General features: G+C 71.5%; 53 protein-coding genes (1 of these 53 only partly in view). 29 read left to right on the top strand and 24 right to left on the bottom strand.

Features of this window, described 5'->3' with window-relative positions; genetic code table 11:
• Both ACFWBD_RS18895 and ACFWBD_RS18890 read left to right on the top strand, forming a co-directional pair.
• Window positions 1–1,700 carry the 3' portion of an MMPL family transporter gene (locus ACFWBD_RS18895; RefSeq protein WP_385667798.1) on the top strand. The gene continues 592 nt to the left of window position 1, outside the view, so the window shows 1,700 of its 2,292 coding nt (coding positions 593–2,292); its start codon lies off the left edge, out of view; the stop codon is at window positions 1,698–1,700.
• 88 nt (window positions 1,701–1,788) lie between these two features.
• Window positions 1,789–2,832: a zinc-dependent alcohol dehydrogenase family protein gene (locus tag ACFWBD_RS18890; RefSeq protein WP_385667796.1), complete on the top strand. Its 1,044-nt coding sequence runs from the start codon at window positions 1,789–1,791 to the stop codon at window positions 2,830–2,832.
• A gap of 135 nt (window positions 2,833–2,967) precedes the next feature.
• Here the strand turns inward: ACFWBD_RS18890 and ACFWBD_RS18885 are convergent, their stop codons facing one another.
• The 3 genes from ACFWBD_RS18885 to ACFWBD_RS18875 all read right to left on the bottom strand — a co-directional run bounded on the left by ACFWBD_RS18885 (window position 2,968) and on the right by ACFWBD_RS18875 (window position 5,637).
• Window positions 2,968–3,168 (bottom strand): AlpA family transcriptional regulator, encoded by a 201-nt coding sequence (locus tag ACFWBD_RS18885; protein ID WP_020131726.1) that lies wholly within the window; start codon window positions 3,166–3,168, stop codon window positions 2,968–2,970.
• Between the two features lie 419 nt (window positions 3,169–3,587).
• Window positions 3,588–4,421 carry a helix-turn-helix domain-containing protein gene (locus tag ACFWBD_RS18880; RefSeq protein ID WP_385667937.1) on the bottom strand — a complete coding sequence of 278 codons (834 nt, stop codon included), beginning with the start codon at window positions 4,419–4,421 and terminating at the stop codon, window positions 3,588–3,590.
• A 289-nt stretch (window positions 4,422–4,710) separates the two neighbouring features.
• The gene (locus tag ACFWBD_RS18875) at window positions 4,711–5,637 is read right to left on the bottom strand and encodes a sugar phosphate isomerase/epimerase family protein (protein ID WP_385667794.1); all 927 of its coding nucleotides are present in this window, start codon (window positions 5,635–5,637) and stop codon (window positions 4,711–4,713) included.
• A 178-nt stretch (window positions 5,638–5,815) separates the two neighbouring features.
• On the opposite strand from ACFWBD_RS18875, the gene iolC reads away from it, so the two are divergent.
• The 8 genes from iolC to ACFWBD_RS18835 all read left to right on the top strand — a co-directional run bounded on the left by iolC (window position 5,816) and on the right by ACFWBD_RS18835 (window position 17,193).
• Entirely contained in the window at window positions 5,816–6,784 is a 969-nt protein-coding gene (iolC, locus tag ACFWBD_RS18870) for a 5-dehydro-2-deoxygluconokinase (protein ID WP_385667792.1), read from the top strand.
• A complete protein-coding gene (locus ACFWBD_RS18865) occupies window positions 6,781–7,665 on the top strand; it encodes a deoxyribose-phosphate aldolase (protein WP_385667790.1) in 885 nt (294 codons plus the stop codon). Before iolC ends, ACFWBD_RS18865 begins: the two co-directional genes overlap by 4 nt.
• A gap of 7 nt (window positions 7,666–7,672) precedes the next feature.
• Window positions 7,673–8,509, top strand: a complete 837-nt coding sequence (iolB, locus tag ACFWBD_RS18860) for a 5-deoxy-glucuronate isomerase (RefSeq protein ID WP_385667788.1) — start codon at window positions 7,673–7,675, stop codon at window positions 8,507–8,509.
• Window positions 8,506–10,401, top strand: a complete 1,896-nt coding sequence (iolD, locus tag ACFWBD_RS18855) for a 3D-(3,5/4)-trihydroxycyclohexane-1,2-dione acylhydrolase (decyclizing) (RefSeq protein ID WP_385667786.1) — start codon at window positions 8,506–8,508, stop codon at window positions 10,399–10,401. Before iolB ends, iolD begins: the two co-directional genes overlap by 4 nt.
• A 14-nt stretch (window positions 10,402–10,415) precedes the next feature.
• Window positions 10,416–11,918, top strand: a complete 1,503-nt coding sequence (mmsA, locus tag ACFWBD_RS18850; RefSeq protein WP_385667784.1) for a CoA-acylating methylmalonate-semialdehyde dehydrogenase — start codon at window positions 10,416–10,418, stop codon at window positions 11,916–11,918.
• A 254-nt stretch (window positions 11,919–12,172) separates the two neighbouring features.
• Window positions 12,173–13,576 (top strand): APC family permease, encoded by a 1,404-nt coding sequence (locus tag ACFWBD_RS18845; protein WP_385667782.1) that lies wholly within the window; start codon window positions 12,173–12,175, stop codon window positions 13,574–13,576.
• 111 nt (window positions 13,577–13,687) lie between these two features.
• Window positions 13,688–16,342, top strand: coding sequence for an alpha/beta fold hydrolase (locus ACFWBD_RS18840; protein ID WP_385667780.1), 2,655 nt, complete (start codon window positions 13,688–13,690; stop codon window positions 16,340–16,342).
• Complete coding sequence (locus ACFWBD_RS18835) at window positions 16,339–17,193, top strand: ABC transporter permease (RefSeq protein WP_351754344.1); 855 nt, start codon at window positions 16,339–16,341, stop codon at window positions 17,191–17,193. The genes ACFWBD_RS18840 and ACFWBD_RS18835 overlap by 4 nt, the downstream gene beginning before the upstream one ends.
• A 64-nt stretch (window positions 17,194–17,257) precedes the next feature.
• Here the strand turns inward: ACFWBD_RS18835 and ACFWBD_RS18830 are convergent, their stop codons facing one another.
• From ACFWBD_RS18830 to ACFWBD_RS18820, 3 genes are all read right to left on the bottom strand, one after another.
• Window positions 17,258–17,665, bottom strand: a complete 408-nt coding sequence (locus ACFWBD_RS18830) for a rodlin (protein WP_385667777.1) — start codon at window positions 17,663–17,665, stop codon at window positions 17,258–17,260.
• A 128-nt stretch (window positions 17,666–17,793) separates the two neighbouring features.
• On the bottom strand, window positions 17,794–18,855 hold the full coding sequence (locus ACFWBD_RS18825; protein WP_385667935.1) for an LCP family protein: 1,062 nt from the start codon (window positions 18,853–18,855) through the stop codon (window positions 17,794–17,796).
• A gap of 111 nt (window positions 18,856–18,966) precedes the next feature.
• Window positions 18,967–19,377: a rodlin gene (locus ACFWBD_RS18820; protein ID WP_385667775.1), complete on the bottom strand. Its 411-nt coding sequence runs from the start codon at window positions 19,375–19,377 to the stop codon at window positions 18,967–18,969.
• 229 nt (window positions 19,378–19,606) lie between these two features.
• On the opposite strand from ACFWBD_RS18820, the gene ACFWBD_RS18815 reads away from it, so the two are divergent.
• The 3 genes from ACFWBD_RS18815 (at window position 19,607) to ACFWBD_RS18805 (ending at window position 21,730) form a co-directional block, all read left to right on the top strand.
• A complete protein-coding gene (locus ACFWBD_RS18815; protein WP_385667773.1) occupies window positions 19,607–20,017 on the top strand; it encodes a rodlin in 411 nt (136 codons plus the stop codon).
• Window positions 20,018–20,319: 302 nt separating this feature from the next.
• Window positions 20,320–20,547, top strand: coding sequence for a chaplin (locus ACFWBD_RS18810; protein ID WP_385667772.1), 228 nt, complete (start codon window positions 20,320–20,322; stop codon window positions 20,545–20,547).
• A gap of 106 nt (window positions 20,548–20,653) precedes the next feature.
• A complete protein-coding gene (locus tag ACFWBD_RS18805; RefSeq protein ID WP_385667770.1) occupies window positions 20,654–21,730 on the top strand; it encodes a chaplin in 1,077 nt (358 codons plus the stop codon).
• A gap of 51 nt (window positions 21,731–21,781) precedes the next feature.
• Here the strand turns inward: ACFWBD_RS18805 and ACFWBD_RS18800 are convergent, their stop codons facing one another.
• Both ACFWBD_RS18800 and ACFWBD_RS18795 read right to left on the bottom strand, forming a co-directional pair.
• The gene (locus ACFWBD_RS18800; protein ID WP_385667768.1) at window positions 21,782–23,026 is read right to left on the bottom strand and encodes an NAD(P)-binding domain-containing protein; all 1,245 of its coding nucleotides are present in this window, start codon (window positions 23,024–23,026) and stop codon (window positions 21,782–21,784) included.
• Window positions 23,026–24,396 carry an ATP-grasp domain-containing protein gene (locus ACFWBD_RS18795; protein WP_385667767.1) on the bottom strand — a complete coding sequence of 457 codons (1,371 nt, stop codon included), beginning with the start codon at window positions 24,394–24,396 and terminating at the stop codon, window positions 23,026–23,028. Before ACFWBD_RS18795 ends, ACFWBD_RS18800 begins: the two co-directional genes overlap by 1 nt.
• A gap of 162 nt (window positions 24,397–24,558) precedes the next feature.
• Between ACFWBD_RS18795 and ACFWBD_RS18790 the strand changes: the two genes are divergently transcribed.
• Entirely contained in the window at window positions 24,559–25,974 is a 1,416-nt protein-coding gene (locus ACFWBD_RS18790) for a glycoside hydrolase family 26 protein (protein WP_385667765.1), read from the top strand.
• Window positions 25,975–26,002: 28 nt separating this feature from the next.
• Here the strand turns inward: ACFWBD_RS18790 and ACFWBD_RS18785 are convergent, their stop codons facing one another.
• From ACFWBD_RS18785 to ACFWBD_RS18745, 9 genes are read right to left on the bottom strand one after another with little or no spacing between them, the layout of a single operon-like run.
• A complete protein-coding gene (locus tag ACFWBD_RS18785) occupies window positions 26,003–27,118 on the bottom strand; it encodes a GNAT family N-acetyltransferase (RefSeq protein WP_385667763.1) in 1,116 nt (371 codons plus the stop codon).
• On the bottom strand, window positions 27,115–27,762 hold the full coding sequence (locus ACFWBD_RS18780; RefSeq protein WP_385667761.1) for a lipopolysaccharide biosynthesis protein: 648 nt from the start codon (window positions 27,760–27,762) through the stop codon (window positions 27,115–27,117). The genes ACFWBD_RS18785 and ACFWBD_RS18780 overlap by 4 nt, the downstream gene beginning before the upstream one ends.
• Entirely contained in the window at window positions 27,759–28,922 is a 1,164-nt protein-coding gene (locus tag ACFWBD_RS18775; protein WP_385667759.1) for a glycosyltransferase, read from the bottom strand. Before ACFWBD_RS18775 ends, ACFWBD_RS18780 begins: the two co-directional genes overlap by 4 nt.
• On the bottom strand, window positions 28,919–29,659 hold the full coding sequence (locus ACFWBD_RS18770; protein ID WP_385667758.1) for a polysaccharide deacetylase family protein: 741 nt from the start codon (window positions 29,657–29,659) through the stop codon (window positions 28,919–28,921). Before ACFWBD_RS18770 ends, ACFWBD_RS18775 begins: the two co-directional genes overlap by 4 nt.
• Complete coding sequence (murJ, locus tag ACFWBD_RS18765) at window positions 29,646–31,403, bottom strand: murein biosynthesis integral membrane protein MurJ (protein ID WP_385667756.1); 1,758 nt, start codon at window positions 31,401–31,403, stop codon at window positions 29,646–29,648. The genes ACFWBD_RS18770 and murJ overlap by 14 nt, the downstream gene beginning before the upstream one ends.
• Window positions 31,400–32,716: an O-antigen ligase family protein gene (locus ACFWBD_RS18760; RefSeq protein ID WP_385667754.1), complete on the bottom strand. Its 1,317-nt coding sequence runs from the start codon at window positions 32,714–32,716 to the stop codon at window positions 31,400–31,402. Before ACFWBD_RS18760 ends, murJ begins: the two co-directional genes overlap by 4 nt.
• Before the next feature lie 7 nt (window positions 32,717–32,723).
• Window positions 32,724–34,139, bottom strand: a complete 1,416-nt coding sequence (locus ACFWBD_RS18755) for an exopolysaccharide biosynthesis polyprenyl glycosylphosphotransferase (protein WP_385667753.1) — start codon at window positions 34,137–34,139, stop codon at window positions 32,724–32,726.
• Entirely contained in the window at window positions 34,136–35,311 is a 1,176-nt protein-coding gene (locus ACFWBD_RS18750; RefSeq protein WP_385667751.1) for a glycosyltransferase, read from the bottom strand. Before ACFWBD_RS18750 ends, ACFWBD_RS18755 begins: the two co-directional genes overlap by 4 nt.
• 49 nt (window positions 35,312–35,360) lie before the next feature.
• The gene (locus ACFWBD_RS18745; protein ID WP_385667749.1) at window positions 35,361–36,473 is read right to left on the bottom strand and encodes a DUF3344 domain-containing protein; all 1,113 of its coding nucleotides are present in this window, start codon (window positions 36,471–36,473) and stop codon (window positions 35,361–35,363) included.
• Window positions 36,474–36,711: 238 nt separating this feature from the next.
• On the opposite strand from ACFWBD_RS18745, the gene ACFWBD_RS18740 reads away from it, so the two are divergent.
• The 8 genes from ACFWBD_RS18740 (at window position 36,712) to ACFWBD_RS18705 (ending at window position 42,099) form a co-directional block, all read left to right on the top strand.
• Window positions 36,712–36,951, top strand: a complete 240-nt coding sequence (locus ACFWBD_RS18740) for a chaplin (protein WP_385667747.1) — start codon at window positions 36,712–36,714, stop codon at window positions 36,949–36,951.
• Between the two features lie 279 nt (window positions 36,952–37,230).
• The gene (locus ACFWBD_RS18735; RefSeq protein ID WP_385667745.1) at window positions 37,231–38,055 is read left to right on the top strand and encodes a hypothetical protein; all 825 of its coding nucleotides are present in this window, start codon (window positions 37,231–37,233) and stop codon (window positions 38,053–38,055) included.
• Window positions 38,056–38,238: 183 nt separating this feature from the next.
• Window positions 38,239–38,526, top strand: coding sequence for a hypothetical protein (locus tag ACFWBD_RS18730; RefSeq protein WP_385667743.1), 288 nt, complete (start codon window positions 38,239–38,241; stop codon window positions 38,524–38,526).
• Window positions 38,527–38,694: 168 nt separating this feature from the next.
• A complete protein-coding gene (locus tag ACFWBD_RS18725; protein ID WP_385667741.1) occupies window positions 38,695–39,195 on the top strand; it encodes a DUF5949 family protein in 501 nt (166 codons plus the stop codon).
• The gene (locus ACFWBD_RS18720; protein ID WP_385667739.1) at window positions 39,195–39,791 is read left to right on the top strand and encodes a vitamin K epoxide reductase family protein; all 597 of its coding nucleotides are present in this window, start codon (window positions 39,195–39,197) and stop codon (window positions 39,789–39,791) included. The genes ACFWBD_RS18725 and ACFWBD_RS18720 overlap by 1 nt, the downstream gene beginning before the upstream one ends.
• 178 nt (window positions 39,792–39,969) lie before the next feature.
• A complete protein-coding gene (locus ACFWBD_RS18715; protein WP_385667737.1) occupies window positions 39,970–40,479 on the top strand; it encodes a hypothetical protein in 510 nt (169 codons plus the stop codon).
• A 287-nt stretch (window positions 40,480–40,766) separates the two neighbouring features.
• Window positions 40,767–41,249 carry a tyrosinase family oxidase copper chaperone gene (locus ACFWBD_RS18710; protein WP_385667735.1) on the top strand — a complete coding sequence of 161 codons (483 nt, stop codon included), beginning with the start codon at window positions 40,767–40,769 and terminating at the stop codon, window positions 41,247–41,249.
• Complete coding sequence (locus ACFWBD_RS18705; protein WP_385667734.1) at window positions 41,233–42,099, top strand: tyrosinase family protein; 867 nt, start codon at window positions 41,233–41,235, stop codon at window positions 42,097–42,099. Before ACFWBD_RS18710 ends, ACFWBD_RS18705 begins: the two co-directional genes overlap by 17 nt.
• Before the next feature lie 151 nt (window positions 42,100–42,250).
• Here ACFWBD_RS18705 and ACFWBD_RS18700 read toward each other — a convergent pair whose 3' ends face one another.
• From ACFWBD_RS18700 to ACFWBD_RS18685, 4 genes are all read right to left on the bottom strand, one after another.
• The gene (locus ACFWBD_RS18700; RefSeq protein WP_385667732.1) at window positions 42,251–42,574 is read right to left on the bottom strand and encodes a chaplin; all 324 of its coding nucleotides are present in this window, start codon (window positions 42,572–42,574) and stop codon (window positions 42,251–42,253) included.
• 140 nt (window positions 42,575–42,714) lie between these two features.
• Entirely contained in the window at window positions 42,715–42,993 is a 279-nt protein-coding gene (locus tag ACFWBD_RS18695; RefSeq protein ID WP_351754275.1) for a phosphopantetheine-binding protein, read from the bottom strand.
• Entirely contained in the window at window positions 42,990–44,120 is a 1,131-nt protein-coding gene (locus ACFWBD_RS18690) for an HAD-IIIC family phosphatase (protein ID WP_385667731.1), read from the bottom strand. The genes ACFWBD_RS18695 and ACFWBD_RS18690 overlap by 4 nt, the downstream gene beginning before the upstream one ends.
• Complete coding sequence (locus tag ACFWBD_RS18685) at window positions 44,117–45,970, bottom strand: GNAT family N-acetyltransferase (protein ID WP_385667729.1); 1,854 nt, start codon at window positions 45,968–45,970, stop codon at window positions 44,117–44,119. Before ACFWBD_RS18685 ends, ACFWBD_RS18690 begins: the two co-directional genes overlap by 4 nt.
• A 578-nt stretch (window positions 45,971–46,548) precedes the next feature.
• Between ACFWBD_RS18685 and ACFWBD_RS18680 the strand changes: the two genes are divergently transcribed.
• Entirely contained in the window at window positions 46,549–46,929 is a 381-nt protein-coding gene (locus ACFWBD_RS18680) for an S-adenosylmethionine decarboxylase family protein (RefSeq protein ID WP_079662176.1), read from the top strand.
• Between the two features lie 10 nt (window positions 46,930–46,939).
• Here the strand turns inward: ACFWBD_RS18680 and ACFWBD_RS18675 are convergent, their stop codons facing one another.
• On the bottom strand, window positions 46,940–47,656 hold the full coding sequence (locus ACFWBD_RS18675; protein ID WP_385667727.1) for an alpha/beta fold hydrolase: 717 nt from the start codon (window positions 47,654–47,656) through the stop codon (window positions 46,940–46,942).
• A 76-nt stretch (window positions 47,657–47,732) separates the two neighbouring features.
• Between ACFWBD_RS18675 and ACFWBD_RS18670 the strand changes: the two genes are divergently transcribed.
• Window positions 47,733–48,662 (top strand): 4'-phosphopantetheinyl transferase family protein, encoded by a 930-nt coding sequence (locus ACFWBD_RS18670; RefSeq protein WP_385667725.1) that lies wholly within the window; start codon window positions 47,733–47,735, stop codon window positions 48,660–48,662.
• 522 nt (window positions 48,663–49,184) lie between these two features.
• The gene (locus ACFWBD_RS18665) at window positions 49,185–49,634 is read left to right on the top strand and encodes a hypothetical protein (RefSeq protein WP_385667723.1); all 450 of its coding nucleotides are present in this window, start codon (window positions 49,185–49,187) and stop codon (window positions 49,632–49,634) included.
• A gap of 49 nt (window positions 49,635–49,683) precedes the next feature.
• On the opposite strand, the gene ACFWBD_RS18660 is transcribed toward ACFWBD_RS18665, so the two are convergent.
• Complete coding sequence (locus ACFWBD_RS18660; protein WP_385667933.1) at window positions 49,684–50,436, bottom strand: GntR family transcriptional regulator; 753 nt, start codon at window positions 50,434–50,436, stop codon at window positions 49,684–49,686.
• Between ACFWBD_RS18660 and ACFWBD_RS18655 the strand changes: the two genes are divergently transcribed.
• From ACFWBD_RS18655 to ACFWBD_RS18640, 4 genes are all read left to right on the top strand, one after another.
• On the top strand, window positions 50,403–50,630 hold the full coding sequence (locus tag ACFWBD_RS18655) for a hypothetical protein (protein WP_385667721.1): 228 nt from the start codon (window positions 50,403–50,405) through the stop codon (window positions 50,628–50,630). The genes ACFWBD_RS18660 and ACFWBD_RS18655 overlap by 34 nt on opposite strands.
• Before the next feature lie 8 nt (window positions 50,631–50,638).
• On the top strand, window positions 50,639–51,370 hold the full coding sequence (locus ACFWBD_RS18650) for a GntR family transcriptional regulator (RefSeq protein WP_385667931.1): 732 nt from the start codon (window positions 50,639–50,641) through the stop codon (window positions 51,368–51,370).
• Complete coding sequence (locus tag ACFWBD_RS18645; protein WP_385667719.1) at window positions 51,367–51,669, top strand: hypothetical protein; 303 nt, start codon at window positions 51,367–51,369, stop codon at window positions 51,667–51,669. Before ACFWBD_RS18650 ends, ACFWBD_RS18645 begins: the two co-directional genes overlap by 4 nt.
• A 522-nt stretch (window positions 51,670–52,191) precedes the next feature.
• Complete coding sequence (locus tag ACFWBD_RS18640) at window positions 52,192–54,015, top strand: serine/threonine protein kinase (RefSeq protein WP_385667717.1); 1,824 nt, start codon at window positions 52,192–52,194, stop codon at window positions 54,013–54,015.
• Window positions 54,016–54,482: 467 nt separating this feature from the next.
• On the opposite strand, the gene ACFWBD_RS18635 is transcribed toward ACFWBD_RS18640, so the two are convergent.
• Window positions 54,483–54,815, bottom strand: coding sequence for a hypothetical protein (locus ACFWBD_RS18635; RefSeq protein WP_385667715.1), 333 nt, complete (start codon window positions 54,813–54,815; stop codon window positions 54,483–54,485).
• Window positions 54,816–55,308 lie beyond the last annotated feature (493 nt).

The raw sequence follows: 55,308 nt of genomic DNA, 5'->3' as shown, positions 1-55,308 counted from the left end.
TCACGCTGGTGCTGCTGGTGATGGTCTTCGGCAGCGCGGTCGCGGCCCTGCTGCCGCTCGGCATCGGCATCGTCGCGATCCTCGGCACCAACGCCGTCCTCAGCGGCCTCACGCGGTTCACCGACGTCTCCATCTTCGCGATGAACCTCACCACGGCCCTGGGCCTCGGCCTCGCCATCGACTACGCCCTGTTCATCGTCCGTCGCTTCCGCGAGGAACTCGCCGCCGGGGCGGATCCGTCGACGGCCATCGGCACCACCCTGCGCACGGCCGGCCGCACGGTCCTCTTCTCGGCGCTTACGGTCGCGGTGTCCCTGGCGGCGATGCTCCTCTTCCCGCAGTACTTCCTGCGCTCCTTCGCCTACGCCGGCATGGCCGTGGTCCTGCTGGCCGCCGCGGCCGCCCTGATCCTGCTCCCGGCGGCGCTGATCCTGCTCGGCGACCGGGTCAACTCCCTCGACCTGCGCCGCCTGTTCCGCCGGGGCCGCCCCGCGACGGCGTCCGGCGAGGAGGGCGGCCGGGCCTGGGGCCGCACGGCGAAGCTGGTCATGCGCCGCGCCCCCTTCTTCGCCCTGGCCACCACGGCCGCCCTCGTCCTCCTCGGACTGCCCTTCCTCGGCGTGAGGTTCGGCACGGCGGACGACCGCCAGCTGCCCTCCTCGGCCGAGTCCCATGTCGTGCAGCAGCACATCAGGGACGGCTTCCCGGGCAGTCCCGGCGGTGGCCTCGAGGTCCTCGCCGAGGGCAGGGCGACCCAGGCCCAGTACGCCGCCTACAAGGAACGCGTGGCGGCGCTGCCGGAAGTGGCCCGGGTGGACGGGCCCTCGGTGAACGGCGACTCGGCGTACTTCACGGTGCTGCCCAAGGGCGAGGCCGTCGACGACGCGGCCCAGAACCTGGTGGGCGATCTGCGGGCCACAGCCGCCCCCTTCGAGACCAGTGTGACCGGCACGGCGGCCGTCCTGGTCGACTCCAAGCACGCGATCGGCGCCCAACTGCCCTGGGCGGTGGCCTTCATCGTCATCGTCACCCTGCTCCTGGTCTTCCTGCTGACCGGCAGCGTGCTGATACCGCTCCAGGCGGTGCTGCTCAACGCGCTCAGCCTGACGGCGATGTTCGGCGCGGTGGTCTGGGTCTTCCAGGACGGCCACCTCTCCGGCCTCCTCGGCTTCACCAGCCCCGGATCGATAGAGACCACCCTCCCGGTCCTGATGTTCTGCGTGGCCTTCGGCCTCTCGATGGACTACGGCGTGTTCCTGCTCTCCCGCATCAAGGAGGAGTACGACCGCACCGGCGACCACGAGGGAGCGGTCGCTCTGGGCCTGCGGCGCACCGGCGGCCTGATCACGGCGGCGGCGGTCATCCTGGCGGTGGTGATGGTGGCGATCGGCACCTCGCGCGTCACCAACACCAAGATGCTCGGCCTGGGCATCGCCCTGGCGGTCCTGATGGACGCGATGGTGGTGCGAAGTCTCCTGGTCCCGGCCATCATGCGCCTCACCGGCAGAGCCACCTGGTGGGCGCCGGCACCGCTGCGCAGGTTCCACCAGCGGTTCGGCCTGAGCGAGGGGGAGCCGGCCCGGCAGGCACCGGCCGCCGCGTCCGCGTCAGCGCCGGACGAACCCACACCGGACGAACCCACGCCGGACGAACCCGGGCGGGACGAACCCGGGCGGGACAAGGTCGACGCGCACGGTTAGCGTTCGCGGAGATCCACGGCGGCCAGAGGTCCGTGGGTCTGCGTGGGTCACCGTGGGTCCGCGCGGGCGAAGGCGAGGGTGAAGGCACATGCGGGCTGTGGTGTTCGAGCGGTACGGGGAGCCGGCCGAGGTACGTGAGCTGGCCGACCCCCGACCGGCTTCCCACGGAGTGACCGTGCGCGTCGAGGCCACCGGCCTGTGCCGCAGCGACTGGCACGGCTGGATGGGCCACGACCCGGACATCACCCTGCCGCACGTGCCCGGGCACGAACTCGCCGGTGTCGTACAGGAGGTCGGAGCGCGGGTCACCAGGTGGCGGGCGGGCGACCGGGTCACCGTCCCCTTCGTGTGCGGCTGCGGCAGCTGTCCCTCCTGCGCGGCCGGCGACCACCAGGTGTGCGAGCGGCAGACCCAGCCCGGCTTCACGCACTGGGGCTCCTTCGCCCAGTACGTGGCCCTGGACCACGCCGACGTGAACCTGGTCGAGATCCCCGACGACCTGTCGTACGCCACCGCCGCCTCGCTCGGCTGCCGGTTCGCCACGGCGTTCCGGGCCGTGGTGCAGCAGGGCCGGGTCGCGGCGGGGGAGTGGGTCGCGGTGCACGGCTGCGGCGGCGTCGGCCTCTCGGCGGTGATGATCGCGGCGGCGAGCGGGGCACGGGTGCTGGCGGTGGACGTCTCCCCGACGGCCCTGGACCTGGCGCGGAAGTTCGGCGCGGCGCAGTGCGTGGACGCGCGGGAGGTACCGGACACGGCGGAGGCGGTCCGAGAGCTGACCGGGGGAGGGGCTCATCTCTCCCTCGACGCGCTCGGTTCCCCCGCCACCTGCGCCGCCTCGGTGAACGGGCTGCGCCGCCGCGGCCGTCACCTCCAGGTCGGCCTGCTTCCCTCGGCGGACGGCACGACCCCCGTCCCGCTGGCCCGCGCCATCGCCCTGGAGCTGGAGATCCTGGGCAGCCACGGCATGGCCGCGCACACCTACCCGCAGATGCTGGAGCTGGTCCGGACGGGGGTGGTGCGTCCCGATCTGCTGGTGACGTCGACGATCACACTGGACGAGACCCCGGCCGCCCTGTCCGCGCTGGGCACCGCACCGGGCGCGGGGGTGACGGTCATCGATCCGTGGGCCTGAGCGCGGCCCACTCCCGGTCCAGGACCGCCTGAGCGCCTCGTGCACCCGCGCCTCGTGCACCCGCACCTCGTTCTCACCCGCGGCGCTGTGCCCCACGCGTCCGTGGGGCACAGCCGGTTCTCTTCCGGCGCCGGGTCAGTCCAGAGCGCGCCCACGGTTGCCCGGCCGGGAGGCGACCCAGGCGCGCACGGTGTCGGCGTACCAGAAGGGCTTGCCGCCCTCGACGTGGTCGGGCTGTGGCAGCAGTCCGTGCTTGCGGTAGGACCGTACGGTGTCCGGCTGCACCTTGATGTGCGCCGCGATCTCTTTGTACGACCAGAGCCTTCGGTCGGTCATGAGCTGCACCTCCCTGCGCGCGCGGGGGTCGGCGGCCGGGAGGCCGCCCGGGGGGAGCCCGGCGCTGCGCTGGCGATCACCAAGCCTGTGCCCCGTGAACGACAGTCGGTGACTGTGCGGAAGTGGCTGTCGACCGCGTGTGACACAAGACCCGCGGACACGTGACACACGTGACGGAAAAGGGATATTTGTGACACAGGTGAAGCAAAGAAGTGTGCGGGGCCCATGGGAGGGGCGCGTTGACAAACGCCCCGAAGTCGCCGACAGGAGCCGGGCCGGGCCCGCTGCGACAGGCCCGACCCGTTCCCGCTCCCCGCCATCCCCCCGGAACGATCACAACGACCGAAGCGCCCGGACCACGCGAAGCACCCGGAACGGCCGGAAATCGCCGGATCAACTGGCAGACCCCCAGCCTGTATTCAGCCAATGCGGCGGGTCTTGGAAAAATACGCACCCGGTCCGGACCAGCCGTCCGGACGGGCCGGCAGAACCAGGCTCGTCGCCTCCCCGCTCAGCCGGTCCGCCGTCGGCGACACCTGCGCCGGAAGACGCCTGGCCTGCGCGAACTCCCTCGGAGTGCATCCCGTCATCGCCTTGAACTCGCCGCTGAGATGAGCCTGGTCGTAGAAGCCGCAGAGGGCGGCGGTCTCTGCCGCGCTCCGCCCCTGCGCCAGCAGCCGACGGGCCCGTTGCAGCCGCAGCACCCGGGCCGCCGCCTTGGGGCCGAGCCCGATCTGCTCGCGGAACCGGTTCTCCAGGTGCCGTACGCTCCAGCCGACCTCCTCGGCCAGCCGGGGCACCGGTATCGCGCCGCCCGTCCGCACCAGCAGCGACCAGGCCCGCGCCACCCGCTCGGAATTCGGCGTACCGGCCTCTCGCCACCGGGTGAGGACCTCGTCGAGCAGCCCGAAGCGGTCCGCCCAGCCGGGTAACGCGGCCAGCGTGGCGGCGAGTTCACCGAGGGGCGAGCCCAGGGGGTGCGGCAGCTCGTCGGGGTCGACGGTGCGGTTGACGAGCTCGTGCTGGGGCGTGCCGAAGAGGGTGAACGCGGCCCAGGGCGCCATGAGCACCTCGATGCCCGAAAACCGCCCGCCGTGCTCCCCGACGGCCGGCGTGGTCGTAGGCCCGCAGTACACGGACACCAGCGTGTCCGGAGCGCGCCCCGCCCGCGAGATCCGCACGGGCTGCTCGAACCCCAGCAGCAGGGTCGAGGCCCCGATCGGCGTCTCGAGCCGTCGCCGCGGCCGGTTCATGGCGAGCCGGATCCCGCGGTAGCTCATCACTCCGGGCCGCAACCGAGGATGGGGCCCGGCGAGAGCGAACTCCCATGATCCGCCGGGCCCTTGTCCGGACCGGGTGCGCACCACGCTCGCAGTCATGGGCGCCTATGGTGCTACGGCAGGGGCAACGCCGTTAAGGGGGCGCGGGGCTGTATTCATATGCGGCTCCGCCGCGTGGGCGCGACACGCCACACACAGCCCGTACTCGCGGACACTGAACCCGGCAGCTGGTTGGGCGGCCCGCTGCACCCCCGGAGGGCTACTACGCCCCGCACGATCGAAGAAACGCCCGCGTCCGCTGGGCGATCGGCAGCGGAGCGTCCGGCTCGCACGGGTACATGTCCTGCTCGACGATCGCGAACAGGTCGACATCCAGCCTCTGCGCAGCCTCCAGCACAGGCCCCAACGCGGGCACCCCGGTCGGCGGCTCGCACATCACGCCCCGCGCGACGGCCGGCCCGAACGGCACCTGGTTGGCCCGCACATCCGCCAGGATCTCCGGGTCGACCTGCTTGAGGTGCAGGTATCCGATCCGCTCGCCGTAGGTCTCGATCAGCTTGACGCTGTCGCCGCCGCAGTACGCGTAGTGCCCGGTGTCCAGGCACAGCGACACGAGGTCGGAGTCGGTGCCGTCCAGGAACCGGACCACGTTCTCCTCGCTGTCGATGTGGGTGTCGGCGTGCGGGTGGACGACGATCTGGAGGCCGTACCGCTCCCGCACCTCCTTGCCGAGCCGCTCGGTCAGCGAGGTGAGGTTGCGCCACTGTTCGGGGGTGAGGGTGTCCGGCTCCAGTACCTGGCCGGTCTTGTCGTCCCGCCAGAAGGACGGGATGACGACCAGATGCTTCGCGCCCATCGCCTGGGCGAGCACCGCGTTGTCCGCGACGTGCGCCCAGGTCTTCTCCCAGACGGCCTCGCCGTGGTGCAGACCGGTGAAGACCGTGCCCGCCGACACCTTCAGGCCGCGCTTGGCCGTCTCCTCGGTGAGGAGTGCGGGATCGGTCGGCAGGTACCCGTAGGGGCCGAGCTCGATCCATTCGTAGCCGGACTGCGCGACCTCGTCGAGGAAGCGCTGCCAGGGGACCTGGGCGGGATCGTCCGGGAACCAGACGCCCCAGCTGTCGGGGGCGGAGCCGACACGGATGCGGGAAACACCGGAAACTGGTGACTGAGGTGACAACGACGTCATGGGCGTCAGCGTGCTGTCTCACCGAAGGGGGTGTCAAGGGCTGGTCCGAATGTCTGGACAAAACATTGACAGGGCCTGCCGCGCGGGGCTACAAAGCCGTGAGAGCCGATACGGGGACGTGTGCCGGGGACGTGCCACGAGCGGTCTCACGGGGACGAGCCGATATGAAGGGAACTCGATGGCGTACGACCTGATCACCATGGGGCGGATAGGGGTGGACCTCTATCCGCTGCAGACGGGCGTCCCACTGCCGCAGGTCACGTCCTTCGGGAAGTTCCTGGGGGGATCGGCGACCAACGTCGCGGTCGCCGCCGCCCGCCTCGGCCGGGAGACGGCGGTGATCTCCCGCACCGGCGACGACCCCTTCGGCACCTATCTGCACGAGGCCCTGCGCGGCTTCGGCGTCGACGACCGCTGGGTCACCCCGGTGCCCGGCCTGCCGACGCCCGTCACCTTCTGCGAGGTCTTCCCGCCGGACGACTTCCCGCTGTACTTCTACCGGCAGCCCAAGGCGCCGGACCTGGAGATCGACGCCCACGAACTCGACCTCGACGCCGTTCGGGAGACCCGCATCTTCTGGGTCACCGGCACCGGCCTGAGCGAGGAGCCCAGCCGTACGGCGACCCTCGCCGCCCTGGCCCACCGGGCCAGGGCCGGCACCACGGTCTTCGACCTCGACTGGCGCCCGATGTTCTGGAAGGACCCGGCCGGGGGCGACCCGGCCGACACCGCCCGCCCGTTCTACGTCGAGGCCCTCAAGCACACCACCGTCGCCGTGGGCAACCTCGACGAGGTGGAGGTCGCCACCGGAGTGCGCGAGCCCCGGGCGGCGGCGCAGGCGCTGCTGGACGCCGGCGTCGAACTCGCGGTGGTCAAGCAGGGCCCCAAGGGCGTCCTCGCCGTCAACAGCAAGGGCGAGTCCGCCGAGGTCCCGCCGCTGCCGGTGAACGTCCTGAACGGCCTCGGGGCCGGTGACGCCTTCGGCGGCTCCCTCTGCCACGGTCTGCTCGCGGGCTGGGACCTGGAGAAGATCATGCGTCATGCCAACGCCGCGGGCGCCATCGTCGCCTCCCGGCTGGAGTGCTCCTCCGCGATGCCGACGCCGGACGAAGTGGAAGCCGCGCTCAAGGCGGGGGCCGTCCTGTGACGACCGTCGACATCTCCGAACTCGTCCGCCTGCGCACGCGGCACCCCGAGGCGATCGCCGAGGCGGCCGCCCGCCGCCCGCGCAGGCCGCTGCTGGGCGACTCCGGCCGCCTGATGATCGTCGCCGCCGACCACCCGGCCCGTGGCGCGCTCGGCGTCGGCGGCGACAAGCTGGCCATGGCCAACCGGGCAGGCCTGCTCGAGCGTCTGTGCCTGGCCCTCTCCCGGCCCGGCGTGGACGGCGTCCTCGCGACCGCCGACATCCTGGACGACCTGCTCCTCCTCGGCGCCCTCGACGGCAAGGTCGTCATGGGCTCGCTGAACCGCGGCGGCCTCCAGGGCTCCGTCTTCGAGCTCGACGACCGCTTCACCGGTCACCGCCCCGAGGACATCGAGCGGCTGAACTTCGACGCGGGCAAGCTGCTCGTGCGCATCGACTACGACGACCCGGGCTCGCTCACCACCCTGGAGTCCACGGCCCGCGCCATCGACGACATGGCCGCGCGCAAGCTCCCCCTCTTCGTCGAGCCGTTCATCAGCCGCCGCACCCCCGACGGCAAGGTGCGCAACGACCTCTCCGCCGAGGCCGTCACCAAGTCGATCGCCATCGCCTCGGGACTGGGCGGCACCTCGGCCTACACCTGGCTGAAGCTCCCGGTCACCGACAACCCCGACGACATGGCCGAGGTCATGCAGACGTCCACGCTGCCCGCCGTCCTGCTGGGCGGCGAGGTCGGCGAGGACCAGGACGGGGCGTACGAGAAGTGGCGCGGTGCGCTCCAACTCCCCACCGTCCGGGGCCTGGTGGTCGGCCGTTCGCTGCTCTATCCGCCGGACGGGGATGTCGCCGCCGCCGTGGACACCGCCGTAGGACTGCTGTGAGGGCCGCATGACGAACACCGAGCCGCACCACGACCTGTACATCCCGCACGGCACCACCACCGGCGCCGGCTACACCCTCGACATCGATCCCGAGCGAGCCGGCTGGGGATACTGCGGTCTGCGGATCGTCGAGCTGGAGCCGGGCGGCACGCACCACTTCACCACCGGTGACAGTGAGTGGATCGTCCTTCCGCTGGCAGGCGGATGTACCGTGCGAACAGCCGGTGAAGAGTTCCAACTCCTGGGCAGGGAGAGCGTTTTCGCGTCGGTAACCGACTTCGCGTACGTTCCCCGTGACGCCCGGGTCCAGATCGCCTCCGGCGCGGGAGGCCGCTTCGCCCTGGCAGGAGCGAAGTGCGAGCGACAACTCCCCGCCCGCTACGGCCCCGCGCCGGAGGTCCCCGTCGAAGAGCGTGGCAGCGGCGACTGCGCCCGTCTGGTGCGCAACTTCGCCTCCGCCGACGCCTTCGACTGCGACAGGCTGATCGCCGTCGAGGTGATCACCCCTGGCGGCAACTGGTCCTCGTACCCGCCGCACAAGCACGACGAGCACCGGCCGGGCGAGGAGGCCGAACTCGAGGAGATCTACTACTTCGAGATCGACGGCCCGAACGGCTTCGGCTATCAGCGCGTATCCCCTTCACGCGAGGGCGGATCCGACGTCCTCGCGGAGGTCCGCTCCGGCGACGCCGTGCTCGTCCCCGACGGCTGGCACGGCCCGGCCATCGCCCAGCCCGGCCACGCCATGTACTACCTGAACGTCATGGCGGGACCGGGCGAGACCCGGGAGTGGCGGATCTGCTTCCACCCGGACCACGTAGAGAGCACAGGGGGTTACCGATGACGGCGCAGACCTCGACGACGAGGCTGACGGTCGCCCAGGCACTCGTCCGCTTCCTCGCCGCCCAGTACACGGAGCGCGACGGCGTACGGCAGCGGCTGATCGGCGCGACCTGGGGCATCTTCGGCCACGGCAACGTCGCCGGCCTCGGCCAGGCGCTGATCGAGTACGGCGACGACATGCCGTTCCACCAGGGCCGCAACGAGCAGTCGATGGTCCACGCGGCCGTCGGCTACGCCCGCCAGTCGAACCGCCTGTCCACCCACGCGGTGACGACGTCGATCGGCCCCGGCGCGACCAACCTGGTCACCGGCGCCGCCCTGGCGACCGTCAACCACCTCCCGGTCCTCCTGCTGCCCGGCGACATCTTCGCGACCCGCGTCGCCGACCCGGTGCTCCAGCAGCTCGAGGTCCCCTACGCGGGCGACGTGTCGGTCAACGACACCCTGCGCCCGGTGTCGAGGTACTTCGACCGCGTCACCCGCCCCGAGGCCCTGATCCCGGCGGCCCTCCAGGCGATGCGCGTCCTCACCGACCCGGTGGAGACGGGCGCGGTCACCCTCGCGCTGCCCCAGGACGTCCAGGCCGAGGCCTACGACTGGCCCGACGAGTTCTTCGCCGAGCGCACCTGGGCCGTACGCCGTCCCGGCGCCGACCCGGCCGAGCTCGCGGAGGCGGTCCGCGCGATCCGCGCCGCCCGCCGCCCGCTGATCGTCGCCGGCGGCGGGGTCCACCACAGCCGCGCCGAGGAGGCGCTCGCCGAGTTCGCCGAGGCCACCGGCATCCCGGTCGCCTCCACCCAGGCCGGCAAGGGCTCGCTGCGCTACGACCACCCTCAGGACGTGGGCGGCGTGGGCCACACCGGTACGGCGACGGCGGACGAACTCGCCCGCACGGCGGACCTGGTGATAGGCGTGGGCACCAGGTACACGGACTTCACCACCGCCTCGAACACCCTGTTCGCGGCCGACGGCGTCCGTTTCCTCAACCTCAACATCGCGCCCTACGACGGCCACAAGCTCGCCGGTCAGCCGCTCGTGGCGGACGCCCGCAGCGGCCTGGGCGAGCTGACCGCGGCCCTCCGGACGCACGGCCACCGGGTCACGGACGCCTACGTCACCGAGTACTCCGAGGACAAGGAGCGCTGGGAGCAGCGCGTCGACGCCTGCTACGAAGCCGAGGAGCCGGACGTACGGCCGACGCAGCAGCAGGTGCTCGGCGCCCTCGACGCCCTCGCCGACGAGTCGGACGTGATCATCAACGCGGCCGGTTCGCTCCCCGGTGACCTGCACAAACTGTGGCGGGCCCGCTCCCGGGACCAGTACCACCTGGAGTACGGCTACTCCTGCATGGGGTACGAGATCCCGGCCGCGATCGGCGTGAAACTGGCCGCTCCCGAGCGCAACGTCTGGGCGCTGGTCGGCGACGGCACGTACCTGATGATGCCGACGGAGATCGTGACGGCCGTGCAGGAGGGGATCGCGATCAAGCTCCTGCTCGTGCAGAACCACGGCTACGCCTCGATCGGCGGTCTGTCGGAGTCGGTGGGCGGCGAGCGGTTCGGCACGGCGTACCGCCACCGTTCCCCTGCCGACGGTTCCTACACGGGGGCCCCGCTGCCCGTCGACCTGGCCGCCAACGTGGCCAGCCTCGGCATGCGCGTGCTGCGCGCGAAGACCGTCCGTGAACTGCGCGAGGCCCTCGCCGAGGCGCGCCGCGCCGACACTCCCACATGTGTCTACGTCGAGACGGAAACGGCCGACACTGTGTCGGGCCCGCCGCCCGCGCAGGCCTGGTGGGATGTACCTGTGGCCGAGACCGCGACGCGACCGTCCGCGGTGAAGGCACGTGAGCTGTACGAACGGCACGTCTCTACCCGACGCCGCCATCTGTGAAGGAGCACTCGGTCATGACGAAGATCGTCAACCACTGGATCGGCGGCAAGACCGTCGAAGGCGCGTCGGGTACGTACGGGCCGGTCACCGACCCGGCGACCGGCGCCGTCACCACGAAGGTCGCCTTCGCGACCGTCGACGAGGTCGACGCCGCGGTGGCCGCCGCGAAGGACGCCTACGCCACCTGGGGTACGTCCTCGCTGGCGAAGCGGACCACGATCCTGTTCAAGTTCCGGGCGTTGCTGGACGCGAACCGGGACGCGATCGCGGAGCTGATCACCGCCGAGCACGGCAAGGTGCACAGTGACGCGCTCGGCGAGGTCGCGCGTGGCCTGGAGATCGTCGACCTGGCGTGCGGGATCACCGTGCAGCTGAAGGGCGAGCTTTCGACCGAGGTGGCCAGCCGCGTGGACGTGTCGTCGATCCGGCAGCCGCTGGGCGTCGTCGCGGGCATCACGCCGTTCAACTTCCCGGCGATGGTCCCGATGTGGATGTTCCCGATCGCCATCGCGACGGGCAACACCTTCGTGCTGAAGCCGTCGGAGAAGGACCCGTCGGCGTCTCTGAAGATCGCCGAGCTGCTGGCGGAGGCCGGGCTGCCGGACGGCGTGTTCAACGTCGTCAACGGCGACAAGGTGGCGGTCGACCGTCTCCTGGAGCACCCGGACGTCAAGGCCGTGTCGTTCGTCGGCTCGACCCCGATCGCCCGCTACATCCACACCACCGCCGCCGCGAACCACAAGCGTGTCCAGGCCCTGGGCGGCGCGAAGAACCACATGCTGGTCCTCCCGGACGCGGACCTGGACGCGGCGGCGGACGCGGCCGTCTCGGCGGCCTACGGCTCGGCGGGCGAGCGCTGCATGGCGATCTCCGCCGTGGTGGCCGTCGGCGCGATCGGCGACGAGCTGGTGGAGAAGATCCGCGAGCGCGCCGAGAAGATCAAGATCGGCCCCGGCAACGACCCCACCTCCGAGATGGGCCCGCTCATCACGAAGGTGCACCGCGACAAGGTGGCGTCGTACGTGACGGGCGCGGCGGCCGAGGGCGCGGAGGTCGTCCTGGACGGCACCGGCTTCACCGTCGACGGCTTCGAGGACGGTCACTGGATCGGCATCTCGCTGCTGGACAAGGTGCCCACGACCGCGAAGGCCTATCAGGACGAGATCTTCGGCCCGGTGCTGACCGTGCTGCGCGTGGACACCTACGAGGAGGGCCTGGCCCTCATCAACGCGTCCCCGTTCGGCAACGGCACGGCGATCTTCACCCGGGACGGCGGTGCGGCCCGTCGCTTCCAGCTGGAGGTCGAGGCCGGCATGGTCGGCGTGAACGTCCCGATCCCGGTCCCCGTGGGCTATCACAGCTTCGGCGGCTGGAAGGACTCGCTCTTCGGCGACCACCACATCTACGGCAACGACGGCACGCACTTCTACACCCGCGGCAAGGTCGTCACGACCCGCTGGCCGGACCCGGCCGACGGCCCCGGCGGCGTGGACCTGGGCTTCCCCCGCAACCACTGACCGTCGAAGTTCCCCCTGTGAAGCCGTCCGGACTCCGGACGGCTTCACGTTTTTTCGACGCCCCGCCTGCGGTTCCCGCACGTGCCCAGCTACCGGAGTTACTTGCGGCAAACGACCGTAAGCGCAGCCCAACCCGCCCCTCACCTACGGATTCCGTAGGTGAACACCTATTGACGCGCCGGTTTTCGTCGGGGTTCCATGCAGCACCACCACAGCCGCCGGAGCCATCCGCACGAGTCGATCGGACCCGCCGCATGACCGACACGCTCCGCCCCGTCGCCACCACCGCCCCCCAGGCGCCGGTGTCCGACAGTCCCCAGAAGCTCAAGCGCTCCATCGGAGTCGTCGGCGGCACTCTCCTCACCCTCTCCTGCGTCACCCCCGCCTCCACCCTCTTCGTCGTCGTCCCGGACCTCTTCGGCTCGCTCGGCACCGCGACCGCCCTCACGATCGCGATCGGCTCGCTGCTCTGTATCGCCGTGGCGTTCTGCTACTCGGAGCTGGGCACCCTCATCCCCAGCGCGGGCGGTGAGTACGCCATGGTGTCGACGCTGGCCGGGCGGCTCGCCGGCTGGCTGGTCTTCGTCCTCTCCCTGCTCGTCGTCATGATCGTCCCGCCGGTGATCGCGATGGGCACGGCCGACTACCTGGCCCCGGTCGTCCACCTCGACCCCTCGTTCGCGGGCGCCGCCGTCATGCTGCTCGCCACCCTCGCCGGCCTGCTCGACCTGCGTGCCAACGCCTGGATCACCGGCGTCTTCCTGGTCCTGGAGGTCATCGCGGCGGCCGTCGTGGCCGTCCTGGGCTTCGCCCACGGCCACCGCGGCGCGGGCAGCCTCGTCTCGATGCAGGTCGCCGGCGCCGACGGCCACACCGACACCGTCACCGCCATGCTGGTCGTCTCCGGCCTCGCCATCGCCCTCTTCGTCACCCAGGGCTTCTCGACCGCCGTCTATCTCTCCGAGGAACTGGAGAACCCGCGCCGCAACGTCGCCCGCACGGTCCTCGCCACCCTCGCCATCTCCTCCGTGATCATCCTGGTCCCGGTCGTCGCCATCACCTTCGGCGCCTCCGACCTCACCGAACTCACCGGCGGCGACATCGGCGGCATGGTCACCGCCTGGTCCAACTCGGCCGTCGGCACCTTCGTCAGCCTCTGCGTGGCGCTCGCGATCATCAACGCCGGCATCGTGATGGTCATCCAGAACTCCCGCGTCCTGTTCGCCTCCGCCCGCGACAAGGCCTGGCCGCAGCCCGTCAACGACGTCTTCGCCAAGCTCGGCCGGTTCGGCTCCCCCTGGGTCGCCACCCTCGCCGTCGGCATCCCCGGCGCACTGCTCTGCTTCGTGAACCTGGACACCCTGTACGGGGTCACCGGCGTCTCCGTGACCGGCATGTACCTGCTCGTCGCGGTCGCCGCCCTGCTCTCCCGCCGCGGTCACCACAAGGACACCCACGCCTGGCGCATGCCCGCGTGGCCGGTGCTGCCGGTCCTGCTGATCGTCGTCCTCGGCTACGTCCTCACCCGGCAGGAGACGCCCTACCTCCTGTGGACCGGCGGCATCACCGCCGCCGCCACCCTCTACTGGGCCCTCTACCTCCGCCCCCGCCGCGACACCCGCTGGCTGGTGTCGATCCCGGACGACGCGCAGGCCTGACGCGTACCGCGACTGGTGTACGCCGGCCCGGCCCCGTACGCCCCCGGGATGGTGACGAGTTCGGTCTGCGGTCGACAACTCCACGACAGGTTGACGCCGTACGGTTGAAGCATGGATCTTCGACTGCCCGGTCTGCGAGGACCACGGCGGCCGCGACGGATCGTCTCCGCCGTGGCCGCCGTGGTCGTACTCGCCGGTGCCGGTACCTGGACGGCCGTCGCCTCCGACGACGACACGCCCGCGGTGCACCACACCGACCGGGTCATGGCGGTGGACGGCGTACGCCTGGACACCTCCTACTTCACCTCCGGCACCGCCGGCCGCCGCCCCGCCGTCCTCCTCGGGCACGGCTTCGGCGGAAGCAAGGACGACGTACGTCAGCAGGCCGAGAAGCTGGCCCGCGACGGATACGCGGTGCTCACGTGGTCGGCTCGCGGCTTCGGCAAGTCCACCGGCAAGATCGGGCTGAACGACCCCAAGGGCGAGGTCGCCGACGTCTCCCGGCTGATCGACTGGCTCGCGAAGCAGCCCCAGGTACAGCTCGACAAGACCGGCGACCCCCGGGTCGGCGTGGCCGGCGCCTCCTACGGCGGCGCGATCTCCCTGCTGGCCGCGGGCTACGACGACCGCGTCGACGCCATCGCCCCCGCGATCACCTACTGGAACCTCGCGGACGCCCTGTTCCCCGACGGCGTGTTCAAGAAGCTGTGGGCCGGCATCTTCTTCAACACGGGGGGCGGCTCCGCCCGCTTCGAACCCGCGCTGGCCGCGATGTACGACCGCGTCGCCGAGTCCGGCACCCCCGACACCGCCGCCCGCGAGCTCCTCGAGCAGCGCTCGCCGTCCGCCGTCGCCGACCGCATCAAGGTCCCCACCCTCCTTGTCCAGGGCCAGACCGACTCCCTCTTCACCCTCGCCCAGTCCGACGCGGCCGAGAAGGCGATTCGCGCGGGCGGCGCCCCCGTCGACGTCGACTGGATCTCGGGCGGCCATGACGGCGGCGACATGGAGGGCGATCGCGTCCAGGCACGCGTGCGTGACTGGTTCGACCGCTACCTCAAGGACGACAAGGCCACCGACACCGGCCCCGCCTTCCGCGTCACCCGCACCGGCGGCGTCGACTCCACCGACGGCGCCGCCCGGCTCAGGGGCGCGAGCGCGGACAGCTACCCCGGCCTGGAGAACGGCGCGCGCTCGTTCGCGCTGACCGGCCGCCGCGAGGAGCAGTCCTTCGCCAACCCGCCCGGCGCCAGCCCGCCCGCCGTCTCGGCCCTGCCCGGCCTCGGCGGCGGAGGCCTCTCCCAGCTCTCCTCCCTCGGCGTCGGCGTCTCCCTCGACTTCCCCGGCCAGTACGCGGCCTTCGACTCCGCCCCGGTCACCGGCGACCTGCGCGTCACCGGCTCCCCGACGGTCACCGTCCATGTGAGGTCGACGTCCGACACCGCCGTCCTCTTCGCCAAGGTCTACGACGTCAGCGGCACCGGCAGCCAGGGCGGCCAGGTGCTGCCGTCCCAGCTCGTCACCCCGGTCCGCGTCGAGGGCGCCAAGGCCGGCAAGGACGTCACGATCACGCTCCCGGCGATCGACCACAAGGTCGAGGAGGGCCACCGGCTGCGCCTGGTCCTCGCCTCCACCGACCTCGGCTACGCCTCCCCGATGGCCCCGGCGACGTACACCGTCTCGATGAAGGGCGATCTGAAGGTCCCGACCGCCCCCGCCGTGACGACCGCGGCCGCCCCGCTCCCGTCCTGGGTGTGGTGGCTGCCCCTCGCGGGTGCGGTGATCGCGCTCGCCCTGCTGCTGACGGCCCGCCGGCGCACCGCCGGCCCCGCCCCCGACCCCGCTCTCGCCGAGGTCCCGCTCCAGATCACCGACCTGAGCAAGAAGTACGCGAACGGCGACCGCTACAGCGTCCGCGACCTGTCCTTCCGCGTCGAGAAGGGCCAGGTCCTCGGTCTCCTCGGTCCGAACGGCGCGGGCAAGACGACGACCCTGCGCATGCTGATGGGCCTGATCAGCCCCGACGCCGGCGAGATCCGGGTCTTCGGCCACGCCATCCGCCCGGGTGCGCCCGTCCTCTCCCGCGTCGGCTCCTTCGTCGAGGGCGCCGGCTTCCTCCCGCACCTGTCCGGCCGGGAGAACCTGGAGCTGTACTGGCAGGCCACCGGCCGCCCCGCCGGGGACGCCCACCTCGAGGAGGCCCTGGAGATCGCCGGCCTCGGCGACGCCCTCGCCCGCGCGGTACGCACGTACTCGCAGGGCATGCGCCAGCGCCTCGCCATCGCCCAGGCCATGCTCGGCCTCCCGGACCTGCTCATCCTCGACGAGCCGACCAACGGCCTCGACCCGCCGCAGATCCGCGAGATGCGCGAGGTGATGATCCGGTACGCGGCGGCCGGCCGCACGGTCATCGTCTCCAGCCACCTCCTGTCCGAGGTCGAGCAGTCCTGCACGCACCTCGTGGTCATGGACCGGGGCCGGCTGGTCCAGGCGGGCCCGGTCGCCGAGATCGTCGGCTCCGGCGACACCCTCCTCGTGGGCACCGTCACCCCCGTGGAGGAACCGGTCGTCGAGAAGGTCGCCGCACTGCCGGGGGTGGCCTCCGCGGTCCCCACCGCCGAGGGCCTGCTGGTCCGCCTGGACGCCGACGGCAGCGCCCAGCGCCTGGTCGCCGAACTCGTCCGGCTCGACGTGCCCGTACAGGCGGTCGGCCCGCACCGCCGCCTGGAGGACGCCTTCCTCACCCTGATCGGAGGTTCCGCATGAGCACGCTCACCGAGGTCGCCTCCGGCTACCAGGCGGGCCGCACGCTGCCGCTGCGCGTCGAGCTGGTCCGCCAGCTCAAGCGGCGCCGCACGCTGGTCATGGGCGGCATCCTCGCCGCCCTGCCGTTCGTCCTGCTCATCGCCTTCGCGATCGGCGGCGAGCCCGGCGGCCGCAACAACCAGGTCACCCTGATGGACACGGCGACGGCGTCCGGCGCCAACTTCGCCGCCGTCAACCTGTTCGTGTCCGCGGGCTTCCTCCTGGTCATCCCGGTCGCCCTGTTCTGCGGGGACACGGTCGCCTCGGAGGCCGGCTGGTCCTCGCTGCGCTACCTCCTCGCCGCACCCGTGCCCCGGGCCCGCCTGCTGTGGTCCAAGCTCGTCGTCGGCCTGGGCCTCAGCCTGGCCGCGATGGTCCTGCTGCCGGTCGTCGCCCTCGCCGTCGGCTCCGCCGCCTACGGCTGGGGCTCCCTGGAGCTGCCCACGGGCGGCGCACTCGACCCGGGGACCGCGGCCCAGCGGCTCGTGATCGTGGTCGGGTACGTCTTCGTCTCCCAACTGGTCACCGCGGGGCTCGCGTTCTGGCTCTCGACGAAGACCGACGCCCCGCTCGGCGCGGTCGGCGGCGCGGTCGGCCTGACCATCGTCGGCAACGTCCTGGACGCCGTCACCGCCCTCGGCGACTGGCGCGACTTCCTGCCCGCGCACTGGCAGTTCGCCTGGGCCGACGCCGTCCAGCCCACCCCCGAGTGGTCCGGCATGATCCAGGGCACCGCCGTCTCCGTGACGTACGCCCTGGTCCTGTTCGCCCTGGCCTTCCGGGGTTTCGCCCGCAAGGACGTGGTCTCCTAGGACGCACGAACGGCGGGTCACCGGAGAACCGGTGACCCGCCGTAGTGGTACGTCAGGCTGTCGCTCAGCCGTTGCCCGCGCCGTTGCCCGCCAGGACCGAGATGTCGTCCAGGATGTGCGAGAGCGGCTCGTCGCCCTTGGCCTGGGTGCTGTTCTCGACACACTGCTGGTTCTGCGGGGCGGACAGGATCGGGACGTCCTGAAGGCCGATGTTGGCCGCGCCGACGAGCGACTGGAGGTTGAGCTTCGCCGGCAGACCGATGCACGGCTTGTTCAGCGAACCCTGGACCAGCGAGAGCTGCGGGCTCTGGTGGCCGAAGGTGGCCGAGTTGCCGAACTCCGAGGAGGCCCCGTTGCCGCTGGCGGACGTGGTGCCGCTGTCGTCACCGATGGCGAGGGCCTGCGGGGCGCTCAGCCCCGCGAGACCGGCGACGGAGGCGGCGAGGGCCGCGGTCGCCCACAGCTTCTTCATGTTCGTTCCCTTCGAAAACGCGGACTCCGGGGGAGGAGCTGCGTGATCAACAACGCCCCGTACCCGCCCGGGGTTGCGCGCTGTGCCCCGATCGGCGTAGCGCATCGCGCACGACCACCGTGCGCCCCTCAGTGGCACGCGTACGCGCTCCCCCGCACCGGCTCCGTCCTGCCGAGGATGTCCGGCGGGTCCTTCGGCTTCGGCTCCGCACCCCGCTCGATCAGCGGCCGGTCGTCGCGCACCGTTGTGAAGAGCGCGTCCGTCTCCTTCCGGTCCCAGGCCAGCGCCGCGCCGATGCCCAGGCGGGCCGGGGCGAACCCGGCGATCGGCACGGTCGTGAACTCCGTCGCCGAGTCCGGCAGCCGGTGCAGCGCGGCCGCCAGTCCGACGAGCTCGCCGGCCGGGAAGCCCTGCCGCTTGGACCCGAGCAACATCTCCACCAGATGCGTCATACGCCTCGGGTGGGTGAGCAGCTTCCGTTCCTTCATCTCCCGCCACGCCTGGACGAGGAAGCGCTGCTGACGCTGGATCCTGCCGAGGTCGGCGCTGCCGTCGACATGGCGTGAACGGACGTACTGCAACGCCTTTCCGCCACCGAGCCGGTGCTTGCCGGGCTTGAGGTCGAGCCTGGTCGCGGTGTCCTTCAGCCGCCGCGGTGTGCACACCTCGACGCCGCCGACCTCGTCCACGCTGTTCATGAAGCGCCGGAAGTCCACCTGGAGGAACCGGTCGATGTTCACCTTGGCCATGGACTCCACGGTCCGGATCATGAGCTCCGGACCGCCCTCCTGGTAGGCCGCGTTGAGCTTCGCCGGATGCGGCGGGTGTTCCCTGGCGCCGGGCTTCTCCCGGTACGGCGGGATCTCCGCGTAGGAGTCACGGGGCATGCCGATCACGCTGACGCGGTCCCGGTGGGCCGAGACGTGGATCAGCATCAGGACGTCCGAGCAGCCGCAGGGTTTTCCACCGGCGTGGAACTTCTGCTTCTGGGCGGCGGTGAGGGTGTCGCGTTCGTCGGTGCCCATCAGCAGGATGTTCAGCCCACGCTGGGCGTGTTCCCGGCCGTGGAGTCCGGGCAGTCCGGGGAGTCCGGGCAGTGAGGGGAGGGCTGAGCTGCCGAGCAGCGCGCCCGTGGCGGCCAGGACGATTCCGGGAATCGCCAGGCGGCGTGGCCAAAGGTTTCTCTTCATCGTCACGCGCCGCACGCTAGAACAGCGGGCCGCCGATGATCCGGCGGCCCGCTGCGGGAGTGGAGAAACCACTCGGGGGCTCAGGAAAAGAACCCGTTCAGCACGTCGGACTCAGTGGTTGGCCGCGCCGTTGCCCGCCAGGACCGAGATGTCGTCCAGGATGTGCGAGAGCGGCTCGTCGCCCTTGGCCTGGGTGCTGTTCTCGACACACTGCTGGTTCTGCGGGGCGGACAGGATCGGGACGTCCTGAAGGCCGATGTTGGCCGCGCCGACGAGCGACTGGAGGTTGAGCTTCGCCGGCAGGCCGATGCAGGGCTTGTTGAAGGAGCCCTGGATGAGCGCCATCTGGGGGCTCATGTTGCCGAAGGTGGCCGAGTTGCCGAACGACTGACTGGCGCCGTTGCCGCTGGCGGACGTGGTACCGCTGTCGTTGCCGATGGCGAGTGCCGGAGCTGCCGCAGCGGCGGAGACGCCAGCGACGGAGGCGGCGACCGCGGCGGTGGCCAGTACCTTCTTGATCACTTGTAAGTCCCTTCGTGAGAAACCCCGTCCACCGGAGTGTTCTGATTAACGTTCCTTGTCCCGTTTGGTTGCCCCGCTTCACTCCGATGGCCTATTGGCGGGAAATCCGGTCGTCGGGTCGGAAAAACCGATCGGGTGAAGGGCCGCAACCAAACCCGGCGCATCGGGTTGGTTCGGGGGCAGGCACATGGTCCTGGCCCGGAGTCAGGGCAGGGAAAGGAACAGCGAAATGCTCAAGAAGGCAATGGCCGCGGCGGCGGTCGCCGCTTCCGTCGTCGGTATGTCCGCGGCGGTCGCCCCTCAGGCGCTTGCCATCGGGGACGACGCCGGCACCACCTCCGCCAGTGGCAACGGCGCGCACGAGGCGTTCGGGAACTCGGTGACCAAGGGCGACTTGAGCCCCCAGGCCACCCTGGTCCAGAGCTCCGTCAACAAGCTCTGCATCGGCCTGCCGGTCAAGGGTGACATCCAGTCGCTCGTCAGCGCGGTCAACATCGGCGTTCAGGACGTCCCGATCCTGTCCGCCCCGCAGAACCAGCAGTGTGCCGAGAACAGCACCCAGGCCAAGGGCGACGAGCCGCTCTCGCACATCCTGGACGACATCTCCGCGCTCTCGGGCAACGGCGTGGCCAACCACTGACGGCCCCGGCGCTGCCCGCCGGGCGGCCCGTTCTGTTCCCGGCGGGCCGTCCGGCCACCGCGTTTCTCAGGCTGATGTCCTGTCATTTCTCTCGCAATTCAGGCGAATCGTTTCCTCTTCGGTGGGCTGTTCGTGTCAATTACCTGAAGGCGTTCGAGTGAATTCCTGTACGAAGCGCGTTTCTTGGTTTCTTCGGCTGTCTATCTCTCGTTTGCAGCTTGCGGGTCATGGTGCGAGCCGTTCCAGTTGCGCTCGCTCGGTTTCGACCGTCATCTGGGCATGACCGCAGAGAAGGGAAACTCATGAAGAAGAGCGCTGCTGTTGTCGCGGGTCTGATCCTGGCCCTCGGCGGGGCTGCCCCCGCCTTCGCCGACGCCGATGCGAACGGGGCTGCCATCGGCTCCCCGGGTGTCCTGTCGGGCAACGTCGTCCAGGTTCCGATCCACATTCCGATCAACGTGTGCGGCAACACCATCAACATCATCGCCGCGTTGAACCCGGCCGCCGGCAACGTCTGCATCAACGACTGACGACGCGACTCACCAGCTGTACCGCTGGATCGAGGCCGGCCTTGGACGACGTTGCTGTGGTCCAGGGCCGGTTTTTCCCACTTCTTCAAGCAGGAAGACAACGAGATTGCGACAGACCCTGAGCAGGGGAATGGTCGCGGCCGCCGCCGCGACGGGCATTCTGTCCCTGTGCGCGGGCGGCAACGCCCTCGCCGACTCAACAGCCGATGGAGCCGCCAAGGGTTCGCCCGGGGTCCTGTCGGGCAACACCGTCCAGGCCCCGGTGCACCTTCCGGTGAACCTGTGCGGCAACTCGGTCGACATCGGCGCCGCGCTCAACCCGGCCTTCGGTAACTCCTGTGCCAACCTCTCGGACGCGAACGGACATCGCTCACACGGCGCACCGTACGGTGACGCCGAGTCCCGCGACGGCGACACCGGCTACGGCGAGTCCAGCGACGAGGGCTCCGGTTACGGCGAGTCCCGCGACGAGGATTCCGGTTACGGCGGCTCCGGTTACGGCGACTCCGGCCATGAGCATGACGGCCCCGGGGACGACTGCGGGGGCTACGGCGACACCTGCGGCGGTGGCGGTCACACGACCCCGCCTCCCGGAGGGGGCCACACGACGCCACCGGGCGGTGGTCACACGACCCCGCCTCCCCACGGCGGTGGCAGTACTCCGCCCGGCGGTGGCCACACGACCCCGCCTCCCTACGGAGAGGGCAGCACCCCGCCTGGAGGCGGTCACACCACTCCGCCTCCCCATGGCGGTGGCAGTACTCCGCCCGGTGGGGGTCACACGACTCCGCCCCCGCACGGCGGTGGCAGCACACCACCCGGTGGAGGCCACTCCACCCCGCCTCCGCATGGCGGGCACTCCACCCCGCCTCCGCATGGCGGGCACTCCACCCCGCCTCCGCATGGAGGCCACTCCACCCCGCCTCCGCATGGCGGGCACTCCACCCCGCCTCCGCATGGCGGGCACTCCACCCCGCCTCCGCACGGGGGTGGCGGCGGTCAGCCTCCGCACGGCGAGGACACCGCGCCTCCGGAGGGTGGTGGTGGGCACAGCTCGCCGCCGCAGCTGCCGCACACCGGCAGTGAGCGTGCCGCTCTGCTGGCCGCGTCCGGCGTGAGCGCGGCGCTCATCGCGGGCGGTGCCGTCCTGTACCGGCGAGGCCGGGCCGCGTCCCGTAGGTGAAGGCACCGGGTGCCGGACGCCCTCGCGTCCGGCACCCGCACACCGTCCGGCTCAGCGCCGTACGGCCTCCGGTGCCCCGTGCCGACCCGGTGCCGGGATCACCCCGCTCGGCACGCCCGTGTGCAGCCGGCGCCGTACGCCCCGGACGAGGGTTCCCGCCGTGAAGGTCGCGCCGTACACGAAGCGCATCGCCGGGCCGAAGCCGGCCGCCGTCACCAGACCGGCCAGGAACAGGCCGGGGTGGGACGACTCGAAGTCCCGGCCCACCTCGGGGGAACCGTCGGACACCGTGGCCAGCGCCCCGCGCAGTTCGCCGGAGAGCAGTCCGAGCCGGTCACGGGTCGCCTTGAAACCGGTGGCCGCGATCACGTGCTCGGTCTCGAAGGAGTCCGCTCCGGCCACCTCCAGCCGTACCCCGCCCGGGACCGCTCGCGCCGCTGTCACCTCGTGGTCGAGACGTACCCGCACGGAGCCCTCCACCCGGTCCCGTACCCACCAGGCTCCGGCCGGGCCGAGCGCCGTCGCCGCGATGCGCGCCCGGGTCGGCTCCGGGAGCCGGCGGTAGAAGCCCGGGCGTTCCGCGTAGAACCAGTTGCGCCAGCCGCAGCCGAGCCCGCTCTGCGGGGAACGGGCCGACCGCCACCACGGGCGTTCCCAGGACGGCGGCACATCGTTCCAGCGCAGCCGCTCCGCGCGGGCCAACACCCGTACCCGGGAGCCCTGTTCGGCGAGCAGCGCGGCCGTCTCCAGTGCCGCCTGGCCGCCGCCGATCACCGTGACGTCCCGGCCGCGGAAGCGGTCGAGGTCTCCGTGGTGGCTGCTGTGCGAGACCAGGTCGGGGGAGAGTCCGCGCAGGGCGGCCGGGATCTCGACGAACGGCATGACGCCCACGGCGAGGGCGACCGTCCGGGCCCGCACGGTCTCGCCGTCGGCGGTGATCGCCTCGAAGCCGCCCGGCCGGGACACGATCCGGGTCACCGTGCGCTCGTCGACGTCGGGGACGGCGTTGCGGGCGAACCACAGCCCGTACCGGGCGAACATCTCCACCGGGATCGGCTCCCCGTGCCGGGCCGTCACGCCCTGGGTCGCGCAGTACGCGTCGAGCCGCCAGCGGGCCTCGGGGTCGGAGAGGTTGGAGGCCCACGGCTCGGACTTCAGGAACATCCCGCCCGGCATGTTGTCGCGCCAGGAGGCCATCGGCCGGCCGAAGACACGCAGCTTCAGTCCGGCGGCCGCGGCGTGCGCCGCGATGGACAGGCCGTACGGGCCCGCGCCCACCACCAGCAGGTCGTACATCAGCAGCTGCTCGCTTTCTCGTCGTCGGTCGGTGCGGCCGGGGCAGGCGCGGTCGGAGCCGGTGCGCTCGGCGGGGGTTCGGTCAGGTCCGTCAGGTCCGTCAGGTCCGTCAGGTCCGTCAGGGACGGCGTGGGCGGCGTCGCCTGCCGGACCACGCGGGGCCGGACCCCGGCCGCGCCCGAGGCGCCGGCCCGGCGCAGCCGGTCGAGCAGCCGACGGGCGACATGGGCGCCCCACAGGCCCCACATGGCCCGGCCGGGAGCGGTGTCGTCGCCCGCGTGCCAGGCCAGCTCACGGCCGCGGCGGGCCGGTCGCAGCGCGGCCAGGGGTGCGTAGTTCTCCACCACGAACGCCCGGCCCGGCAGCGGTGCCCCGGCCGGCAGCGGACGGTGCGTCAGGTCGAGGTGCTGGGCGCGGACGACGTCGAGTCCGGCGCCGTCGGCGAAGAGCCGGAACTGGGCGCCGGGGCGAGGGTTGAAGTCGAGCAGGTGGTAGTCGCCCGTCGTGCCGCAGCGGCGGAAGTCGAGGTCGAAGATGCCCCGGTAGCCGAGTTCGTCGGTGAGCCGCTGGGCCAGCGTCCGCACCTGCGGGTTCTCGGTCCACTCGCCCACCGCCGTGAGCCCCGCGCCGCGCGGCCAGGCGCACAGCTTGCGGCCCGGACCGCCGCCGCCGACCGCGCCCGAGCGGTCGGCGTACCCGTGGAAGAACCAGTCGCGGTCCGGGCCCGGCGGCAGGAAGGCCTGGAGCAGCAGCTGGCTGCCGGCCTCCTCGGTGCGCAGGTACAGGTCGCGCGCCTCCTGGGTGGAGCGCACCACGAGCGTGCTGCGCAGCCCCGAACAGGCGGGCAGCAGCCAGGGCCGGCTCCACTTCGCCACCACCGGCAGGCCGAGCCGCCAGGCGGCGGTGGCGGCCTGCGCCGCGCTGTCCGGGATCACGGTGAGCGGGTGCGGCACGTCCGCCGCCGCGCACAGTCTGGTCAGTTCCGCCTTGTCGGCGACGCGTTCGGGCACCTTGCCGGGCTGTTGCGGCAGCAGGTAGGCGGGCGCCAGCTCCTCGCGCAGACGGCTCACCGCGACCGCGCCGGCATCGTCCATCGGGATCAGCACGGCGGGCCGCTCGATGCGGGCGGCCACCCGCAGCAGGGTGGCGGCGATGTCGGCGAGGGTGGCGCCGGGTGGCGGCGGTGGATGCAACTGGCGTACGAAGCGGGACTTGCGTACGGGACTTCCCGTGGAGTCGGCGACCACGTGCACGTCGATTCCGGCTCTGCCGAGCGAGCGCACGGCACCCAGCGTTCCGTGGTGAAAGGGATTCCGGTCGATCCGCAGAAGAACGGCGGGGACGCGGGTGTCGAGCATCGACTCGGGCATTTTATTCCGGGTCCTTCGGTTCAGTTCACCGGTATGGGCGATCGAGGCACTCGAAAGCCGTAACGGCGGTGGCGTAATTCCTTTACGTGTGACTTTCATATGACTGAGTGTCAGTAATGCGCGCTCTTTGCGCGTTACGTGAGAGTGGAGAAAGGAGCAGGCATGGCCCCACAGCAGCGACGCGCGCGGTCCCGACGGCTGGCCGTCGTCGCGGCAGCGGTCGCGGCGTCGGCCGCGCTGGCGTCCGGACCTGGATTCGCCGCAGGTGCTGGGGTGGTGCGGGTAGCCGATCCTCCCGCTCCCACCCCGACCGTCCCGACGGCCGCGATGACCCTCCCCGCACCCGCCGAGCCCGACCCGGTCGTACCCGCCCCGAGCGCGACACCGGAGGCGCCGGCGGCCCCCGAGGCGCCGGTGACCCCCGAGGCGCCGGTGACCCCCGAGGCCCCGCTGATCCCCACTCCGTCCGTCCCGTCCGTCCCGTCCGTCCCGTCCGTCCCGTCCGCGAAGGACGCCCCCGCCTTCGGCGCCTACCTCGACTACGGCGCCCAGGGCGTGGCCCGGATCGCCGAGCTCGGCGAGTGGCTGGGCGGCGCGGAGCTGCGCGTCGGCCACACCTACCTGCCCGGCGACCGGTGGCACAACATCGAGGGACCGCCCGGCTTCCTCGACCTGTGGGCGGACTGGAGACTGGAGAAGGACGACCGCATGCTCGTCCTCAATGTGCCCATGATGGAGCGCAACGAGGAGGGGGTGTCCGACGACGAGGTACGCGGGCTGCTGCGGGAGGGTGCGGCCGGGGAGTTCGATCACCACTTCAGCGCCCTCGCCGAGCGGCTGGTCGCGCTGAAGGTGCCGGACACGGTGATCGTGCTCGGCTGGGAGATGAACGGCATCACGTACACCCATCGGTGCGGGCCGGACCCGGAGGCCTGGAAGAAGTACTGGAACAGGATCGTCTCCACCATGCGCTCGGTGCCGGGCCAGAAATTCAGGTTCGACTTCACGCCGACCCGCGGCAAGGACGCCGTTCCGTGGACCGAGTGCTATCCGGGGGACGACACGGTCGACATCCTCGGAATGGATTCCTACGACCAGCCGACCGGCCTGTCCTTCGACGAGCAGGTGAACGAACCCTACGGGCTCCAGGCACACGTGGACTTCGCCAAAAGCCATGGAAAGCCCATTTCCTATCCCGAATGGGGACTCTTCCGCAACGGTGACAACGCCGAATACATGCGGCGCATGATCGCCTGGATGGACGAGCACAAACCGCTGTACAACACGGTGACCGACTACTGCCCGCACGGTGTGTGGCAGTGCGGGCAGAACCCGGAGTCGTCCGCCGTCTACCGCTCGCTGCTGTCCGGCCGCATCGACGAGCCGAGCACGCCACCGACGATTCCGGCACCCTCCGTCGACCCCCCCGTGGAACCGTCGCCCTCGACGGATCCCACGACCGAACCCTCCACCGAACCCACGGGGAAGTGCACACCGTTGGACCTCGGCGAATGGGTCGAGTACTGGATCGGCGGCAAGCTGTGCTTCCGACTGGACTGGTGGTCGGGCGACCAGTGAACCGCGGTGCGGTGGCGGCAGGCCCGCGTCAGGACCTGCCGCCACCGTCACGCTCCCTCCGCTGCTCCAGCCGGAGCAGCAACTCCTTGCCCCGCCGTCGCGCGGCCACGTCGCACACGACCGCCGACAGCAGCGGCGCGGTACGCCGACGGGCCAGCAGCAGTCGCTGGTTGACGACCGGTTCGGGCCGCCAGTGGTGCTTGTAGGGCTCGTTGCCGCGCAGCAGGCTGAGCGCGGCGCGACCCCCGCTCCGGGAGTGCTCGGCGCACGCGTCGAGCAGCATCACCGCCACGTCCGCCTTGCGTTCGCGCAGCTGAGGATGGGCGCCGTAGAGGTAGCCCCCGGCCAGCCGTCGCGACAGCAGGGTCAGATCGACGGCCACCACGTCGTCGTCGAGCCGGAACTCGGTGACCACCGCGTCCCCGGAGCGCACCATCGGCCCGACCGACCGCACCAGGTGCTCGCAGAACCGTGCCCGCAGGTGCTCGCCCGTCACCTTCCGGCCCTGCCACTGCAACTGGTGCAGTTCCAGCAGCCGGCGCAGTGCCGAGTCGACCTCTTCCGGGCAGACGACCTGACGCTCGACGCCCAGCGCGGTCAGCTTGCGCAGCTTGGCGCGCACCCGCTGGGCCTTCGCCGACGGCAGCCGGGCCACCAGCTCGTCCATGGGCACGGCGGGCAGCTCCAGGCACACCGAGTCGCTCACCCGTCGCCGGGGGCCGTGCCAGCGCTCGTAGACCTGCTCCACCGCGCCGCCCGGCCGCACCTCGCGGAAGTCGATCAGCGCGGTGCGGGCGGCCGCCGCGAGGCCCTCGGTGAGCGCGGCGACGGCATGCTCGCCCCGTTCGTCGTCGACGAGGACGTCCCCGTAGTCGGAGATCGCCCCGCCGAGCGGCACGAGCGCGGGCAGCGGCCGGCGTACGGCCATCAGCGGGGCCGCGGCGACGAGTTCACCGCCGTCGCGGACCAGCAGCAGACGCAGCCGGCCGCGCCTGCCGTACGACAGCCACCACGAGTGGAGCCAGGCGTGGCTCTGGAACGGGGTGGCGCTCGCGCACCGCTGGTACAGCCGGCCCCAGGCGGGAGCGAGGGCGGCGAAGGCCTCCTCGTCGGTGACGAGTTCGGTCGTGAACGTCGGCTTCACAGCGCTCCGTGGGCGTCGGCGGCGAGGGCCGGGCCGGGGACGGCGGCGGGGCGCGCGGCCTCCTCCTCCTGGCCCCGCTTCGGCCGCACCAGCAGCAGCAGCCCGCCGAGCAGCCCGCCCGCGCTCGCCCCCACCAGACCCGTCACCGCCGGGGACACCGAGGAGGGACCGGTCGGCCGGACCGCGCGGGCGAACTGCTGGAGTTCGACGTTGGTGGCGGCCCTGGAGCTCTTGGCGTGCTGGGTCAGCGAGCGGGAGACCGCGTTGGCCATGTCGGCGGCCAGGTCGGCCCGGGCAGAGGTCGCCGTGATCGAGACCATCGGGGCGTCCGGCGAGGTCGCCGTCTGCACGCTCTGCTGGAGCGTCTTCACCGGCACACCGGCCCACACCTGCGCGTCCCCGAGCACCGCCAGCTGGGTGGCGACCCGGCCGTAGGCCTGCGCGAAGCCGAGCGCGGACGCCGGGTCGGACTTCTCGGTGGGGACGGCGACCACATAGGCGGTGGCCGTGTACACGGGCGGCTTCAGGACGCCGTACGTGCCGCCGAGCAGTCCGCCGGCGACGGCGCCGACCGCGAGCAGGGACCAGGGCGGGAGCGCCTTGGCGCGGCGCAGGGAGGCAGGACGGCGGGGATTCTCGGTCATGGGGAACTGACTTCCTGGGGTGTCGGGGTGGCGGGGGAGAGCAGGGGTGGTCCGGAAACGGTGGCCGCGTACACGTCCATGAGCTGGGCGGCGCTGCGGGTGATGTCGTAGTGGCGGGCGGCCTCCGCGGCGGTGCGCGGGCCGGGGGTCCGCGCGCGTGCCTCGGTCAGCGCGCGGACGAAGGCCTCGGTGCCGCCGGTCACCCGGCGGGCGCCCGGCGCCCCGGCGGGCAGCTGCTCGATCGCGGGGCAGGAGGCGTAGAGCACGGGCAGGCCGCAGGCCAGCGCCTCGACGACGGCCAGACCGAAGGTCTCCTCGGGGGAGGGCGAGACGAACAGGTCCATGGCGGAGGTGAGGGAGGGCAGGTCGGGGCCGGGTGTGCCGTCGGGGACACAGGGGCGTTCACCGGTGAACAGCACACGGTCGGCGACCCCCGCCTCGTGGGCGGTGCGGCGCAGCACGTTCTCCTCGGGGCCGCCGCCGACCAGCAACAGCCAGTGGTCGGCGGGGAGCCGGGCGAGGGCGTGGATGAGGACGTCGAAGCGTTTGCCGGCCGTGAGCCGTCCGACGCCGCCGACGACACAGGCGTCGTCGGGCAGGCCGAGGCGGCGCCGGGTGCGCCGGCGGACGTCCGGGTCGAAACGGAAGCGGGCCAGGTCGATGCCGTTGGGGACGACCTCGATCCGGGGGGCGGGGACCCCCCAGCCACGCAGGCGGTCGGCGACCGTGGGGGAGACGGCGACCGTGGTGCGGCCCAGCCGCTCGCTGGCGAGGTAGAGCGCACGGACCCCGGAGGTCAGTCTCCGCCCCTCCATCTGCGAGTCGCCCAGGGAGTGTTCGGTGGCGACGACCGCGCGGACGCCGGCGAGCCGCGCGGCCAGCCGGCCGTAGACACACGCCCGGTAGAGATGGGTGTGGACGAGGTCGTAGCCGCCGGAGCGGATGATCCGGACCAGGCGGGGCAGCGCGGCCAGGTCGCGGTTGCCGGCCATGCCGAGGTGGACGACCCGGACCCCGTCCTCGGCCAGCCCGTCGGCGACCGTCCCCGGGTTCGTCAGCGTCACCACCTCGCACTCGATCGGCAGGTGCCGCAGCAGCAGCCGCAGTTGCTGCTCGGCACCGCCGACACCGAGCCCCGTGATGATGTGCAGCGCCTTCACCGCAGCCCCTCGACGGGCCGCCGGCGCAACCGGTGCAACCGGTACTTCAGATGCATGCGGACGACGTTGTCGCTCTGCCCGATGTGCAGACGGGGAAGGGCGTGGAGGCCGTTCAGCGAGCCGGGGTCGATCGCGCAGGCGTAGCTGTAACCGGCTTCGCGTACGGCGTCCATGGCACGCCGGTCGATCGTCCCGTACGGGTAGCAGAAGCCGTCGACCTCGGTGCCCAGCAGCGCGGCGAGGGCCGCGCGGCTCTCGACGGTCTCCTTCTTCAGGGTGAGGTCGTCGGCCTTGGTCAGGTCGACGTGGGTGAGGCCGTGCGAGCCGATCTCGACGCCCTCGTAGGCCGCGCGGCAGATGCCGTCGGCGGTCAGCAGCGGCTTGCGCGGGCCCAGCGGGTCCCAGGCGTTGTCGCCGCCGAGCCGGCCGGGCAGCACGAACAGGGTGGCGGTGCAGCGGTGGCGGCGCAGCACGGGCAGCGCCTCGGTGAGGAAGTCGGCGTAACCGTCGTCGAAGGTGAGACCGACCAGGTTGCGGCCCTCGCCCCGGGCCCGGGCGGCGAGCAGTTTCGCCATGGAGACGCCGCGCAGCCCGCGTCGGCGCAGCCACATCAGCTGCTTCTCCAGCCTCTCGGGGGTGACGGTGATGCGGTAGGGATCCTCGGAGCAGTCCCCTACGGAGTGGTACATCGCCACCCACGGGACGGGAGTGCGTCTGCTGTTGTCAGGAGCGGACATGGGAGAACCTTCGGGTCGCGGAACGTACGGAACGGAGTGCGGAATCGATGCCCTGGGAGCCCAGGGCACGGCCGAGCAGCAGGAAGACGACGGCCACGGTGAGCCCCCCGGCGGCCAGGCCGGACAGAGGGTCGGTGAACCGCCCGGCGGCGAACGACCCCGCCAGGGTGGCCACCAGGGCCGCCCGCACCGGCCGGCTCAGTTCGCGCAGCACGCCCCGGACACCGACCGGAACGCTGCGCGGGCCCATCCCGGCCAGCAGGACGAGGGCGGTGACGGTGATGCCGATCGCGTTGGCGGCGGCGATCCCGTACACGCCCCAGGAACCGACGCTCAGCGCGCCGATCCAGGAGGTCACGACGACCCCGGAGGCCATCGCGCCGACCGGGTACCAGGAGCCGCGGCCCGCCGAGAAGTACGAGCGGACCAGCACGCCCACCAGGGTCTGGCCGAGCAGCCCGAGCGCGTACACCCGCATCACGCCCGCCGTCGCAGCCGTGTCCTTCGCGGTGAACGCGCCCCGCTGGAAAAGCAGTTCGATGATCTGCGGCGAGCAGGCCAGCACGGCGGCCGTGCCCAGCAGCACGACACACGCGGCGAGCGCCAGATCCCGCTCCACCCGGGTGCGGGCCCGCTCGGTGTCCCCCTCGGCCAGCGCCCGCGCGACCACCGGGAAGGTGACCGTGCACACCATCACCGACAGGATCATCGGCATCTGCGCCACCTTCTGCGCGTAGTTCAGGTGCGAGATGGCCCCGGCCGGCAGCTGTGAGGCGAGGAAGCGCTCGATGAGGACCTGGGACTGCCGGCACAGCGCGAACAGGAGCACGGTCGTGAGGAGCAGGGTGTCGAGGGGCCGGGCCTCCTCCTGCACGGAGGCCTCGTCGGCCACCCCGCGCTTCCTCAGCTGCCCCCACAGGGAGGGCAGCTGGACGAGGACCATCAGCAGCCCGCCGACCGCGACCCCGGCCGCCGCCGAGCGCACCCCCCAGAGCCCCCCGAGCACGAACATCCCGGTGATGATGCCGACGTTGTAGGCGACGTAGATCGCCGCGGGCGCCCCGTACCGCCGGTGCGCGCGCAGGGCGGCACTGCAGTACCCGGCGAGCCCGAAGCTCACCACACAGGTGGCGGTGAGCCGAGTGCAGTCGACGGCGAGCGCGGGGGCGGGCAGACCCGGGGCGAGGACCTCGACCAGCTGCGGCGCCAGGCCGATGAACAGGGCGCCCACCGCGACGAAGGCCAGCGACAGACGGGGCAGCGTGCCGGCGACCAGGGCGCGGACCGGGTCGCCTGTGGCGCCCTGGGAACGGCGGGCGAGCGCCATGCTGAACGCCGGGATCAGGGCGAACGCCAGTCCGTCCTCGATGAGCAGCGTGGCCGCGAACTCGGGCACGGTCCACGCCACGAGGAAGGCGTCGGTGTCGCTGCCCGCCCCGAACAGCCGGGCCAGCGCCTGGTCGCGCACCAGCCCGAGCAGGGCCCCGGCGACGGAGAGGACGGCGGTGACGAGCGTGGCCTTGGCCAGGAACCGACGGGAGATCGGGGGGAGTCCGCCGCCCTCCTGCCCGCCGCCCTCCTTGCCGCCGCCTTCCCCGCCGCTGACTTCCTGCCCGCCGGCCGCCGCCGCGGCGACCGCTCCGTCGGCTCCGTCGGCCGTCTCCCCGGACCGGGCGGCGGACCGCGCCGGCGGCACGGAAGGGGGACCGTCCGTGCGAGGCGTCCGGGGAGGCGTGACCGTCATCGTGCGAGCGCCTCCTCGCGGTCACTGCCGCCGACCAGCGCCCACCAGGCCACGGCCCCGAAGACGACGGCGGTCAGCACGGTCGACGGACCGCCGATGTCGGCGTACGTGAAGTCCACGAGCTGCCAGATCAGCAGTCCGCAGGCCACGAGCGCACAGTCGAGGCCGGGTCCGGAGCGCCGGACCCGGAACCAACCGCGCAGCCCGCACGCCAGCATCGCCAGCCAGCCGCCCGCGAGGGTGAGCAGCCCGATCAGGCCCTGCTCGCTGAGGATCAGCAGGTACATGTTGTGCGGGGAGAGCAGCGGCTGCTTGACGAACCCGGAGCCCGCGCCGTCGGTGTCGCTGCCGGAGGACAACGCGAGGGAGGCGCGGCCGTCGCGGTGCTCCGGGAAGCCCTTCAACCCGACGCCGGTCAGCGGCTGGTCGCGCCACATGCCGACCGCGGCCGCCCACAGCGTGTACCGGTCGGTGACCGACTGGTCGGGCGCGTCCCTGACCTGCGTGATGCTGTTGACGCGCTCCTGGAGCATCGCCGAGCCGAACCCGAAGCCGCCCACCAGGATCACCCCGGCCGCGGCCGCCACCGCGCCCACCTTCAGTGCCCGCCGCGGCCCGGCGAGGGCCAGCTGGACCGCGCAGGTCAGCACGGTCGCGATCCACGCGCCCCGGCTGAAGGAGAGCGCGAGCGGCACCAGCAGGGCGAGCGCCGAGCAGGCGGCGATCGCCCGCTGCCGTACCGGGGTCCGGCCGAGCGCCAGCCCGACGGCGCAGATCAGGCCGAACGCCACGACGGTCGCCATGCCCATCACGTCCTGCGGCCCGAAGGTGCCGACCGCCCGGATGTTCTCGCCCTGGTACGAGGCGCCGGTCCCGGTGACGAACTGGTGGCCGCCGACCGCCCCCTGCCACCCCGCGAGCCCGACGAACGACCAGGCCAGCACCCGGAAGTCGGACCGGTCGCGGACGAGGAGGACGACGGCCGCCGGGACGAGCACGAAGATCTGGAGGTAGCGGCCCAGACCGGAGAGTCCCGCCCCCGGCGAGGACGCGCCCATCGCGGCCAGCGCGAGCCCGACCACCGGCAGTCCGAGGACCAGGGCGGCGGTGAGGGACAGCGGGCGCCGCCGCTGGCGCAGCAGCCGGACCGCGCAGAACAGCACGACCAGCGCGGACAGCGCGTCGGCCGGTCCGGCGCCGCCCTCGCCGCCGGGGCCGAGCGGCAGGCCGAGCAGGGCGACCACGGCGACCACGGGCAGGACCGGTGACAGCGTCCGGGCGCGGGGCAGGGGCAGGGGCAGGGCGAGGGTCATCGGCGGTTCAGCTCCCGGTCGGTCGCACGATGGCGGCCGCGGTGCGCAGCAGGATGCAGATGTCCTGCCACAGCGACCAGTTGTCGATGTACGCGTTGTCGAAGCGGGCCCGGTCCTCGATCGAGGTGTCGCCGCGCAGCCCCTGGACCTGGGAGAGGCCGGTGATGCCGGTCTGCATCCGGTGGCGGGCCGCGTAGCCGGGGTAGGTCTGGCTGAACTGGCCCACGAAGTGAGGGCGTTCGGGGCGCGGACCGACCAGGCTCATGTCGCCGCACAGGACGTTCCACAGCTGGAGCAGCTCGTCCAGCGAGGTCTGGCGCAGGAAGCGGCAGAAGGGGCTCATCTCCCGCTCGCCGGCCACACTCCACCGGGTGGCGGCCTCGTTCTCGTCGACCGGGCGGTGGGTGCGGAACTTCAGCAGCGTGAAGGGCCGGCCGTCCTTGCCGATGCGCTCCTGCCGGAAGACGACCCCGGGCCCGTCGGTCAGCCGCAGCACCATCGCGCACACCAGCAGCAGCGGGCTCAGCAGCAGGAGCAGGGCCCCGGAGACAGCGATGTCCAGCAGCCGCTTGCCGAGGCTGCCCCGGCGCCGGGCGCCCAGGTCGAGACGCCGGCAGGAGAACCCGGCGAGCTGTTCGCGGCTCGCGTACGAGGGTGTGTCGGCGTCGACCTCCCACACCGTGCAGCCCGACTCGGCGAGCGCCCGCAGCAGCGGGCCCTGCACGGTACGTACGGCGGGATGGACGCACAGGACGTCCCGGACGCCGTTCTGGATGAGGGCCCGCTGCACCTCCTGACCCGTGGTCAGCACGGGCAGTCCGTCGGCGCCGTCCGGCCGATCGGCCACGATGCCCACCGGCTGGACCCCGGACCTGGGGTGCCGCAGCACTGCGGTGGCCACCCGCTGCGCGGTCGCGGCGGGACCGATGACGAGCGCGGCGTGCGGGCGGCGCAGCAGTGCCCGGCGGTGCCGCAGGTGCACCACCGCGCGGCCCGCGCAGCCGGCCGCGGCCTGCGCCGCGAACCCGAGGACCAGCGTGCGGACCGACAGCGCGTGGGCCGGGTTCCACGCCGCGACGAGCGTGCCCAGCGCCAGCCAGGCGACCGCGATCCGGCCGCAGACGGCGGGCAGTTCGTCCAGTACCCCCACGACCGGACGCGGTCGCTGCGGGCGCAGCAATATGGTCGCCGCCACCAGCAGGGCTACCAGCAGCGGCCGGCGCTGCGCCCCGGTCAGTGCGAGCGCCCCCACGAACGTGGCGAGGCCGTCGGTGAACAGCAGCGGCAGCGGCGACGCGGGCCGCGCCGGGGGCCGTCGGGTGGGGAACCGGAATCCCGCTCCGCTCTCCCGCCGCGGAATGACCGAGACGGGCGAGTACCCGGGCTGCGCGCCGGGAGAGGGGACGGTGCTTTCCGCAGTCACGAGTGGATGGACTCCCTGCACTCGGTGGGCGCGACGCGCGCCCCTTGGGTGGTCGTGAGCAGCTCGCGGTACACGCCCGCGACCGCCTCGGCCGTGCGCCGCACGTCGTGCGTGGTCAGGACGTGCCGGCGTCCCTGGTGGCCGAGCGACTCGCGCAGCAGCGGGTCGAGCAGCAGTCCGGCGACGGCACCGGCCAGCGCCGCCGGGTTCTCGGCGGGCACCAGACAGCGGGGCGCGAGCGCGGCCGGCAGGCCCTCTCGGGCGCCGTCCACGTCGGTCACCACCACGGGCCGCCCGCAGGCCAGCGCCTCCAGGGGGGCCAGTGCCATGCCCTCCCAGCGCGAGGGCAGCACGACCAGGTCGGCGGCCTGGTACCAGGGCACGGCATCGGCGACGGCCCCGGCGAACAGCACCGACTCCGGCGCGCGCGACCGGAGCCGCTCCCCGTCCGGGCCGTCGCCGACCAGGACCAGCCGGGCGCCGGGCACCTTCCGGGCGATGTCCGTCCACGCCGTCAGCAGGACGTCCTGCCCCTTCTGCCGGCACAGCCGTCCCACGCACACCACCAGCGGTGCGGCCGGGTCGAGTCGGGGCAGGAGAGAGGCTCGTACGGTGTCGACGGAGGCGGGGTGGAAGCGTTCGGGATCGATGCCGTTGGGGATGACGCTGACCCGCCCGCCGATCCGGGCGCGCCGGCCGGTGGCGCGCTCCGCCTCGCTCACGCACACCAGCCGGTCCGCCCAACGGGCGCCGAAACGCTCCCACTTGAGCGCCAGGGCCGCGGTGGCCCCGCCGACCGCCTCGAAGGACCAGGCGTGCGGCTGGAACACGGTCGGGATCCGCCCGCGCACCGCGAGCCGCCCGGCCAGCCCGGCCTTCGCGCTGTGCGCGTGCACCAGGTCGGGGCGTACCTCGTCGAGCAGGCGTACGAGCCGTCGTACCTCACCGGGGAGCGAGGGCCCCGGCGACCGGGTCGCCGCCCACCGCCGTACGTCCGCTCCCAGGGACCGCAGGTCCCCGGCGAGCCGGCCGGCCGGGCAGGCCACGGTGACGTGCAGGCCGGCCGCGAGCTGGGCCCGCGTCAGATCCGTCACGACCCGGGCGACCCCGCCGTCCACGGGTTGGGTGAGATGCAGGACCCGGGGTCTGGCGTCGGGTTCTGGCTGGTGCATTGCGCGGTTTCCTCGCTCACGGTGGCGCTCGGGACGGGCGGGAACGCGCTTACTGCTTCTTCCGTGTGTCGACGGCGACGAAGAGCGCCCCGGCCCACGCCGCGTCCCGGTGGGAAACGAGCCGAACGGCCAGCTGGTCACCGCCGCTCCGCAAACCGCCGCTCAGATCGAACACATCGGAGTCGTAGCCGAGGGTGTTGACGTACGCCGGTACACGCGCCGCCGGAGCCGCCCCCGGCTCGCTGATCGTGGAGTTCAACACATCGTCAGATGGGTTGACCGCGTCCGTGAGCGCGGCGGCGGTTCGGCCACCGGTCGAGAACATGAGCGAATCACCCGTTCGGCCGCGGTCGCCGTCGTACGCCACCAGCCCGGCCCGGCCGCCCGCGCCCCGCGGAACGGCGAGCCCGCGCAGCCGGATCTCCTTGCCGGCGGGGGAGCCGAGGGTGTCGAAGCCGTCCCAGAGGGACAGGTCGCGCAGCGGCTCCTTCGGGTTCTCATACGCCACGACCAGCGTCCAGCCGCCCCACGCGCCGGCCGCCGAACGGCCCATGGCCACGTTGATCTGGGCGACCGTGTACAGGCCCTGACCGCTCGCGCGCACCAGCTTGGTGACGTCAGCGGAGGCCTGGAAGGCATCGGCGCCCTGGGCCACCCGGTGGCCGACGACCGTGTCCGCGAGCACCGCCTTGTACTCCCCGCCGGGCTCGGCGATCAGCACCCGCCCGTTGTCCTTCGGCGGCTTCTGCTCGCCGACGCGCAGGTTGCCGCCCCAGTACAGCCGCGCGTACGACACCCGCGCGCCCTTCGGGAGCCGGACCTCGGCGCGGGAGGAGTTGTAGGTGTTCGGGTCACGGTCCACGTCGACGTAGAACATGTTGAAGGCGTTGTTGACGGCCGCCCCGCCCTGGCGCACCGCGGGGCAGGCGGGCGCCGCCTTGCCCGTGGGCGTGGTGGTGGTGCGGCAGCTGATGGCCGCGTTGGCCGCGCGGACGATTCCGCCGTGCTGTGTCGCGTGGTAGCGCTGTGCGAAGGCGAGTTGCTGTGCCTCCGCGGCGGGCGGCGCGCCGGCCGCCCGGGCGCCGCCGGGTGCCCAGAGGGCGGTGAGGGCGAGAACGCCGACTGTCGCGCGGCGTAGCAGCGGACCCAGGGAAATACGCATGACCGGCGGTGCCCTTTCGTGCGATTTGCTTGCTATAGGCGTGCGTCGGATGGGGCGCAACTCTAGCCGCTGTCCGGATTAATCCGTCGAAACCGGACAAGTGTGTCGGAATGGTGAAGCCGGACTTCGGTGACATCACTCATTTGGCGGCACAACCCCTGCGGGTCCCGCGCGTTGACTTCAGCGCCGGGCATCCCCGCCCGGGTGTTTGTGTCAAAACCCCTAGGAGCACCTCTCCATGTCGCGTATCGCGAAGGGCCTGGTCCTTACCTCCGTTGCCGCCGCGGCCGTCGCCGGCGCCTCCGGCATCGCCGCCGCCGACAGTGGCGCGAACGCCGTCGCCGCGCACTCCCCGGGCGTGCTGTCGGGCAACATCGTCCAGGTTCCCGTGCACATCCCGGTCAACATCTGCGGCAACACGATCAACGTGGTCGGCCTGCTGAACCCGGCGTTCGGCAACACCTGCATCAACGACTGACGTCTCCTCCTTTCGAGGTTGCGACACGTCATTCGCCGAACGGCCGCCCTCCCGCCAGGAGGGCGGCCGTTCGCGTTGCCGCGGGTGTCGCCGGAGGTGCTGCCCCGAATGGGGGGATGTGGCCCCGACACGCTCGACGGACCTTGACAGGCCTCCCCACCTGGGGTGATGCGAGTGGGGCGGTCGACCGGACATCACGCAGAGGAATCAAGCTGTTGCGGAGAGCGACGGCCGTTTGCACGGTGGACACAAGACCCGACGCAATCGAAAGGATTTCCCATGCGTGGCCTGCCCGTACGGCATATCGCTTCCACCGCGCTCTGCGCCACCCTCGTCCTCGGCATCACCGCCCCCGCCGCCATGGCGGCCGACGGAACGGCCGCCCGTGAGCGCAACGCCGCGGCGTCGAAGGCGCCCGTGGCCGGCACCGACGCGCTGCTCGCCCAGGCGCAGGGCCTCGGCGAGCTCGGCACTGTCCTCACCCCGGTGGCCAACCTGCTCAACACCGTCCTCAAGGCCGACGACGGTCAACTCACCGCCGACCAGGCCACCGAGCTCGGCGACGCCGTCAGGACCGCCGTCGCCAAGATCACGACGGCGACCCCGGCGACCCCGGCCGACCCCGAGGCAGAGCTGCCCGCCAAGCCCGCCGACCCGGCTGTCGTGCTCCCGGAGAAGCCCGCGGTGCCCGCCGACCCGGCCGTGGTGCTCCCGGAGAAGCCCGCGGTGCCCGCCGACCCGGCCGTGGTGCTCCCGGAGAAGCCCGCGGTGCCCGCCGACCCGGCCGTCGTGCTCCCGGCCAAGCCCGCCGACCCGGCTGCCGCGTTGCCGGTCAAGCCCGTGCTCAGCAAGGGCCGTGACGACGCCAAGGCGAAGGCCGCCGACCCGGTGTCCGACGCCGTCGCCGCGCTGGACAAGGCGGTTGCCGCCCTTCTCGCGGCCGCGACGTCCCTCGACGCCAGCCAGGTCGCCCCGGCGGTGACCGGCGTGGTGTCCGGCCTGCTCGACCTGATCAGGGCGACGCTGGCCGGGGCCGGCCTGACCCTGCCCACCCAGCCCGCCGAGGCACCGGCACCGGCCCTGCCCGCCCTGCCGACCAGCTGACGGTCGCTCCCCGATTCCCGCGCCCCGGCATTCCGCCGGGGTGCGGAAATTTTCTGCGCACACGGTTTCCGCATTCGGCAGGGCTCGTTAGGCACGACGTCAGAATTTCCCTGGTGGCTTGAGTCGCCGATTCGCCGATTCGCCGAGTGGTCGAGTCGCCGAGTCACCGAAGAAAGGAATCCGATGAAGTCCCTGAAGGCTGCCGCTGTCGTTGCCGGATCCATGGTCCTCGCCGGTGCCGCCGCGCCCGCGTTCGCGACCCCCGCCGACCTCACGCCCACCAGCCTCAACGGTGCCGTGGACACCCTCGCCAGGGGGCCCGTCAACCTGGAGGACGCGCTGCCGGTCCAGCACCAGTCGGACGCGCTCGACACCGAGAACAAGGACTCCGTGCTCAGCACCGTCAAGGGCGCGACGGGTGCCCTCAACTCCCACAACGCCCTCCTCGGCGGGCTGCCGCTCCAGGGCTGAGACGCCTTTCCCGAAGGGCCGGTCCCGTCACCGACGAGACCGGCCCTCGGTGCTGTTCGAGGCGAGTCGAGCGGCGCGTCCCTCGTTCGTGTGGAGCAATGGACCTGCGTCGTCCGGTCGAGTGAGAACACGCCCGAACGCCCCCCGACCCGCCGATAAGGTCGCGCGGTGACCTCAACCCCAAGCGCAACCCGCCCCTTCCGCGTGGCCGACCTGGGCACCCTCGTCGTGATGCCGTGGAGCGGCGAGGCCCCCGACGGCAGCGACATGCCCTACCTCCTCGCCTACTCCCTCGGTGACACCGAGGAAGGCCCCGAGGGGACCGCCGTCGCCGTCGCGCGCCTGCTCACCGACAACGGCATGCCCGTCGGCGGGGACGTCGTGGACGGCACCGAGCGGCCCAGCCTGCCGTTCACCCTGCTCGTCGAGTCGGGCGCGGCCGTCCTGAACATGCCGAACCTGAACGCCCAGTGCCTGCCGCCGCCGGAGTGGCTCGCGGCCGTCGAACAGCGCGGCTACGCCTACCTCGTCCTCACCACCCGCGCCTGGCCGGAGGCCACACCCGGCCGGGCCGTCACGCCCGAGGCGCTGGCCGCGTTCGCGGGCGCCCACGAGACCCTGACGGCCGCGGCGCACATCGTCCTGCCCGCTCGCCGGCTGCGCGGCTGATGCGGCGGCCGCACCCGGCGCCCGCGGGCGGCGGCCGCGCGTACGCCCTGCTCCTCGTCCTCACCGGTGCGGCCGGGCTGCTGGCCGCCTGGGTCATCACCCTCGACAAGTTCAAGCTGCTGGAGGACCCCGGCTTCACGCCCGGGTGCAGCCTGAACCCGGTCGTCTCCTGCGGCAGTGTCATGACGAGCGACCAGGCCTCGGCGTTCGGGTTCCCCAATCCGATGCTGGGTCTGGTGGCCTACGGGATCGTCGTGTGCGTCGGCGTGAGCCTGCTGGCCGGTGCCGCCTTCCCGCGCTGGTACTGGCTGACCTTCACCGGCGGTTGTCTCTTCGGCGTCGGTTTCGTGTCCTGGTTGCAGTTCGAGTCCCTGTACCGGATCAACGCGCTGTGTCTGTGGTGCTGTCTGGCGTGGGTCGCCACGATCCTCATGTTCTGGTACGCCGTCTCGTTCGACGTACGTCACGCGTTCCTGCCCGCCCCGGCCGGGGTGCGCGACTTCCTCACCGAATTCACCTGGGTGCTGCCGCTGCTGCACATCGGGGTGATCGGCATGCTGATCCTGACCCGATGGTGGGACTTCTGGACGAGCTGACCGTCGTGCCGTCGTGCCGTCGTGCCGATATGGCGTCAGCACTGTAGGCCCTTAGCACTGTATGGAATTAGCACTATTGCGACACTCGGGGGAATTGTGAACTGAAGCCGATTTCCGGCTCGTTACCCGGTACGGACGCAACGCCCCCCGAACCTTTCCGAAAGGGCCCGTACCTCAGATGAAGTCGACCACCCGAGGAACCCTCGCCGCAGTCATCACGTGTGTGGCGGCCGCCGCCGCCGTGACCCCCGCCGCCGCGATCGGCACGGTGCCCGTTCCCGTACCGCTCGACGGCGTCGAGAAGTCCCTCAACGTGGAACTGCCCACGATCGGCGGGGAGATCCCCCTGCCGACGCCGGGTGCGCCCGAGGGGCCGCGATTCGTCGAGGGCCGGCTCATCCCGGATCGGGTCGTTCCGCAGCTGCCGGTCGCCGCGGGGCTGCCCGGTGTGGGGCTGCGCGCGCCGCTGCCGGAGATCCTGGGGAACGACTTCAACCACCTCGGCCTCGACGCCCCCGCCTCCGACCTGCGCACGCTGAGCCCGGGCCTGAGCGTGGACGCCCCGCTGACCGCGCCCAACCCCGACCGCTTCGGACTGCCGGGCCTCCAGCTGCCCCAGGCGGGAGTGCTCACCCCGATGCTCCAGGCGGTACCCGGCGCGGCCCTCGGCGTGGGCGAGGGGCTCTAGCTCCCCCGGCGGACCGACCGCCACGAACCACGGGCCCGGACGCCGTCGTCCGGGCCCGTCGCCGTGTCCGGATCCGCTTCCCCCGGCGGACCGTTCGGGTTCTGGGCGGTGACCAGGAGGGCCACCGGGCGGTTACCCCCGTGGAAACCCGCTACAGCAACGCGTTACAGGAACCCGCTACAGAAACCGCGACAACAACCCGCTACAGAAACCCGCTACAGAAACCCGCTAGGGACAACCGGCCCGGATCAGCGAACCGGGCCGGCGCACCGGACGAGGAGCACACCATGGTCGTCAGCGTCGACGGAGTACCCGTGACCGCAGTACCGGTGGGCCCGGGCAGACCCGGCGCGGCGCACCGCGCACGGCGACGGGACCTGCTGCGCGGGCTGCTCGGCGCCGCCGCGGCCCTCGCGATCGTCCCCGTCGTCACCGGCTCCCGGCCCTCGCGGCCGGCGGACGGCGGCCCCACGGACTCCTTCGACGAGACCTACCGGGGCCGGCACATCCACGGCGTCCTCGCCTCGACGGGACACGCGGTCGCGACGGACGTCCGGTGGGACATCACGGTCGACGGCCGACCCCTGCACCTCATGCGCCGCGCCGACGGCACCTGGCTGAGCATGGTCGACCACTACAGCTCGTACGCCACCCCCCTGGAGGCGGTCCGTGCCGCCGTGGACGGACTCGGTCCGGGGGAGCGGCTGCGCGAGGCGCATCCAGCACACCATCACCCGCACATGGGGGGACACCATGGCCTACACGCGTAAGGACGTCAGCACACTCACCGGCGCCGAACGGCGGCGCTTCGTGAGAGCGCTGCTGGAGATCAAACGGAGGGGCGAGTACGACGAGTTCGTCCGCATGCACATCGACTACTACGTGTCCGACGGCGACGGCGGACTGCGGACGGCGCACATGGCGCCCTCCTTCCTGCCCTGGCACCGCAGGTTCCTGCTGGACCTCGAGCAGGCGCTGCGCCGGGTCGACTCCTCGGTGACGGTGCCCTACTGGGACTGGACGCGCGACCGCACCGCGACCGCCGTGCCCTGGACCGAGGACCTCCTCGGCGGCAACGGACGGCGCTCCGACCACCAGGTGACGACCGGGCCGTTCGCCTACGCCACCGGCGACTGGACCATCAAGGAGAACGTGACCGACGGGGAGTTCCTCACCCGGGACCTCGGCCGCGCCGCCGCCCCGATCGGCCTGCCCACCGGGAGCGAGCTGGACCTGGCGCTTCAGGACCCCGTCTACGACACCGAGCCCTGGGACTCGACGGTCACCCGGGGCTTCCGCAACAAACTGGAGGGGTGGGGCACCGGCTCGGGCAGCGCCGCCTGGCGCAACCACAACCGGGTGCACCGGTGGGTCGGCGGGGTCATGCTCGGCGGCGCCTCGGTCAACGACCCCGTCTTCTGGCTGCACCACGCCTTCGTCGACCTGTTGTGGACCCGCTGGCAGAGCAGGCACCGCGAACACCGCTACCTGCCCGCCGAACCGCCGGGGCCGACCAGCCGCCAGTACCGCCGGGTCGTCGCCCGGCAGGAGAAGTTGCCCCCGTGGGACGTGACCCCGGACCAGTTGGAGGACGCGTCCCGGATCTACCGGTACGCGTGAACGGGTCGCGGTGAACCCGACGCGGTGAGCCCGACGCGGTGAACCGCTCGCGGACAAGGGGAGAGCCCCGGCGCTCGAGGTGCCGGGGCTCTCCTGGTGGTACGTACGCGGGGTACGACCGGGGTGTACGTACGGGACGTACGGACGAAACTCAGCCGCCGTAGCCGCCGCCGTGCTTGTCCTCGTGCTTGTCGTGGTGCTTGTCGTGGTGCTTGTCGCCACCCTTGTCGTGGTCGCTGACGTTGGCGCAGGTGTTGCCGAAAGCCGGGTTCAGCAGGCCGATGATGCTGATGCTGTTGCCGCAGACGTTGACCGGGATGTTGACCGGAACCTGGACGACGTTGCCCGACAGGACACCCGGCGAACCCACGGCCGCGCCCTGCGCACCCGCGTCCGCCATGGCCAGGCCGGCTCCGCTGACCACCACGGCGCTGGTGCCGAGGGCAACAGCGGCCACCTTCGCGATGCGAGACATCACGTTCTCCTTAGGGAATCGGTTCGTACGGTGGCAGGGGGCGCCGCCGCACTCCCCGTTCAACGCCGACACCGTGAGCGGGTCACGGTGCGTTCGGACGGATCACCCTTTTTGAACAGGACGGCCGTACAACCGAGTGGCTAGTGCGACTGGAGGTGTGTCGCGACGAAGTCGCTCAGGGTGGCGATGGACTGGAGGCTGTCCAGGCTCAGGTCCAGCGCGGCCACGTCGACGCCGTACCGCTTGTCGATCGTGCCCAGCAGGGTCACGCCGGCCAGCGAGGTGAGGCCGATCTCCGGGCCGAACAGGTCGGTGTCGGCGGGGAGTTCCGCGACCACCGCCTCGTCCAGACGGGCCGCCTCGGCGATCAGTGAACGGAGCTCGCGTTCCACGGCGGCCCGCTCTTGGATGTCCGTCACGCTTCGGCGTCCTCTCGGTCGGATACGTGCAGCCAGGCGGGTGACCCGGGCAGATCGCCCTGAAGTGTCCTGCCCAGCACCGCCGAATCCGCGGCGGTGGCAGCACCGGTGACGGTGGCGGTGTCATCCGTACGGCGGAGGCCCGCCTGGCGGAGCAGGATGCGCATCTCCAGGTTGGCGTCCGTCGGGCGCAGGGTCACCCGGAACTCCTCGGCGCCGGCCTTCCGGGCCCGCTCCATCAGCCGGAAGAGGAAGGCCGCCGCCGCGCCCCGGCCGGCCACCCGGCAGGAGAGCGCGAGCAGCGGGACGGACCAGGTGACGGGCGCGGAGCGGTCGGTGTGGTCGGTGCGGTGCGTGCGGTGTGTGCGGTCGACCAGGGCGGCGCCGATGATGCCGTACGCGCCGAAACGGTCCGTCATACGGGCGGTGTACAGCTCGTGTCCGTCCGAGGAGGCCAGCTCGCGCAGGCGGTCGGGGGTGAGCCCGGAGGAGTTCAGCCGGTGGGTGCGGGCGGCGAGCTCCAGCGCGCGCGGGACCTCGTCGGCCGTGGCCGCGCCGACGGTGAGGCGCATGTCGCACCAGCGCAGGAACTCCTCGCGCGAGCCCTCGAAGCGTTCGCCCTCGGCCCTGCGGGTCTCCTCCGTGCGGTACCGGTGTACGCGTTCGCGGGACTCGGCGGTGACCCCCCGGCCCTCGAACGCGGCCAGCAGCGCGGGCACGTCCTCGGGCGCGAGGGTGCGTACGCCCGGTAGGAGGGCCTCGACCTCGGCGCGCTCGTACGGGGAGTCGTCGACCAGGACGAGGGCGTCCACGGCGATGCCGAGGTCCTGCGCGATCCTGCGCAGCGACTCGCTCTTGTCCTGCCAGGACACCTGCGGGGCCAGGAAGCGCGCCCGCACCTGCGGCACGGCGTCCAGCCGGTCGAGCACCGAGGGGGCGCTGCGGCTCGCGATGCTGCTGAGCACACCGCGGGCCGCCAGGGCGTCGATCGCGGCGAGCGCCGAGGGGCGGGGCGTGGGCAGGTCGTCGGTGGCCGACTCGACGGCGATCTCGTCCCACAGGGTGCCGTCGAGGTCCCATACGACGCACTTGACGCCGACGGGATCGAAGCCGTCCGTGACGCTCATCGGACTCCGTCCCCCTCCGGGAGGAACAGCTTCATCGACAGGCTGGTGGGGTCGAAGCCGAACTTGCGGTACACCGTGCGCATCGGGACGTTGCCCACGTGCACCCGGCCGACGACCTCGGTGATGCCGTTGGCCAGGCAGAACTCCAGACCGGCGGTGAGGAGGAGTTCGGCGACGTCGCTGCGGTTGTCCACCGGGGACACCGCCAGGGAGCGGAAGTTGGCGTAGCGGTCGCCGGTCATCGCGTTCTGGTTGATGCTCACCCAGCACCAGCCGACGGGCTCCTCGCCCGGACCGTCGGCGACGATCATGCCCTCCTTCGACTTCTCCATGGCGCGGCCGAGGCGGGTCGCCCAACGCGCGGGGTCGTCGATGGCGTCCTCGCCGAAGGAGACACGGGCGATCTCGGCCTCGAACCGTCCGATGGCCGGCAGATCGCGCTCGGCGGCCTGGCGGGTGGCGTACGGCCGCGCCCGACCGGCGAGGGCGGCACGGTCCTCGCCGGTCGGCGGGCGCCAGCCGATGGTGCGTCCGGCGGGAGCGGCCGGGGTCGGCGCCGGGGCGGGGGCGGGGGCCGCGGGGTTCGGGACCGTGGCCGGGGTCTCGGCGGCAGCCGGAGCCTGCTGAGCCGGGACTGCCTGCTGGGGCGGGGTCGCCCGCTGGGCCGGGGCGGCGGGGGGTTGTCCGGCCGGGGTTGCCGGGTCCTCCGCCGGAACCAGGCGGCCGGGGCGGAAGGGGCCCTTGCCGCAGTTCGGGCAGCCTTCGTCGCGCAGGGCGGCCACCGAGGTCCAGCGGGCGCCGGGTCCGACGCGGAGCCGGGCGTCGCAGGCCACGCAGGTGTACTCGCGCTGCCGGGTCCGCTTGTCGCCGGTGTAGAGGGGGCCGCTGAACTCGCCCTCGTGGGTGGGGGCCGTCGAGGTGGTCGTGAGCAGGTGCTGGAAGAAGCCGACACCGCCGAGGATGCCGCTGCCCTCGTACTCGTTGAAGTTGCGGATGAAACCGTTGGTGACCAGGCCGAGCCCCATGATCTCCCGCTGCACCTCCAGCATCTCGTCCGGGCTCTTGCCGCCGAAGGAGAAGAAGACGCTGTGCGCGGGGCCGGGCCGCAGCCCCTCCACGGCACGGGAGAGGAAGAGGCGGGCGCCCTCGGCGGTGTAGGGCGGGTCGGTCATGGCCACGTCGTGCTGCCCGTGGAGTTCGGCGGGCAGCGGCAGACGCAGGTCGTGCTGGACGGTCTCGACGCGGGTGCCGAGGCCGGCCGACACCTTCTGGATGTAGTCGAGGATCTCGGGGGAGATGTCCACGACGGTCACCCGCTCGACGATCGGAGCGCCGAGCACGTCGCCCACCACGGCGACGGCGAGGGACACCAGGTCGTCGTCGCCGATCAGGAGCAGGGAGCCGCCCGGCAGTGCGCCCGCCGTGAGCAGCGCGAGCACCCGGCGCACCTTGGTCTCGGCCGTGCAGTGCGACTGGTCGATCGCCATGTCGGCGGCGGGACCCGACTCCATGAGGGCGCGCAGCCGCCGTACGGCCTGGTCCAGGACGTCGGGGATCACCAGCTCGCGCCCGTCACACGTGGTGCAGGTGGCGTCGAGGGACAGGTCCATGCCGAGCTGGGCGACGAGGTCCAGACCGGCCTCGGTCAGCCGCGACGGACGCTGCGTGGTGACGAATCCCCGGCGGCGCAGCTCGTTCCCCAGCGCGGCCACGATCGGGACGGGCAGGCCGGTCGCGCGGCTGAGGTCCTTGGTGGAGGCGGGCGCCAGCCGGCGCAGCGCGCGCAGGACGGAACGCACCCCGGGCGGTCCCTCCTGGAGTCGGACGGCTTCCGCGACCTCCGTGAGCACGGAATCCGCGGTGGCACGCCGGCGGTGTCGAGGCGCGTCTTTCACAAGGCAACTCCGGGCAAGCTGATTGGTGGATTCCGGGCCTATCGAGTATACGGGCAGGTACGCAGACCTCCGGACCCGCTCGGACGGCGGGGAAACGGCCGGGAATCGACACGGAATTCGAGCGGCCGAAGGGGAACCCCGTGACGTCCTGTAGGGGATTCCGATTCCTGTTCCGCCGGCTGCTCTGTCTGCTGTTCCGTACGCTGTTTCATCCGCTCTTTAATGTGCTGTTTCAGCCGCTGTTTCATCCGCTGTTTTGTATGATGTCCCGTTCCGTGTTCTGTGTGATGTCTGCGAGGAGGTTCGGAAAAGGAATCCCGGAAGGGGTGCGGTGGGTTTTCGAGTGAATCCCCCGGACTCCCTGCTCCCCCCTTGACGCGAAGCGCGCGCGAGCCCCAGAGCGCCCCGGATGCTACGCTGGGCACCATCGAGCGCCGCTTACCGGCCTCGCAACCTTCCCCTTTGGCCGCGCGGACCAGCGCAGATCTATGTGAAAGGAGACGGGGGCAGCGGTTCGTCACCCCCGGTTCCCCATGACCAACTCCGCCAACCTCGCCACCGAGGGCATAAACGTCGACGATCTGTGCTCTTATGCCGTCGATGTATGGGTGAGCGACCACAGCATCCTGACCGACGAGGAGCGCCTCCTCCAGGTGCTGCGCACGGCCGCCGAAAAGGGAAACGCCACGGTACTCGGTGAGGCGTCACACGTTTTCCCGAACGGTGCCGTCACCGCGATTCTCCTGCTTTCCGCGTCGCACCTGAGCATTCACACCTGGCCCGAATTCAGCCTGGCCAATGTCGACCTGCTCGCCTATGGCCGACTGAACGGCGAGCGGATGATGCAGAGCGTCGAGCTGGGCCTTTCGCCCACGCGGATCAACGTGACGCGCATGCTGCGCGCGGTGCACTGACCCGCACCGTTCACAACCACCCCGACAGCGACTCGACGAAAGCGTCGAACCGGTCCCGGTGGATCGCGTGCGGTGCGTCGGGCACCGTGCGCACCTCGAAACCGCGCCGCACCAGTTCCGCCCGCATCTCCGCGCTGACGAGCATGCTCGGGTCCGAGGTCTGGACGAGCGAGGGCACCTGAGCCTTCTCCGGCGTGTGGTCGATGTGCCGGTGGGAGGAGAGCGCGAGAGCCGTTTTCTCGTCCCAGCGGTCGAGGGCCTGCCGCTCGGCCGCGGCCCGCTTCTCGAATCGGGCGTCCGGTTCTCCGTTGTGCGGGGGTCGGGAGAGCGCGGCGAGGGCGCGGGAAGAGCGCTTGAAGAGGGTGAAGAGGGCCGGGTCCAGGGATCCGTGGGCCCCGGCGAGTTGCCAGGCCGGTTCCGAGTAGACGGCGCGGGCCGGTTGCAACTCCGCCACCGCGAGCGCCAGGGCCAGCGCGCCCAGTGAATGGCCCAGCGCCACCTCCGGGGCGTGCGGCAGCGTCTCGAGGAGATCCTCGGCGAAGAGCCGGGGCTCGTACTTGCCACGAGCGCTGTCGCCGTGCCCGCGCAGGTCCACGGCGAGGACGCGGTAGCCCCGTCCGGTCAGGACCGGGACCAGCTCGTGCCACGTGCGGTGGTCGGACATGATGCCGTGGACGAGGACGGCGACGCGCTCGCCCGTCCCCCACTCCTGTGTGTGCAGTCGCATGCGGCTGCCCCTCGTGTGGTGTGGTGTGAGCAGGAGTCTAGGGCGCGGGCTGATCATCGAACCAGGACGAGGCACTGTGACAGGACACCCGGTGCAGGTGTGGTGGGCCCGTCTGGAGGACGCCCGGGCGGGTCTACGAGCACTTCTCGATCCCGTGGAACACGCCCGGTACGAGGCGACCGTCGACCCCGCGGGCAGGGGACGGTTCCTGGTCGGCTGCGCCCTCAGCCGCCTGATCCTCGGCGAACTGCTCGGCCTGCCCCCGGCGGACGTCCCCCTGCGCCGCGTGTGTCCGCGCTGCGGCGGGCCGCACGGCAAGGTCCACCTGGCACTACCGCCGGACGGCCCTTCGTGCACCCGTCCGGCCTACGGCTTCTCCATCACCCACAGCGGCGCGCTCGTCGGCGTCGCCGTCCGCCGGGGCGGGGAGGTGGGCCTCGACGTCGAGGAGTCCCACGGCGACATGGACGTCGACTCCGCTGCCCGTGTCGCCCTGTCCGCCCCGGAACTCGCCGCGCTGTACGCCCGCCCGGCAGCCGAACGGCAGCCCGCCTTCCTGCGCACCTGGACGCGCAAGGAAGCCGTGCTCAAAGCGCTGGGCGTGGGGCTGGGCGTGCCGCCGCGCGAACTGGAGGTGTCCGCGCCCGACAAGCCGCCGACCATCCTGACCTGGCCCGGCCGACTAGCCACCCGCCCCCACATGAGCATGACGGACCTGCTCGTCAACGGGGTGCACCCCGCGGCGCTGGCGGTGACGGGAGTCAGGGTGGCGGAGGCCGGTGGGATCGGGGCGGGGCAGGGGGTGACCGGCGGGGTCAGGGCGGGGGAGGACGTCGAGGCCGGGGCGGGAGAGGACGGCGAGGCCGGGGCGGGAGAGGGCGGAGGCGGCGAGGTAGGGGTCGAGGAGGAGGGAAGCGCCGAGGCCGGGGCGGGAGAGGGGAAGGCCGGCGGGGTGCGGGTCACCCTGCACGACGGCTCGGAGCTGCTGGCCGGGTACGCCCGGTGACCGCTCGCCCGCGGCTTCCCTCGGCTTCCTGCGGCTTCGTTCGGTGCCTTCGGCGTCCTTCGGCGTCCTTCGGCATGGCCGGGAATCGGCCAGACTTCTCGCGCGCAACGCCAGCGCGGAACGCCAGCGCGGAACGCCAGCAAAAATGCCCTCCCAAAGGGAGGGCGGAGACTTGCGCCCCCGGCAGGAATCGAACCTGCGGCCAAGCGCTCAGAAGGCGCTTGAGCGGACCACCGGGTGAGCGGGTCTGACCTGGTTCTTTCCGGGCATCGACTCGTGACGTTCGGCGACTTCGACACGCATTCGACCGACGAGGATACGAATGCGCTTCGGCTACGTCCACGCATCCCGGGCGCACTTGGATGTCAGCGGAACAGCTGCGGCACTGGGCAGGCCTCCAATGGTTCCTCCGGCCGGTCGGCCCAATTCCACCAGACATGCCGACCGGCACATCTCCACATCGACCGGCAGACCCGTCGGCCGTCGTCCTCCCGCCTGGACAGTAGGAGGCCACCGAACTCCATGGGCTGGCTGCAATCGGGGCAGGCCGGGGCGTCGTTGGTCATGCGGCGCACACTAGTGCTGGTGACCGCATGGGTTCACCGGGTGGAGGTGGAGTCGCGCCTCGACGCAACCGTGCCTGGCAGGATCTCCCGCATGTTCGAAGAGAAGCTGGACGCGCTGGCACAGATGATGGCCGAGCATATGGCCGCGCCGTTCCCTCCGGGCTTCCGAGGCCTGGACATCGAAGGCCGGGACATGGTGCTGCTCGATGCGGACTCCTACGCCTACGCGGCCAACGTCCTCGAAGGCCCGCTCGATGAGCAGCGTCGCGCTGGCTTGAGCAGGCTCACAGCGGCGTTCGAAAAGGTTCTTCCCGCGATCGGCGACGAGTACGGGGCCAAGTACTACACACACGTGCGCGACATGGCCGTGCTGGCGGCCGAAATCGAGACCTTGCGCGACAAGTAGACCTCCGACCGCCACGACCACCAGCCGGCGAACCTACGCGCTCACAGCGCTACCGGTTGATCGGGACCTCATAGACGATCTCGCAGTGAGCGGCTGGCACCACGATGTCCGCCGTCTCCACGGGCCGCCCTTCGTCGCTGTAGTACGTCCGCCGGATGTGCGTAACGAGCGCGGCCTTCTGGATCCCGAGAAGCGATGCCTCCTCGGCGGTCGCCTGCCTCGGCTCCGGCTGCTCCACGGCGTGGCCGACGGTGATGCCGATCGCGGCCATGCGGTTCACGACACCCGCCCCGGCGTGCGGCCCTCCCTCGGGCAGGACCACGAGAGTGCCGGCCGTGAGGTCGTACGGCTCCCAACTCGTCGACAGCTGCACAGGCTTGCCGTCCGCCAGGAACTCGTACGTCGTACGGACGCACAGCTCGCCCTCGGCGATGCCCAGCCGCGCCGCGATCTCCGCCGGTGCCGGCACCTTGGCGTCGGTCCGGCTCTCCCAGTCCCCTTGCCTGCCGACAGCCTTCATGTCCGCTCGGAAGGGTGACCCGTTGGGCTGTTCGCGCGCCGAGGACCGGACCACCCGCACGCGCTGCCGCGGCTCGGCGACGTACGTGCCTGACCCGGCGCGACCCTCCAGGACGCGCTGGGAGATCAGCAACTCCTGTGCCCGGCGAACCACGTTCTCGCCCACGCCGCACTCCTGGCCGATCTGGGCGCGGGATGGCAGGCGGTCTCCCGGCTCCCACACGTGCTCCGCGAGGCGGAGGTGCAGAAGTGAGGCAACGGGCGTTCGGCGGCGTACAGGTATCCCAGCCAGTCGAGATCACCTCGACCACTGTGCAGCGCGGCGACATCATCCAAGTCGGCGGCCGGGCGTGCCGGGTGAGCAACCTCTTCCAGTTGCCCCAAGGCTCCAGGCAACTGCTCTTCGAGTCGGGCGAGCTGCTGACCATGCACACGCGAACCCGACTCGTCGCCGTGCGGATGCAGAGAAGGCGGTGATCCAGCCCATGCGTTCTCGCCATCACGACATCGCCGATGACCTCAAGGCTCAGATCGCGAGCGGTCGCATCAAGCCCGGCGAACGCCTGCCGTCCGAAGTCGGACTGGCCGGCCAATACAAAGTCAGCACGGCGACCCTGCGGAGCGCTCTCGCGGTGCTTCAAGGGGAAGGCCTCGTCGAGAAGATCCACGGTAAGGGGAACTTCGTCCGCCATCGCCTCCGCAAGATCATGTACGTCGGTGGTTGGGGAACGCTGGACCCATGGACAGCCGCTGAGGCAGCCCTGCGCATCACGGACCGCGCCACCACGATCGAGGCGCATGGGCACTTGGCAACCCTGTTGCGAGTTCCGAACGGCAGCCCACTGACGGAGCTTCTCAGCATCAGCTACCAGGGAGAGTCCCCGCACAGCCTGGCCCGCATCTACGTCCCGCGCGACCTGGAGCCCACGGAAGCTCTCAGTGACGGCCCCTCATACATGCGGACAGAAGAAAGTTTTGCTGTGCTGAGCCCGCTGTCGGCGGAGGTCCGGGAGACGGTCTCCGCCCGCCCCCCGACACCAGATGAGGCGTCCACCCTCCGGATCAACCCCACCACAGCGGTGCTCGCCATCAACCGAGTTGCCGCCGACACGGCCGGCCGCGTAGTCGAGGCCGCGCTTCTGGTGTTGCCGGGGGACCGCGTCGACGCGGTTTTCACCACACACCACGTGACCAATGAGAGGCAGACGCAAGGATGACGGCGCAGAACGAGCTGCGGCTCCTCCCGTGGTCGGGGCCGGAGGACAAGCCCTGCTACTTGAGCACCGACGACAGGAATGGCTACATGTCCCGCCTGGCCGACAACATCGAATCGGAGCAACTCGAGACAGCAACCGAATTGCTGAAGCAGGCCGCGGAAACCCTCGGTGACGAGCACGCCGGCCCGGAGGACATGCAGCTCCTGGCGAAGGAACTGACCGGAGCCCTACGAGACGTACTCCGCGTAGCCACCAGCCGCGGTCACCTCCTGGCGGTGAGCGAACCTCAGCGCATCTGAGGAGGACGGTCGGCAAGGCGGGTACCGGGGCTGCTTCCCGTTCAACCCGCGCTGGGAGAGGGACTTGGACAAGATCCGGGTCACTCTCCCCGTTGTGTGTTTCGTCGGTCTGGCCTGACGAGAAGGCACACTCGGAACGCGTGACCGTCTTGCACGCCAGCCGAGGGCGAACGTCTTCGCAGCGCCCTCGTTCGCCAGGGCTGCTGTCACCGTGAATCCCCGCTGTTCCCCGCTCGATCTGATGCCCTTGTCGTGCGGCCACGACACGCTCGCCACGGCCGCAACCCTCTGGTCTCAGCAGCGGTCCTACATGCTTGGTGCGCGGCGTGTCACCGCGCCACGGGTCAGGTGCCGCACCTCGGGACTGTCCACGTCGGGCGCCGAAGCCCTTGTGGATGGCTTAGTCGAAGACTGCGAGCAGCGCCGGGAGTTACGGATGTTCCCTCGTTCGATGCCCCCGGTCTGGCTCCTGCTCCGCGTTAAGCTTCTTGCGCTGCCGAGGACGGGCGTTTCGGGGGATTGATGTACGGTGCAGACGGATCTACTCAAGGGGTCTTTCAGGCGCTGGGGGCTGACGATCCGCTGAGTGTCGGCGGCTATCGGATGGCAGCCCGGCTCGGTGCGGGTGGCATGGGCAAGGTGTATCTCTCGCACACCCCAGGCGGACGACCCGTGGCGCTCAAGGTGATCCGGCCCGAGCTCGCCGAGGACCCGGAATTCCGGCGGCGGTTCGCGCAGGAAGTGCAAGCGGCCGAGCGGGTGCAGGGCTTGTACACGGCACCGGTGATCGACAGGGACACAGAGGGTCCGCAGCCCTGGCTGGCGACCGCCTACGTGTCCGGGCCCACGCTGGCTTCCGCCGTTGCCGAGCACGGGCCACTGCCCGCCCCCACCGTGTTACTACTCACGGCCGGGGTCGCCGAGGCACTGCAAGTGGTGCACGGTGCCGGCATCGTGCACCGTGACCTGAAGCCGTCCAACGTGCTGCTCGCCGCCGACGGCCCTCGCGTCATCGACTTTGGTATCGCCCGCGCCGCCGACACCACCGCGCTGACCGGCAGCGGCGTTCTCATCGGTACTCCTGCCTTCATGTCTCCGGAGCAGGCGTCGGGACGTACTGTGGGGCCGCAGTCCGACGTGTTCGCCCTTGGGCAAGTGACCGCCTTTGCCGCGCTGGGCAGGTCCGCGCACGGGGACGGGCCGTCCCACGCGGTCCTCTATCGGATCGTCCACGAGGATCCGGACCTCGCCGGACTGCCCACCGAACTGGACGAAATTGTCCGCCGCTGTCTGGCGAAGGATCCGGGCGCACGTCCGTCGCTCAGCGAGGTACTCGCCCTCTGCAATGCAGCGTCCGACGCCACTCAGCTGCGCCGTCCTGAGGACTGGCTGCCCGGCACCCTGACCACGGCCATAGCCCAGCGGTACGCCGCACTGTCGCCGCGATCGACGGCACCTGTGTGGCCTGCGGGGTTTGGTTCTGCCGTACCGCAGGCGTCCGCGGCGACCGAGCCTGGCGGGATGCAACACCCTCCGACGGCGGTGTCAGCCGGAGAACCGGCCCAGCAAGTGTCGATACCTCAGTCCCCTCCGACTGCGTCGGCCCTTCCTCGGCAAGCACCGGCACAGGCGAGCCCGGCGTATGCGCCGACGCCAGCGGCAGGGGCGTATGGGCCGACGCAGACGGTACGGTCCGCTTGGTCTGCTCAGCCCATCGCACCGGGCGCACCCGGCACCCCTCCCGTCCGACGTCGGAAGATCGGCATCGTCATCGGCTGTGCTGCGGGAGCCATCGTGCTCCTCGTCGCCGCTCTCGTGGGTCATCTCGGGCGGGACGGCGGAGCCGAAACAGGCGGGGACGCGAAGCAGACGGGCCCCGTTGCCACCGTGTCCGGCGGGGCGACCGCCTCAGCGCCTTCCTCGGAGGGGTCGTCCACGGGCAGCGCCCTCAAGCCGGAGATCCACAAGAACGTCCACCTGCCCGACGGCTATTACCTGAAATTTAGCGATCAGCCACTGGTGCCACACGATTCCAATTTCGACGACCTGTACTTGTCGTGTGGCAGCACCGCCGACTGCGACTTCGGCCACTACAACACCAAGCTCGTGCTGCTCGACCAGGGCGAACAGGGCTCTCTGGACACCTGCAAGCAAGACACCCGCTATCTGCCCCAGTCCGTCTCCCTAAGCCGGCTCTCCCAGGGCAGGCAGCTCTGCGCAACCACGCAGGATGGCCTCATCGCCCTCGTGACGTTCGAGAGCCAGTCGCCCAGCACGAGTGCCAGCCAGTACGTCACTCTGGACATCACTATCTGGCGGGATGCCGTGCCGACGCAGAACGGTTGACACACGGCTCCGGAGGCCTGTTGGTAACCGGGCAACGTGGCAGGTCGCGGCCCTGCGTGCGCCAGATCGAGCGGGACGAGTCCACGGATAGGCCACGGCCGGAACAGAGACCGGATGGCGCCACTGTTATGGGTGGTGCAATGAGGTTTGCAGGGTCGGCCGCAGTACCCCAGGTCTCCGTCACACCAGAGTCGTCAACTACGGAGAAGGTTGTCTCCCGCGTGAGAACCGGCGCCCCGTCCCGGGTGATGGCTGCCCTGAGGCGCCTGGCCATCGGCGCACTCCGGCTCGCCGGCCGCACCGACATCGCTGGAGGACTTCGCTACCGCGCCCGCAACCCCGATTACTTGCTCACCACTCCAGACATCACGTGATCAAACCGGGTGGAATCGTGAGAACGACGCAGGCCTGCCCGTCGTCCGGCCAGCGGGCGCGATCAGGCGCGCCTGCTGACCGTTCCAGCGGATTCAGCAGGTGGATCTGCTGGAGATCTTTATTCCGGTGACGCTGTAGGCGTTGGCGAACACGGTTGAGTTGTTCGGCGGAAGACAGATCGAGGTGCCGTCCTGGAGCCGCAGGTACACCACGTCGTCGTTCCGGGTGTTCACGACCCCGTAGTGCGGCCGGGGCGTGACGGCCTGATAACTACTGGTGACGTCCTTGTACTTTGAGATCGGCGTGCCCGCGAGCAGGGCGTTGTTGTCCACGTAGAAGCAGACGTAGGGGTACGGACAGCCGTGGGTGGGGGCCTCCGCATGGGCTGCGGATGCGCCGGTCACGGAGATTGCTGCGACGGCCACGCTCACCCCCGCGAAGCTTGCAACCTTCCGGATGGCGGACTTCATCAAACCTCCAAAAACTCGATCAATTGTTCGAGTCTGCCCGCGAGTGGCGGCGGGCATGACAAGGCAGCAGCGTAGCCGGGGAAGACGTAGGCTGCTGTCGCGAACTCCCCATGCCCTCACGACGCTTGCGGATAATCACGCCTGGGCCCGGCCGGCGCGGCTCCGCTACTCGCTGCGGATGCTCCTGCCGGCTACACGGAAGATCTTCTGGTCGATGTGCACGTCCACGAAGAACTTCATCGCCCGCGGGCTGGACCACGCGCGCCACAAGGGGCAGCCAGACCGGTCACATCCTGCGGATGTAGTGCGCGCCTCGGCCGCTGCCCCCAGACGACAAAGAACCCCCCGGCTGTGGCGAATTCAAGGGGTCGTGGCAACACCGCTGATCATGCGGCTGTCGTGAGGAGCTTAGCGAGGCGCTCGGCTGGGGTTTCCCAGTCGAGCGTTT

Origin of the sequence: Streptomyces sp. NPDC060002, assembly GCF_042737245.1 — a bacterium.
Classification (GTDB): domain Bacteria; phylum Actinomycetota; class Actinomycetes; order Streptomycetales; family Streptomycetaceae; genus Streptomyces.
Note: the sequence above shows the minus strand (reverse complement) of the source record. Positions and strands in the feature narration are given on the sequence as shown.

What these genes read in the sequence shown, in the direction of transcription:
- ACFWBD_RS18735 (WP_385667745.1), top strand. Translation starts at nt 37,231, where the DNA reads ATGCGTGGCCTGCCCGTACGGCATATCGCTTCCACCGCGCTCTGCGCC.
- mmsA (WP_385667784.1), top strand. Translation starts at nt 10,416, where the DNA reads ATGACGAAGATCGTCAACCACTGGATCGGCGGCAAGACCGTCGAAGGC.
- iolC (WP_385667792.1), top strand. Translation starts at nt 5,816, where the DNA reads ATGGCGTACGACCTGATCACCATGGGGCGGATAGGGGTGGACCTCTAT.
- ACFWBD_RS18715 (WP_385667737.1), top strand. Translation starts at nt 39,970, where the DNA reads ATGAAGTCGACCACCCGAGGAACCCTCGCCGCAGTCATCACGTGTGTG.
- ACFWBD_RS18705 (WP_385667734.1), top strand. Translation starts at nt 41,233, where the DNA reads ATGGCCTACACGCGTAAGGACGTCAGCACACTCACCGGCGCCGAACGG.
- ACFWBD_RS18760 (WP_385667754.1), bottom strand. Translation starts at nt 32,716, where the DNA reads ATGACCCTCGCCCTGCCCCTGCCCCTGCCCCGCGCCCGGACGCTGTCA.
- ACFWBD_RS18890 (WP_385667796.1), top strand. Translation starts at nt 1,789, where the DNA reads ATGCGGGCTGTGGTGTTCGAGCGGTACGGGGAGCCGGCCGAGGTACGT.
- ACFWBD_RS18650 (WP_385667931.1), top strand. Translation starts at nt 50,639, where the DNA reads ATGCGTTCTCGCCATCACGACATCGCCGATGACCTCAAGGCTCAGATC.
- ACFWBD_RS18700 (WP_385667732.1), bottom strand. Translation starts at nt 42,574, where the DNA reads ATGTCTCGCATCGCGAAGGTGGCCGCTGTTGCCCTCGGCACCAGCGCC.
- ACFWBD_RS18730 (WP_385667743.1), top strand. Translation starts at nt 38,239, where the DNA reads ATGAAGTCCCTGAAGGCTGCCGCTGTCGTTGCCGGATCCATGGTCCTC.
- ACFWBD_RS18750 (WP_385667751.1), bottom strand. Translation starts at nt 35,311, where the DNA reads ATGCACCAGCCAGAACCCGACGCCAGACCCCGGGTCCTGCATCTCACC.
- ACFWBD_RS18710 (WP_385667735.1), top strand. Translation starts at nt 40,767, where the DNA reads ATGGTCGTCAGCGTCGACGGAGTACCCGTGACCGCAGTACCGGTGGGC.
- ACFWBD_RS18830 (WP_385667777.1), bottom strand. Translation starts at nt 17,665, where the DNA reads ATGAAGAAGCTGTGGGCGACCGCGGCCCTCGCCGCCTCCGTCGCCGGT.
- ACFWBD_RS18815 (WP_385667773.1), top strand. Translation starts at nt 19,607, where the DNA reads ATGCTCAAGAAGGCAATGGCCGCGGCGGCGGTCGCCGCTTCCGTCGTC.
- ACFWBD_RS18880 (WP_385667937.1), bottom strand. Translation starts at nt 4,421, where the DNA reads ATGAACCGGCCGCGGCGACGGCTCGAGACGCCGATCGGGGCCTCGACC.
- ACFWBD_RS18665 (WP_385667723.1), top strand. Translation starts at nt 49,185, where the DNA reads ATGGGCTGGCTGCAATCGGGGCAGGCCGGGGCGTCGTTGGTCATGCGG.
- ACFWBD_RS18845 (WP_385667782.1), top strand. Translation starts at nt 12,173, where the DNA reads ATGACCGACACGCTCCGCCCCGTCGCCACCACCGCCCCCCAGGCGCCG.
- ACFWBD_RS18875 (WP_385667794.1), bottom strand. Translation starts at nt 5,637, where the DNA reads ATGACGTCGTTGTCACCTCAGTCACCAGTTTCCGGTGTTTCCCGCATC.
- ACFWBD_RS18825 (WP_385667935.1), bottom strand. Translation starts at nt 18,855, where the DNA reads ATGAAGAGAAACCTTTGGCCACGCCGCCTGGCGATTCCCGGAATCGTC.
- ACFWBD_RS18640 (WP_385667717.1), top strand. Translation starts at nt 52,192, where the DNA reads ATGTACGGTGCAGACGGATCTACTCAAGGGGTCTTTCAGGCGCTGGGG.
- ACFWBD_RS18690 (WP_385667731.1), bottom strand. Translation starts at nt 44,120, where the DNA reads ATGAGCGTCACGGACGGCTTCGATCCCGTCGGCGTCAAGTGCGTCGTA.
- murJ (WP_385667756.1), bottom strand. Translation starts at nt 31,403, where the DNA reads ATGACGGTCACGCCTCCCCGGACGCCTCGCACGGACGGTCCCCCTTCC.
- ACFWBD_RS18745 (WP_385667749.1), bottom strand. Translation starts at nt 36,473, where the DNA reads ATGCGTATTTCCCTGGGTCCGCTGCTACGCCGCGCGACAGTCGGCGTT.
- ACFWBD_RS18835 (WP_351754344.1), top strand. Translation starts at nt 16,339, where the DNA reads ATGAGCACGCTCACCGAGGTCGCCTCCGGCTACCAGGCGGGCCGCACG.
- ACFWBD_RS18795 (WP_385667767.1), bottom strand. Translation starts at nt 24,396, where the DNA reads ATGCCCGAGTCGATGCTCGACACCCGCGTCCCCGCCGTTCTTCTGCGG.
- ACFWBD_RS18780 (WP_385667761.1), bottom strand. Translation starts at nt 27,762, where the DNA reads ATGACCGAGAATCCCCGCCGTCCTGCCTCCCTGCGCCGCGCCAAGGCG.
- iolD (WP_385667786.1), top strand. Translation starts at nt 8,506, where the DNA reads ATGACGGCGCAGACCTCGACGACGAGGCTGACGGTCGCCCAGGCACTC.
- ACFWBD_RS18810 (WP_385667772.1), top strand. Translation starts at nt 20,320, where the DNA reads ATGAAGAAGAGCGCTGCTGTTGTCGCGGGTCTGATCCTGGCCCTCGGC.
- ACFWBD_RS18680 (WP_079662176.1), top strand. Translation starts at nt 46,549, where the DNA reads ATGACCAACTCCGCCAACCTCGCCACCGAGGGCATAAACGTCGACGAT.
- ACFWBD_RS18800 (WP_385667768.1), bottom strand. Translation starts at nt 23,026, where the DNA reads ATGTACGACCTGCTGGTGGTGGGCGCGGGCCCGTACGGCCTGTCCATC.
- ACFWBD_RS18675 (WP_385667727.1), bottom strand. Translation starts at nt 47,656, where the DNA reads ATGCGACTGCACACACAGGAGTGGGGGACGGGCGAGCGCGTCGCCGTC.
- iolB (WP_385667788.1), top strand. Translation starts at nt 7,673, where the DNA reads ATGACGAACACCGAGCCGCACCACGACCTGTACATCCCGCACGGCACC.
- ACFWBD_RS18740 (WP_385667747.1), top strand. Translation starts at nt 36,712, where the DNA reads ATGTCGCGTATCGCGAAGGGCCTGGTCCTTACCTCCGTTGCCGCCGCG.
- ACFWBD_RS18885 (WP_020131726.1), bottom strand. Translation starts at nt 3,168, where the DNA reads ATGACCGACCGAAGGCTCTGGTCGTACAAAGAGATCGCGGCGCACATC.
- ACFWBD_RS18790 (WP_385667765.1), top strand. Translation starts at nt 24,559, where the DNA reads ATGGCCCCACAGCAGCGACGCGCGCGGTCCCGACGGCTGGCCGTCGTC.
- ACFWBD_RS18840 (WP_385667780.1), top strand. Translation starts at nt 13,688, where the DNA reads ATGGATCTTCGACTGCCCGGTCTGCGAGGACCACGGCGGCCGCGACGG.
- ACFWBD_RS18770 (WP_385667758.1), bottom strand. Translation starts at nt 29,659, where the DNA reads ATGTCCGCTCCTGACAACAGCAGACGCACTCCCGTCCCGTGGGTGGCG.
- ACFWBD_RS18645 (WP_385667719.1), top strand. Translation starts at nt 51,367, where the DNA reads ATGACGGCGCAGAACGAGCTGCGGCTCCTCCCGTGGTCGGGGCCGGAG.
- ACFWBD_RS18720 (WP_385667739.1), top strand. Translation starts at nt 39,195, where the DNA reads ATGCGGCGGCCGCACCCGGCGCCCGCGGGCGGCGGCCGCGCGTACGCC.